This window comes from Providencia sp. Me31A (assembly GCF_050487165.1).
Taxonomy (GTDB): Bacteria; Pseudomonadota; Gammaproteobacteria; order Enterobacterales; family Enterobacteriaceae; genus Providencia.
Genome location: NZ_JBKQGZ010000004.1, coordinates 115,343 through 173,013, shown reverse-complemented (window position 1 = coordinate 173,013; position 57,671 = coordinate 115,343). Strand labels below are relative to the sequence as shown.

The following is a 57,671-nucleotide window of genomic DNA, read 5'->3' as shown; positions in this document are numbered from 1 at the left end:
CTTGGGTGCGTAGGGTGCTTTGGATCATGCGTAAAGTGGAATCGCCAATCAGTGGACCATTGGTCTTATCGGGCGCAGTCCCTTTTTCCGTTGGCGTGTATTTGGTGAGTTCTTTTGCTAAAGTTTGGAATTCGTTATAAGCATCCACCCACGCTTTAATCTTGTCTTTGGCGGGTTCGATATCTTCAGAAACAATCAGATGGTCGTGTTTCCCGTTTTCGCTTTCTTTTTTCAGCGTTAAGGTTAATCCGGGAAATAAGTCCTTGGCCTCATTGGTTTGTGATTCTAATTTGAAACCATCAATTTCCAATAAGGCGGTTTGTGGGGCCACTTTTTGCACCATACCACTGGTTTCAGCATTTTTTAAGGTAACAACTCCTTTGTCATCTATCACCGACTCAACATTCAAGATGTCAGCCAGTTTGTCATCGCCTTCCACATTGATACTAATACGGTTTTCACTACCTTCTTTTTTAGAGGTGATGACCAGGTGGTAAATATTGTCTTTGTCTTTAATGACCGATGCTGAAACCCCTTTATCGGTTTTATTAATGGCATCCGCAATTTCAATCAGTGAGGTGTGCTCGTTATCCAGTTTGATAACGATTTTATCTTTATCTTCTTTTTGTGACGGTTGAGTGATGGTAATCGTTCGCTCAGGTGCGCCGTTGCCCAGTAATGTTTTGTTGCTATTGTTTGGTGTTCCTTTAGTAGCGATAGTTTGCGCTTTTGCCAACTGGGTGACTAATACATCATGTACACCCGCTACGGCTTTACCATCGGTTTTCACATCAAAGGCTTTGTATTCGCCGTTCACTTTGGTTGTGCTGATATCGCTGAATTTCTTTAAGTCTTCAGCCGCTTTTTTTAGTTTTTCTAATGATGATTGCATTTTGCCAAAAGCGCTAATTTGTGCGTCATAACTGGCTTTTTGGGTGGTCAGTGGCTCTAAGCGACGGCGTTCCATCGCTTCTAGTTGATCCATTTGTACGTTTAAATCTAAGTTTGACCCGATACCGAGTGTAGATATACCTGCCATGTTTTCTCCTACGCTATGTCCGTGACATAAACCCTAAAATAAATCTATTTATACCCGTAATCCTGCAAGTTGCAGTGGTGTTGACTACGCTCAGCTAGCCGAGTCACATAGCTTATCTATGCTCCCCGTCTAACTTCACTTGTCGCCTACCTGCAACTTGAATTAGTTGGGGTATAGGGTTTTATCGGCAAAACGGAGCAAAATTTTAGACTATTCTGAAAAAGAGTAATGGCAAGAACTGATGAGTTAAAAGCAGTTAATTATCATTATTGGAATTCAATAATAAGAAAACTAATAAAAATAAATGAGAGTGTTAAGAATGAGAGCATTAAAAAAGAATGGCGTTAAAAACCGACTGTAGAGCCATTTTCTGCCTTGTGAAGAAAAATTTTCATTAAAAAGCCTAAAGGGGACTTTTTTGTAGCCGATAACCTAATTGCTGACGAAATTCATCAAGTTAAGCATTTCGGCTTAACGCATTAATTTGAATAATAAGGATCACATTATGGCACAAGTTATCAATACGAACATTTTGTCTCTGACTACTCAGAACAACTTAAACCGTTCACAAAGCGTATTAGGTTCTGCAATTGAGCGTTTATCTTCCGGTTCACGTATCAATAGCGCAAAAGACGATGCAGCAGGTCAAGCGATTGCTAACCGTTTCACTGCAAACGTGAAAGGTTTAACTCAAGCATCACGTAATGCTAACGACGGTATCTCTATTGCGCAAACTGCGGAAGGTGCAGTTAACGAAATTAACGATAACATTCAGCGTATTCGTGAATTGACAGTTCAAGCTAAAAATGGAACTAACTCAGATAGCGATATCGGTTCTATTCAAGAAGAAGTTAATGAGCGTTTAAATGAAATTCAACGTATTTCAGAGCAAACTCAATTTAATGGTATCAATGTACTGGAAGGTTCAAAAATGAGCTTCCAAGTTGGCGCTAATGATGGTGAAACCATTGAATTAGATATGCAAAAAATTGATCTGAAAGCATTAAAATTAGATAACTTTGAATTAACAAAATTTGTTACTGTAAAAGATACCGCATTAGATGCAGATGGGATGTTTGCTGCATTTAAAGGTGATGCTGCTAAGGACGATACTACTTTTGCATTCAAAGATGCAGAAGGTGCAACGGTTACTGGGGCAACAATCTTTAAAGATGCAAAATCAGATACTTATTATGCTAAATCAGGTGATAAGTTCTATAATATCTCTACTGATAAAGCTGAAATTCCAGCAGATGGTAGTAATCCAAAGAAAACAGACGTTACTTTTACATTAGGTAAGGAAATTAGCGCGAAAACAGAAACTGAAGCTAAAGATATTAATGAGGCAACTACGAATAGATTAGATGAAGCATTGAAAACAGTAGATACCTACCGTTCTAAACTGGGTGCGTTCCAAAACCGTATGCAGTCTACTATCAACAACCTGAATAACTCTGTTAACAACCTGAGTGCTGCTCGTAGCCGTATTCAAGATGCTGACTTCGCGACAGAAGTTTCTAACATGAGCCGTGGTCAGATTCTGCAACAAGCAGGTACTGCTGTGTTAGCACAAGCTAACCAAGTTCCACAAGGTGTTCTGAGCCTGTTACGTTAATTCGTAATTGGTTGATGATACGGAAGGCCAGCATTGCTGGCCTTTTCTTTATCGAACGGTCGTCATACTTCAAGTTGTAGATGCGTTGGCTTCACAAGGTCACCCGAATCACATACATTAGTATGCTCATCGGGATAACCTTGGTCATAAAAACACCAGTTCTTTGCATTAGGTGATCCATAATTTTATAATTGTTATTTAATGAAAGAATATAAGCATAATTGTAGGCTGTAAGGTTATCGCCTGAAATTTCCCAAGCAAGGCGAGCATGTTTTTCAGCTGAAATATAATCCTGGGATGATAAAAATGCTATACTCATATGATAGTGGCTATCGCTATGCATTGGGCTAACAGATAAGGCTTTTTTGATACTATTTATATAGCCTGCTATATCCCCTTTATCATAAAAACACATTGCTAGTTCAAGATGATATTCAGGAAAAGTATAATCAATTTCAAGTAGTTGATTAAAATATATTATTGCATCATTATGTTTACCTAATTATTTATAGCAGAGACCTATATTATAAATAATTACAGAACGATGCATATAGTGCATGCTATGTTTATTTGATAACTGTTGAAGCCCCCAATTAAGAAGTTTTATAGCTTCATGTGAGTTTCCTTCCCTAAAAAGAATAAGTCCATATCCATTTTTGTTAAATACAGTGAAGAAATTCTTTTTATCTTGCTCTAAATAATCCAATTGACCTGATTGAATAATATTATAAGCTTCCTGTAAAAACTGACGTCCTTTTTGAATGTCGCGTTTATTAGATTTATGATGTCGAAGATATAGCATTGAGAGTGTATAATTTTCTTTAACAATGCTTAAAGGGGCTTCTGACTCCTTGCTTTTAGCATAGTAATATTCTGCCTCAATAGGTTTATTGATACAGTTTTTAATGGTACCAATCATAAGTGCTTGTGATTTTTCGTAATCATCAATGTACTCTAGGCAGTGTTCTATTAGATGGTTGGCACTGTACATATCTCCAGAGTTTATAATCATCTGGATATAGGGTTGAATAATATTAATATCGCCAAGTTTTTCTTTGATTAGTTCATTAACTAATTTAATTTCAGTTTTTATTTTAAATAAGTAACACACTGACTTGATGTTGTTATTAATATAAAATTAATTCAATAATTATATTCTTTATATAATATAGTGGCTGGATTATTTCATTGCTATTATTATCGATACCCAATACTTAGGGCTAAGTGTACTTGTTGTATACCAATAGCTTCATTTATTTTAAGGGAGGGAGAGGGAAGTCTGCAATCAATAGCAAAGTCTAATGTCAAAACCGGCTATTTAATGAAAAAAGCACCTTTCAACAAAACCACCACGCCCACCTACATTACTCGTAAAATCTCCTGAAGTTGGTTAAAACAACCAATAACATCGTAATTATTCAAAGGTGAACTATTTAGGATAAGGCAAATAAGACCACATTTATCGCTTTACTCTGCGGATTGAAATCAAAACCAACACAGATAATGAATGTCTTTTATAAAGCTTGAAGGGTGATTCAGGTTGTGAGTGATTTATATACTGCCGAAGGTGTGATTAATAAAAATAGCCTATGGGAGCGTTATTACCCTCTAATACGCCATGAAGCCCTGAAACTGCAAGTCAGACTTCCCGCCAGTGTTGATATTGATGATTTAATTCAAGCGGGGGGCATCGGTTTACTGCATGCATTGGAACGTTTCGATGTTACTCAAGGTGCATCGTTTGCCACCTATGCGGTGCAGCGAATTCGTGGGGCGATGTTAGATGAATTGCGTAGCCGCGATTGGGTGCCGCGTAGCGTACGCCGTCAAGCACGTGAAATGACAAAAGCCATTGGTGTGTTGGAGCAATCGCTGGGGCGTAGTGCGACTGAGCCGGAAATTGCTAAAGCATTGGATATCGATCTTGCGGAGTATCGTCAAGCGCTACTAGACACTAATAATAGCCAGCTGTTTTCTTATGATGAGTGGCATGAGGTTCACGGGGAAAGTTGTGAGCCCAAAATGGATGAGCAAGATGGTGGTAACCCGTTGAGTTTACTGCTAGATTCCAGTTTGCGCGATCAAATTGCAGCAGCGATTGAACAATTGCCTGAACGCGAGAAGATGGTGCTGACGTTGTATTATCAAGAAGAACTAAATTTGAAAGAAATTGGCGCAGTGTTGGATGTGGGGGAATCGCGAGTGAGTCAACTTCACAGTCAGGCGATTAAACGTCTTCGAGGGCGCCTTAAGTGATGTTCGTCATGCTTCGCATTGTGGGGGGACTGTGCTCGGCTACTCGGGTCACATACTTGTGTATGCTCCCGAGATATCCTTTCAGGTCTCCTACCCACAATACAAATTAATTAGCGTATTAACACAAAAGATATTTGCAAAAAGCAAACTCCATCTATTCTCTACAATATTTGTGACTTGCTGCATATCTTCTGTGTTATCCAGTCACTAAATGCGAATGATGCCACTTTCTTTTTTGATATATTCGATACATACCTTTAGAAGCGATTCGCAATAAAAAACTATAAAGTTCAGCTCTTCATCTAACCATTGGCCTAGCTGTGCTTCGCTGACGGTATAAAGGTCATTGTTGTAAATCGGAGGTTGTGTATCTTCCTCATCAAAATAACAACCTATTTTCTCATCATATAATATGGTTCCTGCTAATGCATAATACGTTTCAATGGCATTATCGAGGGTATTGATGGCATCAATTTTTGCATTTGTCATTACAGAAGCATTAAGTAGGTAATCCCAAATATTTTTGGGGCAATGTGCTCGTGTATGAGTCAAATAAAAATGTTCTAAGCTGCTTTCTTCAATTGGCTCGGGGTAAGGGATAATAAAAGAAGAATAGGTGAACGTGAATTTTTTAGTCAGCAGACCTTCAAGATTTGTGATCATATTTTCTTCATGTTCATAATCGGAATATAAAGCATGGGATAAAATACGCAGGTCAAAATAACACTTCATTTTGTCCATCATTGTATGGGCATTCGATACGGCATAAACAGTCTGTTTTACTGTTTTTTCATAATCATCAATACCTTCGTATTCCTTAAAGGTATCAAAAGGGATAATTCGGCGTCTATTTGCTACCTTAACGGCGCGTACTCTTAAAAGGATAATAATAAAAATAAGAAATAAGACAGCTAAAAAAAACGACATATTGCATCCTAACTAAATGTTTTATGCGCTATTCCAAGATAACTATGTCACTATAGATGGTGAAATAATACAAGCTAAAAATAATACGCTATTTCCTGATTAAGAGACAAAAGAAAGGTAACGTCAATAATCTATTTATCATTCCTCGCTTGTTAATTTAGCTAAAAAGGTCTGCACCGTGGTGTGCCAAGCTCTAGGCGATTGAATGAACCCCAATCTTAGGTACTCGGTTAGGTTGCTGTCGGTGGAGAAAAATAAAATTTGGCAGTCGGCAGGGAGTTCTTCAGCAGCAAGACGCATCAAATGGCGGTCGATACCGTGTTTTTGATAATTGGTATCTATGGCTAGTTCACATATATAGCAGCAAGAACTAAAATCGGTGACCATTCGCACAAAACCTACCACCTGTTCCTCATCCCACACACTAATCAACAAATCCGCATTATTCAGCATTGCATCCAATCTATTTAGGTCATCGATAGGGACGATTTCTTTAAACGGTGACTGGCGCACTAAGCGAATAAAATCTTCAATGGATATGACATAATTTATTTTATAGGTCAGGCGGTTGGCGATGGCATCCATAAATTTTCCCTAGCAAAATGTGGACTCTCTTATAGGTTTAGCGCTAAAAAACAAAAATTTCCTGTTTTTGTGGCATTTTATTTATTAGCATCGTCATTATTCACCAATATATTTAATATTTATCATTGTTCTACTATTCCAATTACTATGTAAATGTCTTAACTTAAATTCAAGGTAAGTCGTTATGTTTAGCCCATGCGAACAGTAAGGCTAAATACCATATGAACTCTATTCAACAGACAAGTGAACGAGATATGACTATGGAATTAAAGGATTATTACAGCATCATGGGTGTAAAGCGCACCGATGATTTGAAAACTATTAAGACCGCGTATCGCCGTTTAGCGCGAAAATACCACCCTGATGTCAGCAAAGAACCCGATGCAGAAGCCCATTTTAAAGAAATTGCAGAGGCGTGGGCGGTGTTAAGCGATAAAGAAAAACGCGCAGAATATGATGAAATGTGGGAACACAGAAATGACCCTTATTTTAACCAATCTAACCAAGGTCATGGTTATTCCCAACAAGGCCAAGGCTTTGGTCAGCAAGGGTTTGATGCGGGTGGGTTTGATGATATTTTCTCATCGATGTTTTCTCAACGTGCACGCGGTGGTAGTACAAGACAGGCTCGCAGCCGACGTGGTCATGATCTAGAAGTTGAATTGGCTGTTTTCCTTGAAGAAAGTCAAGAGTCACATAAGCGTACCATCAGTTATAACTTACCAGTCTATAACGCTTTTGGCTTTATCGAAAACGAAGTTCCTAAAACACTCAATGTAACCATTCCTGCTGGGGTAATTGATGGGCAGCGCATTCGTTTAAAGGGGCAAGGTACTGTCGGGGAGAACGGCGGTGAAAATGGCGACTTATGGATAACCATCCGTATTGCACCGCATCCATTGTTCGATATTAAAGGCCATGATTTAGAAGTGGTTGTCCCATTAGCTCCTTGGGAGGCTGCACTTGGGACTAAAGTCACCATACCTACCTTAAAAGACCCGATTGTGATTACGGTTCCCGCCAATAGCCAAGCGGGGCAAAAATTGCGCCTCAAAGGTAAAGGACTGATGCATAAAGGCCATACAGGTGATTTGTACGCCATCATAAAAATTGTGATGCCTGATAGCAATAATGCGGAATCTAACGCACTGTGGCAGAAATTGGCGGAGGCTCAACAGAGTTTTGACCCACGTAAAAATTGGGGAGGCAAATAATGGAACAGTTAACATCATTAACCGTTATTGATTTCTGTATTCACACGGGGATTGCGGAAGAGGAATTACAAGAAATTGTTGGGCTTGGGATAATTCAACCCATTGAAACCGCTAATGAATGGTTATTTGACGACCATGCTGTGATCATCGTGAGAAGGGCGGTGCGCCTTTATCATGAATTAGAAATTGACTGGCCAGGTATCGCTATGGCCATGAGCCTGATGGATCAAAACGAGCAGCTACGGCGTGAAAATGAGATGCTGCGTTTGCAGTTAAAACGTTTTATTGGCTAGTGTTATCCATAGGCGATATATCGCTTAGCAAAATGCCCTTGCCACGAGTAAGGGCATCATCACTACAAGCCGACTTTAGCTTAATTAAATGGTTGCGGCTTCGGCAATTAACTGACCAAGCTCTAGCCAGTTTTCATTATCAATAAGGGTATTTGACACCATCCATGAACCGCCGCATACCAATACAGACGGTAATGCGGTGTATTCTTTAATATTTTTCACACCAATACCGCCCGTAGGCATAAATTTAACGGGGTAAACGGCGCTGAGTGCTTTGAGCATTGCTACTCCGCCAGAGGCTTCGGCTGGGAAAAATTTTAAAGTGGTGAGATTAAATTCAAGAGCTTGTTCCACTAGGCTTGGGCTATTCACGCCAGGAATGATAATAACCTGTTTTTCTTGGCAATAGGCCACAATTTTCGGGTTAAAACCTGGGCTAACAATAAAGTCCACTCCCGCTTCAATGGCTTGGTCAACTTGCTCTGTGGTTAACACGGTACCTGCTGCTATTAGCAAATCAGGGTAGGCGGCACGCATATTTTTAATGGCTTGTACTGCGGCAGGGGTACGAAACGTCACTTCGGCACACGGAAGGCCATTTTCAACCAACGCTTTTGCGAGTGGTGCACCATGTTCTGCATTATTGATAGTGATCACGGGAACAACGTTGAGTTTTTTAATTCTTTCAATCAGTTGGTTCATGGTTAAGCCTCTTAACATGTTTCTAAAGCGGTGGTTGGCATGGCCTCGGATGGAATAATCGCTCCCCGGTGTTGGATGACGGTTCCAGCCAGTAAATGACCTGTTTTTGCTGCATCACATGGGCTACCACCTAGAATACGGCAGGCTAGGTAACCGGCACTGAAGGAATCCCCTGCGGCAGTGGTATCAACAACATGGCTAATTTTATTTGCAGGGACGTCAATGCGCTCGTTGTCGATAACAACAAAGCAGGCATCGGCACCGCGTTTAATGACAATTTCTTTAACGCCATATTGTTGGGTACGAACAATACAGTCGGTTTCATGAATATCACCGTAAAGCAGTTGTTCGTCATCAAAGGTCAGAAAAGCAATATCAGTTAGGCTTAAAATTTGCTGATAAGCCTGTTGTGCAGCTTGTTTCGAAGGCCAAAGTGCAGGGCGGTAGTTATTATCGAAAACAATTTTTGCGCCATGCTGTTTGGCTTGTTGCAACATGTTTAATAAAAGCAGACGTGAGTGTTCAGGTAAAATGGCTAAACTGATGCCACTTAAATAGATAAATTGTTGTGAGTTAAGTAGTTGCTGAGTGTGTGCTTTTTTATTGTCATCAAGGCAAATTGCATCAAGCCAGAATTTTGCTGCGGCGTTATCTCGCCAATAGAAAAATCGGCGTTCGCCATCAGCGGAGGTTTCAATTAAATACATACCCGGTAGATGTTTATCTGAAATAAACACCTCATCGGTATTGATCCCCTCTTGCTGCCAACTCGTTAGCATTTGTTGGCTGAATGGGTCTTTCCCTAAACCGGTGATGTAACGAGTTGTCACACCTTGGTTTTTTGTTAAGCGAGACAGGTATAACGCAGTGTTGAGCGTATCCCCACCAAAGGTTTGCTTGTACAGCTCCCCTGACTTTTGCAATTCAACCATGCATTCGCCAATGACGGCAACTTGCGGATGTGTACTCATTTTCACCACCTGCGCGATTACGGCTTAGTAAACTCTTACTAACTTGATGGAGTTATTAAAGCGCATTTTATTGTCAACTTCAACAAAAATGAAACGCTGTTTTAAAAATATTAAATCAGCGTTCTTGTTTTTGTATGAAGAGACAATTATGCTACTCAAACTCAGGTGGTATCAGTGAGTTTTGCGATAATATCGCTATCAATTTATAGGATGATGGAAAGGTAATGGATAAGACGACTCAAACGGATGCTGTTTCAGCAGTGGTTAAGGTGTTTAGCATTCTTAGCGCCCTTGGTGAGCAAAAAGAGATTGGCGTGTCCGAGCTTTCACAGCGCTTATTGATGTCAAAAGCTACCACATTTCGTTTTCTACAAACCATGAAACAGTTAGGTTATGTAGAGCAAGAAGGTGAGGCGGATAAATATTCCCTAACATTGAAATTATTCGAGTTGGGGGCAAAGTCCCTTGAATATGTTGATTTGATTGAAATCGCAGATAAAGAAATGCGCCATATTGGTCAGCTAACTCATGAAGCCGTGCATTTAGGGGCTTTAGATGAAGATGCCATTATTTATATTCATAAAATCGACTCTAGCTATAATTTACGTATGTATTCACGAGTGGGCCGCCGTAACCCATTGTATTGTACTGCGATTGGTAAGATTTTATTGGCTTGGCAAAGTGAAGAGGCTATCCGCTTTGCTCTAAAAGATGAATTATTCAGCCAGAAAACCGCGACGACGATTTTAAGCTTAGAGGATTTGCTGGTGGAATTAGCTGCGGTACGTGAGTGCCATTATGCGCAGGATAGAGAAGAACAAGAGCTAGGCTTACGTTGTATTGCGGTTCCTGTGTATGACCGACTCGGCCATGTGGTGGCAGGGTTATCCATTTCTTTCCCTACCATCCGTTTTGATGAGCAGCAAATTGATCACTATGTTGATCTGCTCAAAACCGCAGGGCGGAATATTTCTGAAAAAATGGGCTATCATCAATATCCATCAATTTGATGATATAGGGTTATTTACATGTTGAGTTTTTGGCTAAATAGCTCCGTGTATTCAAATGCATGGGTTTGTTCTGGGTTACTTGAGCTAGTTGCTTCGGGATAAGAATTATTACTTGGAAAATCGCGAGTTAAACTCCACATCGAGACTAGGTTCAAGCCTATTTTTTTGGCAAATTGGCAAAGGATATCAGCATCGTGGAAACTGAACATGGAGTGGTCATCATTTAAGCCGATCATTGGCGTAATTTGTACATAATCATACATTTCCTGATCTGCAACAGTTGGGTAGAAAGGTTTTAATTGGTTTTTGATATTGATGGCAGCTTTGATAGCGGCATCTCCGAGGTTACTGATGTTAGAATCATTATAATTCATCGCCATGCCATTAATTTTCATGACTAAGCCGGCGTCGACAGATTTTTTCACAAGTGCCAGTCCTGTACTGGTTAGCCCTGTAGGCATGGTGGGTAGGGTGAGGCTAAGAGTGATTTTCGGGTTATTAGTGATAATCACGTTTAAAGCAGAAAATGCCTTGTCAGCATCAAAAAAGCCATTTTCAAAATCTAAATCGAGGTGTGATGCGCCCAATGTGTCAATCGCTTCTTGGTAGGTTTTGATCAGCTGTTCTTGCGTTTGAACGAATGAAACATCTTGGTTAATGGCTCCTCCGAATGACACTGCAACTTTTACCCCGCCAGCGATGAGCTCATCACACAAGGGTTTTGCCCAGCTAATAGGCATCGTCGGTTGGGCCGACCAGGCGGCTTGCTTGTCTCGGGTGGCAGTTAAAAAACCAAGATAGACGATATCAACGCCATATTTGATTGCTGCTTGGCTATATTTTGCATTAGGTCGGCCATTAGGGTAATTTTGCCAATCATTCCAAATCGCATCGACACTGACATCCATATAAGGACCAAAATCAGTTTTTTTCATCGTATATCCCTTAATCTGTAGAGTTATGTAAAGTGAAATTGCAGCTCGTAGTGAATAGAGCCATTGGTCAGATAAGGTCACTTTTATAGAAAATAGACTCAGGAACAAGACTAAAAATTATTAGCACTCTAGATGAAAGTAGAAAGGTTAAAAAATGGCAGAGGCTAGATGGATTGTAACAACAGTACTGTAATGAATGACTTAATTTTGCATAAATGTGGAGCTCTCATTGATAAGCATATCAATCAATTGATTTAATAAACCATATTAATTAATGCATTGAATAATAATAAATTACTATATTTTATTTTAATTATTTCTGTACGTGATTACCTGACGTTATATAATACTGACTTACAAACACAGTAGGATTATTCATATGTTTAAAAAGGTTATTTTTGTTCTTTTTCTTTGTTTCACTTCTTACGGCTTTGCCAACGACTTTACCTTTAAAGAGAAATCACCCGCTGATCGTGAGTTTAATCAAAGTTACAAAGGGATTAAAGAGTTACAGGCACAACAAAAGTTTGTCTTTGATCCTAAAAAGAAACTTCCGCCAGAGGAACAAAGCTATCAGGCTTTGTTAGATCAGCGTAACGCCGAAGAAAACGCCTTTCCCCAACGATTTTCGCCGTGTGATATCAACCCGACGGGAGCCGGGTGTCCAAATTCAATGGCTTGGATGAATGATCGCGAACAAATGGCAAAAATGTTGGATCAAATAAGGCACTAATAATTAAGAAAGCTCATAGAGGAATAAGGGAGCAATATCTCCCTTATTCGTATTGAGTTAAATAGACTCAGGGAAGGTGAGTGTCGCACCAGGTGCTTCACGGCTTAAGTGAATGAAATTTAAATGTTTCTCATATTGGTCGAGAATATCACTGATCACCTGTTCTTTGGTGTAATCCATTAAATCATTACCTTGTGATCCCTCCCATAAGAATGTTTCTAAGCGGTAATAATGGGATTTCCCAGAGCGTGCACGGTAGGTAAAACCGGGCACAGAATAGCGTTGTGGCCATACTTGATAAATAAAGCTTTGTTCTTCACCTAAATCAACGGTTAGTTCTAAGTGGTCTAATCGTTCATCTGCAATGGGGGGTAAGGTCTTAAACTCGACTTTTGCCCCTCTCAATAAGAGCTCTTTCGCCACTTCTTGCATTGCTGGAATACACACTAAGTCAAGCATTCTTTGGGTATAAGTGGTGCCGGGGAAATTCATCACACGACCTAAACGTTGTTTCCAATTGAGTGTACCATTGCCATAAAGTGGTGCAGGAGCATTGGTATTTAATGAACTGACACGCCTGAAGTCCTCAACTTTTAAGGATTTATATAGCCCCGCCATAATGAAGAAAATCACAAAGCTAAAAGGTAACCCCATGATAACGGTAGTGTTTTGTAATGCTGCCACCCCATCAGTCATTAACATCCCTAAGGTGAGTAAGCCAATGGCAACAGACCAAAAGATACGTAACCAATTTGGGGCATCATTATTAATGTCACTTAATTTTGAGGTGAAGTTGCCGAGTACCAAAGAGCCTGAATCTGCTGAAGTGACATAAAATAAGAGCCCCGTGATAGTCGCAACGGAGGCGGTTAAACCAAAACCAGGATAGAGTTCCAATAACGAATAGAAGCCTTTTTCAGGTGCTTCAAGAACCGTTTTTGCAAGTTCACTATTGCCATGAATGATTTCATATAATGCACTGTTACCGAAAATAGACAGCCATAATAGTGTAAAAACAAATGGAATAATTAGGGTACCAATGACAAATTGTCGAATAGTCCGACCACGAGAAATACGCGCAAGGAATAATCCAACAAAGGGTGACCATGCTACCCACCAAGCCCAAAAGAATAATGTCCAGCTATTCATCCAATCTGTCGGTCGGTCAAAGGCAAAGCTATTGAGCGTCATTCCCATAAAGCGGTTAATGTAATCCCCAACATTGAGCACGAGCGCATTGAGGAGAAATTCTGTGTCACCAACAAATAAGATGAATAAGATCAAGCCTAGTGCCAGTAGCACATTGAGCTCGGATAACACGCGTATGCCTTTATTGACTCCAGATGTTGCAGAGATAACGGCCATCACTACGGATAAAAAGATCAAACCACTTTGCACGGGTAGGCCTTGGGGTAAATCGAACAGCACCTTTAGCCCGTAATTGAGTTGGACGACACCAATACCGAGGGTCGTTGCGATACCAAAAATCGTTCCTAATACTGCTGCAATATCGACAGTATGGCCAATTGGTCCGTCGATTCGCTTACCAAAAATCGGATAGAGTGCAGAGCGAATAGTTAAGGGTAAGTTATATCGATAACTAAAATACCCCAGTGCAATTCCCATTAATGCATACATAGACCAGCCCGTTAGGCCATAGTGGAATAGTGTCCACACCATCGCCTGACGAGCTGCTTCTAAGGTTTCACCTTCACCGGTTGGCGGTAACATGTATTGGGTGACAGGTTCTGCAACAGAGAAAAACATTAAATCAATACCAATACCTGCGGCAAATAGCATTGCAGACCAACTGAGAACACTAAATTCAGGTTTGGATTGCTCGGGGCCAAGCTTGATATTCCCAAAGCGCGATGTTGCGACAAAAATGACAAATACAATGTACAAGGTGGCGGCAAGTAGGTAATACCACCCAAAGGTTTTTGATACCCAACCAAGGGTAGCAACAATCCATTGATTTGCTGTTTCGGTCATCAATATTGTAAAAAGAGAAAACGCCAGAATAAGGCCGGCGGAAGTGAAAAAAACCACAGAATTCAATTTGTCTTTCTGCTGATTTTTTGAACTATTTGGAGTTGTCATCGGCAGTTCCACATTTTTATTTACTAAAACAGATTAAAAATAATTTTTCTTTTAACTATTTGATAAATTGGAAATAGTTTGTCTTTATCAATTACCCTCTCTTTGTGTTTTGTAAAATAATTGTAATAAACAATAGTTAATATTGATTGAACATTCAATTAAAAAAACGTTTAATAAAAAGGATCAATGTATTTTTTAGGTTCAAATACCATGCCGAAAATAGGAATGCAGTCGATACGCAAACAACAGTTAATTCAGGCAACTTTAGCGGTTATTAACGAGGTGGGAATGCAGGACGCGAGTTTTGTGCTTATTGCGCGCAAAGCGGGCGTTTCCACCGGAATTATTAGTCATTATTTTCGTGATAAGAATGGCTTATTGGAAGCCACAATGCGCCATATTCAGTACCAATTAGGGTTTGCTGTCGCAATGCGCTTGCGGATGTTAACAGGCGCAGAGGCCAAGTTACGTATTCAAGCGATTGTTGAGGGTAACTTTGACCCAACGCAAACCAGTGAAGCGGCGATGAAAACATGGTTGGCTTTTTGGGCCAGTAGCATGCACCAGCCAAACTTGAATCGCCTGCAGCAGGTGAATGATCGGCGACTTTACTCGAATTTGAGTTATGAGTTTGGGCGTGTATTAAGCAAACCGGAGGCGCGTATGGCGGCGAAAGGGCTAGCCGCATTAATTGATGGTCTATGGCTGCGTAGTGCGTTGAGTAATGAAGTCTTTCCTGTCGCAGATGCACTGAAAATTACTAATGAGTATATCGATATGCAACTTCAGCGCGCAGAGGTAGCAAAAAAATAATCAACCATTCAGAGGAGATAATATGCAACATACCCCAATACATAAGCTATATATTCATGGTGGTTATGTCGACAGTTCACAACCGGAATGTGGGCAGTTTCCTGCAATCAACCCTGCAAATGGTGATGTGATCGCAAATTTGCAATCAGCGAGCCTTGAGGACATCGAATGGGCGGTAGAGAGTGCAAAGCAAGGCCAAAAAGTATGGGCCGCGATGACAGCAATGGAACGTTCAAGGATCTTACGTCGTGCAGTGGATATACTACGTGAACGCAATGATGAGCTGGCCTATCTGGAAACGTTGGATACCGGTAAACCGCTGTCAGAAACGCGTTATGTTGATATTGTGACGGGCGCGGATGTTCTTGAATATTATGCAGGTTTAATTCCAATGTTGGAAGGGCAGCAGATCCCATTACGTGATAGCGCGTTTGTTTATACCCGACGTGAGCCACTTGGCGTAGTTGCAGGGATTGGTGCATGGAATTACCCGATTCAGATTGCGTTATGGAAATCTGCCCCTGCACTTGCCGCAGGTAATGCAATGGTATTCAAACCGAGTGAAGTCACCTCGTTGACCGCATTAAAACTCGCTGAAATTTATACAGAAGCAGGGCTTCCTGCGGGAGTATTTAACGTTGTTACAGGCCAAGGTGGTGAAGTGGGGCAATGGTTAACAGAGCACCCTGATATTGCCAAGGTGTCTTTTACCGGAGGGATAGCGACGGGTAAAAAGGTCATGGCAAATGCGTCAGCATCATCGCTTAAAGATGTCACGATGGAGCTTGGCGGCAAATCGCCTTTGATTATTTTCGCAGATGCTGATTTAGACAAAGCCGCGGATATAGCCATGATGGCGAATTTTTATAGCTCAGGGCAGGTCTGTACTAATGGTACGCGCGTATTTATCCCTGAGGCGCTGAAAACGCAGTTTGAAGATAAAATTATTGACCGTGTCGCACGTATCAAAATCGGTTCGCCGATTGAAGAGGATACCAATTTCGGGCCATTAGTCAGCTTTGCACACATGGAAAATGTACTGCGTTATATCGAATTAGGTCAGTCTCAAGGCGCAAAATTACTTTGTGGTGGTACACGTATCACTGATGGGGCATTTGCTCATGGGGCGTATGTTGCGCCGACGGTGTTTACCGATTGTCGTGATGACATGCAAATCACACAGGAAGAAATTTTTGGTCCGGTGATGAGCATTTTAAGTTATCAATCAGAAGACGAAGTCATTGCGCGAGCAAACCACAGCGTGTATGGACTCGCGGCAGGTATCGTTACTCAAGATCTCACGCGGGCACATCGTGTTATTCATCAATTAGAAGCAGGAATTTGCTGGATTAATACTTGGGGGGAATCTCCAGCTCAAATGCCAGTTGGGGGTTATAAGCACTCAGGTGTTGGTCGTGAAAATGGCATTATGACACTGCAAAATTACACGCAAATCAAATCTATCCAAGTCGAACTCGGGGAGTTTTCATCCGTATTTTAATCACATCATTTTAATTTGACTGAAACAGAGGAGATAACAATGGTCTATGACTATATTATTATCGGTGCTGGTTCAGCCGGTAACGTTCTTGCTACCCGCCTGACTGAAGATCCAGATGTTACTGTGCTGCTCCTTGAAGCAGGGGGACCGGATTACCGGTTCGACTTTCGCACACAAATGCCAGCGGCATTAGCCTACCCATTACAGGGGCGACGTTATAATTGGGCTTATGAAACCGATCCGGAACCACATATGAATAACCGGCGAATGGAATGTGGTCGAGGAAAGGGGCTCGGAGGCTCATCATTAATTAATGGGATGTGCTATATCCGCGGTAATGCAATGGATTTCGATGGATGGGCTCAAGCGCCAGGTTTAGAAGATTGGCGTTATCTTGATTGTTTGCCGTATTTTCGTAAAGCGGAAAGCCGAGATATTGGACCAAATGATTACCACGGCGGAGAAGGCCCCGTCAGTGTGGCGACCCCAAAAACGGGCAACAATGTCTTGTTTCATGCGATGATTGAAGCGGGAGTACAAGCCGGCTACCCACAAACAGATGATCTTAATGGTTACCAACAAGAAGGCTTCGGCCCAATGGATCGTACTGTTACGCCACAAGGACGCAGAGCAAGTACGGGGCGTGGTTATTTAGACCAAGCGAAAGGGCGCAGGAATATTACCATTGTGACGCATGCGACAACAGACGTAATTGAGTTCGAGGGTAAAACAGCAGTTGGTGTGAAATATTACCACGCTCAAAGTAAGACACCTACAGTGGTGAAAGCTCGTAAAGAAGTTTTATTGTGTGCGGGAGCAATAGCTTCACCGCAAATATTACAGCGTTCTGGGGTGGGGCCTGAAGATGTTTTAGCTGAGTTTAATATTCCGGCAGTTCATGTTTTACCCGGTGTAGGGCAAAATTTACAAGATCATCTTGAAATGTATTTGCAGTATGAATGTAAACAACCGGTTTCATTGTACCCAGCCTTAAAATGGTTTAATCAACCCATGATTGGCGCAAAGTGGTTATTTAACGGGACAGGGATCGGTGCCAGTAATCAGTTTGAGGCAGGGGGATTTATTCGAACAAGTAATAAATTTGCTTGGCCAAATATTCAGTTTCATTTTTTACCTGTTGCAATTAATTATAATGGTAGCAATGCAGTGAACCAACATGGTTTCCAAGCGCATGTAGGGTCAATGCGTTCCCCTAGCCGTGGGCGTGTTCGCTTGAAATCGCGAGACCCAAGGCAACACCCAAGTATTTTATTTAACTATATGTCATCAGAACAAGATTGGGAGGAGTTCCGCGCTGCTATCCGTATTACTCGCGAAATTATGGCCCAACCCGCGCTTGCCCCTTATCGTGGGGAAGAGATAAGCCCAGGGAAGCACATCAATACGGATGAAGAGCTGGATGCATTTGTTCGGGATAGAGCGGAAACTGCTTTTCATCCATGTGGGACATGTAAAATGGGGAATGATGACATGGCTGTGGTTGATGGCGCAGGGCGAGTACATGGAATTGAAAATCTCCGTGTGATTGATGCTTCAATTATGCCATTGATAATCACAGGTAATTTAAATGCTACCACGATTATGATGGCAGAAAAAATAGCAGATAAAATACGTAACAGACCACCATTAGCAGCAAGTCAAGCGGCCTATTATATCGCTGGAGAGACACCCGTTAGGACTAGACCCAATAGTCAGTAATATTTAAGCCTTATTCTTTTAATTACTTTAAAAGCGGTTGATATTTATACAACCGCTTTTTTTATGGCATTAGAAAAGATAAAGAGATAATAAACAATAGTGATATTAATGATAATGCAAATGATTTTCATTATAATCTTGATCATTATTATCATTGGTGTATATTTCAGGGCAGCTTATTTACTAGAGGAGAAATAGACCTTAACCCATTCAATAAATAAGGCTTTTAGTATTAGTTATCGCCATAGTATTGCACTTAAATCCAATTTTAAATTCACGAATTAAAGTATGGCAGGGATAATTTAATCTTGCTGGTACGATATTTCATCATTTCTATAAAATATTCATTAATTAATGAAGGCATTACTTAAATGATATTTCAAAATAAAAATATAATTAGCTTACTTGTTATATGTTCTTCAAGCACAGCATTAGCGGATGAAACACACACAACACCTCAGAAAGATAAGCTTCTCGTTACAGCCAGCAAAATAAAGTCAAATAGCAAGCAAATAGACACGAAAGATATTTCAACGGTCAGAGGGACAACCAACTCAGATATATTTGCCAATGAAACTTCTCTGCAAGTGAATAATGCGAGAAATGAAGCAGGGGCACTGGATATTGGTATTCGTGGTCTGCAAGGTAATGGTCGAGTACCAGTTATTATTGATGGTAGCTTGCAATCAACCAATACATGGCGTGGTTATCAAGGTAGTACAGATAGAACTTATATTGACATGGATTTAGTCGATACGATTAATATCGAAAAAGGGGCCTCGATGAGTAAGTTCTCAGGAGGGGCTATCGGTGGTACAGTAAAATTAAAAACATTATCAGCGAACAGTATTATTCCTCAAGGGGATCAATTTGGCTTCTTATTCAAGGGGAACATTTATAACAACAACCGTCGTCCTTCTATTGCTTCAGAAGAACGGGGCGAATCACAATATCGGTTATCCGATGGCGTTAAGAACTCCCATTTTAATAATGGTTCAGTAACGACTGGGGTTGCTTATCGTAATGACAAATTTGATGTGTTAATTGCACATAGTAATAGGAAGCAAGGCAACTTTTTTGCAGGTAAAAATGGCTATCATAAATATTCTAATACGGATGCGCCGATAAAACCGGGGCAAGAAGTGGTTAATACTAGCTATGAAAGCCAATCCACATTACTAAAGACGAATATTTATTTTAATCCTTATTCTAGTCTTGAATTAAATTATCGCCGACATGAGCAAAAAGCAGGGGAAGTACTAGCCGCTTATTGGTATCAATATGATGGAAAAATGCCCCAATGGACATTAGGTACGGCGAATATTGATACTGCGTCAATGAATTATTCCTATAAGCCTGATTCTTTATGGGTAGATATGAATTTAGGTCTCTGGTGGACGAAAGGGAAATTTAAACAACGTAATGGAACTACGGATGACGTCACTGCACATTATGGCGATCAGTATCAGCACCGATATACCGATGAGCGAATGGGCTTTAATTTAGAAAATACCTCTGAGTTTGCAGATTATCCAATTGATGTCACCTATGGTGTGGAATATATGCAGCAACGTTCTAAACCATTGACCAAAACATATCAACCGATATGGACCCCAGAAGGAATAATACCGGGGGATGAATTGACCCCTGTGACACGTAATGCTAAAGGGACTAATACGTCAGCCTTTACGAATATTGCATACAAAGGGGATTGGGTCAGTACTTTAGTTGGTTGGAGAATTCACTCTTTTGAAGTTAAAGACCATGTTCTTGGAGATAGCATCAGCTATGGCCCGAAAAATGACTGGTTAGGTGAGTTGCGTTTCCATGTCACCGATGAGTTAGATGTGTATACAAAATATTCAGATAGTTATAGGGAGCCAAGCCTGTTTGAAACCACGGTATCTGGACAAACGTACTCTTATACACCTGATGTTCCATTGAAACCAGAGCATGCAAAGTCATTTGAAGTGGGTGTGAATTTAGAGAAAAATAACGTTATTTTCGATGAAGATAGTACTCATTTGCGTGTGGCTTACTTTAATAATGATGTTAAAGGTTATCTTTCTCAAGGTGTGAACCCAACAGGAGTTTATTCCCCTTATGTTGTAATGAAAAACTATGATAGTTTCAAACTTTCAGGGTATGAAGTTGAGCTAAAATACGATTCAAATCACGCCTTTGGTTCTTTTGATGCCACTTTTTATAATAATTCAGAGTTATGCTCACGAGATGAAATGGAGTTAGGAAACCTGCCATCTGCATGTAACTCGGTTGGTTTTGCGTGGGGACTATCGCCATCACGTATTCCACCGAAGAAAGTGATCACAGGGATTGCTGGGGTGAAAATGTTTGATCAGAAATTACGAACAGGCTTACGTGTACGTTATAACTCAGGGAAAGATTACCCGCAAAAATGGTTGGTCGGGACGGCCGCAGCACCTGTCACAAAACTGTATTCAACGACTACATTTGATTTCTTAAGTCAGTATTCAATTCAAAAAAATATTCATGTGAATTTTAATATTGATAATTTAACTAACCGCTATGCTTTTGATCCCGGTACGGTTATCTATATGCCGATTCCTGGAAGAACATTTAGGCTTGGTTTGGAAGCCACCTTTTAATTAATCCGTCTTACATGACCTTAGGCTGTAGGGAATAGCCTAAGGTCACATGGTAGCTTAGATTATTTGCTCGAAAATTCTTTATAAGTACTGATTGTTCCTATCGTATACATGATTGAAGTGCCTTCCCTCATAAATATAGCGCCGCTAAGTACCTAAGCGAGTTCATGCTCCGTAACACTTAACTCGACCAGTGTTTTAGCATGAGAACCAATATACCCATCACAACGATTTGCTACAGCTATAGCAATTGTGATGATTTCTTTGTTTTTTATTCTAATAAATTGATTTTAAATATATTTTTTATTTAATTTTGTGGTGAGAGTGAGTAAAAGCGTGATGTTACAGGTAAAAAAAAACCTCCAAATATAAATATTAAGGAGGCAAAATAAATATAAAGCGAGCCTATCTGTATATCATTGATTTGGCCTAAACCTGACCCGACCAGTGTCATTAGCTTCTAAAAATACAAAAAATATCAAATACTATTCATAAATTCATTTGGGTGGTGATTATTTCACGGGATTTATCAATCATTATAAATAATGGTATTCAACTTGGCATGGGGGAAAGTAAAGTGGACTGAATAAATTCAGGTGTTTAATAAGAGTGGGTTATTAATGACCTTAAATAGATATAGCTAGTTCGTTTGTGTAGATTTTATCAATAGCAAAATGTTTTTATATTGAGTTATATTACCTTTTTATAGATATATTGGCCTTATTTCTGGTAACAACGATACACTAGTTACTAATTGATTAGCTAAAAATATTGTGTGATTTTAATTGCATTTTCATGGCTGTTAGTTATTTACAGTACTAAACAAGGTTATTGGTACTATCAGGATAAGTGTTATTGATAGACATTTTACTTCCTTAGCGGTCATATTTAGAGGTGAACCGTTTATGTTAGATCAAATGCACTATTGATATATGAAAACAAAGAGCGAGGTGGGTGATTATTTTACATTATTGTTACATTAATTATTAAAATTGACTCTTAATTAAGGATTAACGCTTGTTATACAGAGTATTTTAACTAAATTATATGCGCTGTACGTTTGTTTAGTGAGTGAGCAGGTCTTATTTTAACCTAAGTGGGAGTGGGCGATATATTTCTATATACTCAGATGGTGAATGGGAAATATCATTTTTATCTTGTTAATTCGATTCAGCCTGCAAAAATCGATGAACAATTATAAAAAAAATTGAATTTTTAGTATATTAAAGTGGATGGAGATAATTACATGATACGTATGAAAATCGAATCTACATAGATACAAATGATAGATATAAATGATAGTACAAATGCATGAAACCTATTTAAGGTGTAACTTGTTATTTTTTAAAAAAGAATAGATTTAACTTTCTGTGCGTAAATTAATGAATAAAGCTATCCTTTTAATTAATGATGACTTAATGTTACAAAATGATTTGATTTTTAGAATAAAATAAAGTTGATCACTGATAATGGTCAAAGTTTTTGAGTTATATATTGTTAATGTAATGATAAAAACTAGAACATATAACTGAAAATTACTCTGTATTTGTATCTTTAAACGTGTATGGATAACCTAATGAATAAACTCACACCTTTAAAACCCGTACCAACCCTTATCGCAGTTGCTATTACGCTAATAATTTGGTTCTTAATTCCTGTTCCTGAAGGTGTTAATCCAAACGCTTGGCATCTCTTAGCGTTATTTGTTGGTACCATCGCCGCCATTATTGGTAAAGCATTACCTATTGGTGGTGTTTCTATCGTTGCAATTTCACTCGTTGCTGTAACAGGGGTCACTAACCCTGAATCAACGAAAGGGGCAATAGCAGATGCGTTAAGTGGTTTTTCTAATGATTTAATTTGGTTGATTGGTATTTCAATCATGGTTTCCATGAGCCTGAATAAAACAGGTTTAGGTGCCAGAATTGGTTATTATGTTATCTCATTGTTTGGTAAAAAAACGCTAGGTATCGCTTATTCCTTAGCGATTGCAGAAACTATACTTGCACCCGTCACGCCAAGTAATACGGCACGAGGAGGGGGGATTATTCACCCCATTATGCGTTCTATTTCAGACAGTTTTGGTTCAAAAGCAGAGGATGGTACAGCAGGTAAAATAGGGCGTTATTTATCCTTAGTTAACTATAATATAAACCCGATTACCTCCGCGATGTTTATTACTGCAACAGCCCCAAACCCATTAATTGTTAGCTTGATTATTAGTGAAACAAGCCAAAGTAATGAGTTGACTTGGGGCATGTGGGCAATTGCAGCTTTTGTCCCTGCCATAGTGTCATTAATTTTAATGCCTTTGGTAATTTACTTGATGTACAAACCCGAAATCACCTCTACACCGGATGCGCCTAATTTTGCTAAGGAACGTTTACAACAATTAGGGGCAGTTTCATTACCTGAAAAAATAACTTTGGCAGTTTTTGGATTGTTATTATTAATGTGGGCAGGTGTACCCGCAATGGTATTTGGACCTGCGTACAGTGTGAATCCAACAACAGCAGCTTTTATTGGCTTAAGTGTCCTATTGGCAACAGGTGTGATTAATTGGGATGATGTCCTAAAAAATAAAGGGGCATGGGATACTGTAGTATGGTTCTCTGCCTTGGTTATGATGGCAAGTTTCTTAGGTAAATTAGGCCTCATTAAATGGATGTCACTGACCGTAGGAAGTACCATCGATAGTATGGGGATTAGTTGGGTATGGGGAATGTTAATTCTTGTATTAATTTATGTCTATTCCCATTACTTCTTTGCCAGCACAACGGCGCATATCACGGCAATGTACGCCGCATTTTTCTCCGCAGGTTTGGCTCTTGGTGCTCCACCGATGTTGTTAGCACTAACACTTGCTTTCTCATCATCATTAATGATGTCATTAACGCACTATGGGACAGGAACCGCGCCAATTATTTTTGGTTCGGGTTATGCCACTCTGGGCGAATGGTGGAAAACGGGTTTTGTTATGAGCGTCGTTAACTTAGCCGTTTGGTTCTTTATTGGTAGCGTTTGGTGGAAATTCTTAGGTTACTGGTGATACCTTGGTGAGTTAAAAACAACAATGCCGAGCTTAGCTCGGCTTTTTTATATATTTAATATTAGAAGAAACATAGAGTTATCGCACAAATTAGTACACTGCTGACAAAAGCGATGAGCATAATGCTTTCCCAGCTATATGCACGAGATGATTTTACTGCGTATTGCCATAGTATGTTTATTTCATTTGCATGAGCGTATTTGCGCGTAGCCACTGCTACTTTAATCTTGCTAATCCTATCAATATCAAAGTTATTTTGTTTTTTTATCACCATGTGCATTTTACCTTTCATTAAGGTGTTTTTATTTATCATGATTATCTCAAAGGCAAAAATAAGAAAAAATTGATAGGTTTTTATGCCAATTTCCTCATTTATACGAGTAAAGAGAGAGTAAGTAAGCAAACTCAAAACTCAGAAGTAAAATCAACTCCATTAAGAGGAAATGGCTGCTAATTAAATGTCATATTTATGTTTTTTTGGATAGATATTTTTTATTTAGGAGAGGAGAGGTAAGGACAAGAATTGTGATTGGTTTGTATGGAAAAGCCAGTATGATGTAGGTGCTTGAAGACAAATTCTTTTAGAGGAACACATGTATTCACAAAGAAAGGCGGAATTTTTCTTGGTATTGACTACGTTGATTGCAGCTTGGGGATGGGTTTTTTCTCGCGAGGCTGTACAAGGAATGCCAGTATTCGCCTTTCTTGGTAGCCGTTTTTTATTAGCCGCATTAATCCTAGCACCTTTTTGTCGTGGTAAAAAAAATAGGGTTACGATTAAACAGTTGCCTAAAATATTGATGACAGGCGGTTGGATGGCATTAAACATGGTGCTGTGGATCTATGCCGTCTCAATAACGGATTCAATTGGGGAAGGGGCCTTTATTATGAGCCTTGCAATGTTATTTGTTCCCCTAGTAGCATGGGTTATTTTAAAAAATAAACCCGCTCGCTATTTTTGGGAAGCGCTTCCCATTGCAGTGATTGGTTTGGCCTGCTTGACCTTGTTTAAGACACAACTCGAATTTAAAGCGAGTCAATTATGGTTTTTAGGCTCGGCTATCGTTCAAGCTATTTATTTTTGTTATACCAGCTTGTATACCCGAACCGTGCCTCTTTTACCCTTAACGGCAATACAACTAGCTTGTACCGGAACGGTGGCAATGGTGTTATCACTTTTTTTAGAAGAGTGGCCAACAAGTTTAACAACATCAACTATTATGTGGTTTATTGCGAGTGTTGTGATTGCAACCAGTTTACGGTTTGTGTTACAGCTTATTGGACAGAAAAATACGACAGCGGCTAATGCGGCAATTATTATGATCCTTGAGCCTGTTATGACTGTGTTTGTTGCTGCTATTTGGTATCACGAAAGAATGCCTTTTGTTCAAATTGTTGGCTGTGTGTTAATTTTATTCTCTTTATTCTATTACCGTTGGCGCAGTTCTAATTCATTATGCAAATAAGAATACATGATAAAATACGTTAGTCATTGCAGATCTTTGATGGGAAAACAGCTATGATTAATAGGGTGAATTAGCTATGGGGATATTAATCTTAATTAGACATTCTTATTTTGTGTATTAAGGTTAATAGTGTAGTAAACAGTAAAATATATATCCAAAATAGCTGAGTTCTAAGGGGGATGTTTCTTATTATTATCTTCTTGGTTCAAATAGCTAAATAGGAAAATGGGCAAAATATGAAAAAATTAGCATTAATCTTGGGTATGGCTGGTGTAATGACGATGTTAGCTGCATGCTCTGATGAAAAATCAGAAATTGCAGAGTATAAAGATAATTTTGTGAACACCTGTGTGGTTGCATCAGGCAACCCCCAAGGTGAAACTGCAAATGCGGTTAGCGCAATTTGTGGCTGTGCGTATGACAAAACCATTGAAAAGTATGGCTTAGCTGAGTTTAAGCGTATGGATGGTGAACTAGAAAAATCAGGAAAGGCAGAGCCAGAATTTCAGAAAACTATGATTGAGTTCGTACAACAGTGCTCGAAAAATACACGTTAATTGTTGTTAAACCCGCAGCTAACTAAACTGCGGGTTTCTTTTCTCTATTTAAATAAATTCTTAAATTGATGAGGGGCGCAGCGTAGGTATTGTGGTGCGACTTCGATTTGTTCATTTAGCTCACATGCAGCTCGCCATGGCCAACGTGGGTCGAATAACATTCCTCGGCCAATAGCGACAAAATCTGCTTGGTGAGTGGCAATAATAGCCTCAGCTTGCAGTGGCTCAGTAATAAGGCCAACAGCAATTACTGGCATCATACTATTTTCATGAATAGCCTGTGCCAATGGCACTTGGTAGTTAGGGCTTAATGGAATTTGTTGTTTTGATGAAAGCCCACCAGAAGAAACATGAATATAATCGCAGCCTAAATCTTCTAATAACTCAGCGAGTTCGATAGATTCTGGAATATCCCAACCGTTTTCAATCCAATCAGTTGCAGATATTCGTACACCCACTGCAATGTTTGGATCAATAGCATCTCGGATTTCATGGAATACATTGATCAACAAACGACTGCGATTCTCAAAATTACCACCGTATTCATCTTGACGTTTGTTTGAGGCGGGTGATAAGAATTCGTGCAATAAATAGCCATGTGCAGCATGAATTTCAATTACATCAAACCCTGCGTGTTCTGCGCGTTTTGCTGCGTCAACAAATTGTTGTTTTATTTCTATAATTTGCTCAACAGTGAGTTCACAGGGTATCTGGTTATCACCAAATGCCAAAGCAGAAGGTGCGACGGTTTGCCATACGTTTGTGTCTGTTGCTTTCAGACTTTTATTGCCAAGCCAAGGTAGGTCACATGAGGCTTTTCTGCCTGCATGAGCAATTTGTATCCCTAAACGCGCATCTGAGAATTGCTTAATATCGCTTACCATATGTTTCATCGCAGTCATTTGCTGGTTATTCCACAGGCCCAAATCTTTATAGGTGATACGCCCTGTGGGTGTAACCGCACTCGCTTCAACGATCACTAATGCAGCTCCCGATAAGGCAAGGTTCATATAATGGGCTGTATGCCAAGGAGTTGGCATACCATTTTCTGCTGAGTATTGGCACATAGGGGGAACAATAATCCTATTTTTTAGCGAAACTTGCCCCATTGAAGCGGAAGAAAAAAGGCGACTCATTGGAATATTCCTTATAGCAAACATTTATCGTTCTAATACTATACTGTCTTCACTCCATTTTTTTGTGAGAAGGTGTGATATCTCGACGTTAAACCCGTTTTTTTATGTTAAACCCAAACAGAAAAGCAAGTAGTTTAGTGAATATTTGAGAAATACAGCAAAAAGTATAATTTACTGATACTTTAGCTAAAAATTATAAAAAAAACAGGTAAAAATTAAAATCAAACAGTAATTATATTATTTTGATATTTATAATTCTGTAACTTATAAATTAAATAATTTATCACCAGCCTTTAATGATATTAATATTGGTAATGGTTTTAATGGCGTTAATAGATATTAACACTGTTTTTTTATCTTAAATACTGATTTTTACAAGTGTAAATGACTTGTTAACTGAGCAAAAATATAAAAACTTTCTTGCGATTACATTGAATGGTTTATATAAGCGATTAGCTGGTGTGCAATAGAGTATAAAACTCATTGCATACCATAGATAATTTCTTTTGGCATAAAATAGAGTTAAGCAAATTTATAAAAGCTTATTCACCTGAAAAATATAATTCTAAGAAGGAAGTTGATGTGTTAACTATTATTGGTATTTTAATCATTGTATCGATAGTCACATTATTAATGATGGGGAAAGTAAGCCCGATTATTGCAATGTCCTGTATTCCCTTTATAGGTGCTTTATTGGCAGGTTATTCCGTTGCTGAAATTTCTGTATTCTTCGAAAGTGGGATCAATAAAGTTTCTAAAGTCGCGGCAATGTTTTTATTTGCTATTTTATTTTTTAGTTTAATGAAAGACCTGCATATATTTGATCCATTAATTCGCTTAATGGTGAAAATGACACGTGGAAATATTATTGTTGTTTGTATTATGACTACGTTAATTGCAGGGATCGTTCATTTAGATGGCTCTGGGGCTGCCACTTTTCTGATTATTATTCCTGCATTGCTGCCGTTGTACCGACAATTAGGTATGAGCCCTTATCTGATGTTATTGCTGATGTGTGCCAGTATGGGGATCATGAATATGGTGCCGTGGGGAGGGCCACTGGGTCGTGCATCTGCGGTGACCGGTATCGATGCTTCTACACTATGGCAGCACCTTATCCCTGTTCAGTTAATAGGCATGGTAGGTGCGGTTGTATTTGCCATTATTATGGGGGTGCGTGAAAAGCGTCGTATTGCGGCTGCTCAATTAAAGGGGACTACACCCTATGAAATGGACTCATTATTACCTGTCAGTGATGAAACGGCTGATATCAATGATACAGTCCATAAACCGAAAAAGCTGTTAATTAACGGTGGGTTAATTATTGCTTCAGTGGTGTGCTTAGCCTTTGGATTATTATCTGCCCCTTATGTTTTCATGATTGCCCTATCAATAGCTCTGATGGTGAACTATCCAAACCCGAAAGAACAAATGAAAGTGCTTTCTTTGCACGCACCACAAGCTTTGGGGATGGTTGCAATTATTTTAGCGGCGGGCGCATTTCTTGGCATTTTGTCTGAAGGTGGAATGTTGAAATCAATCGCAACAGATTTAACTGCGATTTTGCCCACAGAGTGGGTGTCTAAGGTACATATTTTTGTTGGTATTTTAGGTGTCCCTATGGATATTTTCACAAGTACGGATGCCTATTACTTTGCACTTTTACCGATTATCCAACAAATTGCAGGAACAGTGGGGGTTGATCCATCAGCCGTGGTTTATTCAATGGCAATTGGTAATAACGCAGGGACCTTTGTGAGCCCATTTTCACCTGCGGCGTGGTTAGCAATGGGACTTGCGGGTATTGATATGGGGCGTCATCTTCGCTACTCATTTGGTTGGATTTGGTTATTTAGCTTCTTTTTATTAGCAGTTGGCGCAATGATTGGCCTTTATTAATTATTTATTCCCTTTTAAGGGATTATTTTAAACATAACCCCTAGGCATTTATTGCTAGGGGGATGTTATGAACGTGGTTTAGCTATCATGAGTTAGCTGTCACTTGTGGATTATCAGACTGTTACTATGTCGAAAAGCGAAAGCCTATGACATGATTTATTGGTTAATAATATCAATAAGGTTATGTCATGCGTCGGCCGCTTTCTTCTTACCACCCTATTCTCTATTGGCTACGTGTCACACAAAAACGATTGGCTAGAAGGTTACATTGGGCGTTTTCTGCCAAATATTATGCGAGGGAGAAATCCAAAGAGCGCCTTGAATATCGTTACAATAAGCACACATCCAAGTTGATCCGCAAATTAGGTGAATCAGACTTGCGTTTACAATACAACAAAGTCACGAATCTGCGTATTGCATCAGAAGCAATGAATGGCATTACCATATACCCCGGCGAATATTTTTCTTTTTGTCGATTAGTGGGAAAACCGACAGCGCGTAGAGGTTTTCTCGAAGGAATGGAATTATCATTTGGAGAAGCTCGCTCAGGTATTGGTGGGGGAATTTGCCAACTGAGTAACTTAATTCACTGGATGATCTTGCATTCTCCTTTGGAGGTCATTGAAAGGGCGAATCATAGTTTTGACCCTTTTCCTGATGAAGGGCGCGTATTACCTTTTGGTTCTGGCGCGGCAATTTTTTATAACTATATTGATTTGGTATTTTATAACCCGACATCAAGTGCTTTCCAACTGGTGTTTAATATTGCAGAGCATCAGTTAGAAGGGGAGCTGTTATGTAGCTCTCCACGGGAAGTAAAATATCATATTTATGAGAAAAACCATAAATTTACCCGCGAAAAAAATGTCATTTATCGTCACAATGAAATTTGGCAAAAGGTGACAAGCAAAGGGCAAGAGCCTACTATTTTGCAAGATAAGTGTTTGTATCGTAATAAAGTGATCGTTAAATACCCCCTTGATGAAAGCAAAATAGCCATTGAATGATAATGTTATTAATGAGTTTAGGAATAAATTGATAGCCTTTCACTTGACAGTTGGACTAGAATCCTCCTGAATTTAACTCAATCTAGCTATGAAAAACCATAAATAGCATCAATATGAGGCCGTTGCTCGGAATAGATATGTAATACCAACGCTTGATTTCTCAACAATTAAAGAAACAAATCTGGCAAAAGATTTGTTGTTATTTCTATTTCTTTAGAGAAAGCATGATGAATATGCAATCAAGAAAGTATGGTAGAACGTATCATTACCCGTTCTCACCCGGTACGACTAGTGACGATCGTATAAATAACGATTGGTGGTCACACATTCAAAATATTGAACAACTGGTTCATACGGAAAAACTTGATGGTGAAAACAATTGTTTGAACCGTCATGGCGTATTTGCCCGTTCTCACGGGGCGCCAACCCAATCGGCATGGAGCCAGCAAATTCGCCAACGTTGGCAGTTAATTAAAGACGACTTAGGGGACATCGAGCTATTTGGTGAAAACCTATATGCAATACATTCCATTGAATATCAGCATATTGAAGACTATTTTTATGTGTTTGCTGTTAGGCAAGGGGACTATTGGTTGAGCTGGGAAGAAGTGCAGTTTTATGCCGCATTATTTGACTTCCCAACGGTTCCTCAGTTGAACTTGTCAATCAATAAGCAAATGAGTGAACATGAATATTCACGTTCCTTGATTGCTGCGGCAGCGTTAGATAGCCAATTTATTGCTCGTGATACACATACAGGCCAAGCTTGCAGTATGGAAGGTATTGTAAGCCGCGATAGCCAGGGTTTTCATGTCGATGATTTTATGGCGCATGTATTTAAATATGTGCGTAGAAACCACGTTAAAACAGATATTCACTGGAAACGCCACTGGCAAAGAGCCAAGCTCGCCTTTGAAGTGCAAGGAGGGCAGTCATGAAATGGCAATTAACTCAACATCGTGATTGGGTGCAGCTCGAAACGCAATTTGATTTTGTTCACGACATGCAGTTTGTACCGCAAGACCGTTGGCATCATGCAGAAGGTAATGTGGCTATTCATACCCAAATGGTGTTAGCTGCGCTAGAAAGTTTACCTGAATATCAGCAACTTTCGCCACTTAAGCAGCAGGTGGTTTGGACTGCGGCATTATTGCATGATGTCGAAAAGCGCAGTACCACGCGTAAAGACGAAGAGGGGCGAGTTCATTCACCGGGGCATGCCAAAAAAGGTGAATTATCTGTGCGAAATATATTATTTCGCCAAATAGAAACGCCTTTTGTTATTCGTGAACATATAGCTGCATTAGTCCGTTTTCATGGTTTACCGTTATGGGTCATGGAAAAACCCGATCCAAAACGGGCACTTTTTGCCGCATCATTACGTGTTGAAATGCCGTTACTGTGTATGTTGGCAAAAGCCGATGCCATTGGCCGGGCGTGTGAAGATAAAGGGGATTTACTGGCAAGAATTGAACTGTTTGAATTATTTTGCCGCGAACAAGGATGTTGGTATGAAGCGAAATCATTTGCTTCATTGGCTGGACGTTTCCATTATTTTCATCATCAAAAAGGGACGACGGACTACCAACCGTTTGAGGAAGCGGGGAGTGAGGTCATCATGTTGTGTGGCTTGCCGGGAATGGGGAAAGACCACTTTATCAAGCAATTTTACCCGAAAACGGCAGTAGTTTGCCTTGATGATATTCGTCGAGAACATAAAATCAACCCAGCAGATAAAAATGCACAAGGGTGGGTAGCTCAGCAAGCCAAAGAGCAGGCTAAGGTTTATTTACGGACCAAAACGGATTTTATTTGGAACGCAACCTCATTAAGTACTTCGCTACGCGCCAGTATGATCAGTTTATTTGAGCGCTATCAAGCAAAAGTGCATTTAGTGTATTTGGAAGTGCCATTCAAACAATGGCGTCAGCAAAACCAACAACGTAAGTATGCTGTTCCTGAATCGGTAATGGAACGTATGGCGGGAAAATTAGAATTACCCACCCCTGATGAAGCTCATCAAGTTTCTTATTACATTAATGGGGAATTTGTTGATTTACTTGAGCTGCAATAATTGAAAGAAGCCATCTGATCTTGATGAGTCAGGTGGCTTCTTGACACTTAAGGTATATAAACATCACCTTCAAATAGTTTTCTAGCGGTACGGATAATTGATGCCTGTATACCGTCAGGTGCATCTCCCTTCTGGTTCAAAGATACTTCGAACTTTCCACTTAAATGTTCAATTGCAATGTTTTTCATATCAACCGAATGAATATATTGTTTCACAATGCTGTTAGGCAAAATTGTACTTGTGGCGATAGCGATAGCACCGGTTACGGCAAGGGCGCCATGACACTTATGTGGCATAAAATAACGTACATTGATGGTGCCACCGTGGATAGCAGGGGAGACTAAAATAGGTTTTGGGATCACTTTTTTGCTGACGTCACCTAATCCCATTGCGACACCTGCTTTAATACGAATAGCTTCAAGTTTTTGCATAAACTCTGAGTCTGTTTCAAGTTGCTCGGCAGTCTCGTAGCCTGTTTTGTTAAGTTGAGGGGCATCAATTAACACGACGGGCATCGCCATATCAATGCAACTGACATCAACCCCTTCAATTGTATCGATAAAATGGCCTGTTGGTAGCAATTTCCCTGTTTTAGAACCACATGCATTTAAAAAGGTCAGAGCTACAGGGGCGGCGTGTCCAGGGACACTGGCGATAGTGGTATCGCCATCATATTCGACGTGTCCATTAGGTGTTTGCACCGTTGAATTAACGAATGTATTGGTATTGATATTACGAATTCTTACCGTTGTTGTTTTGCCAGCTATAGGGACTAATCCTTTTTCGATGGCAAATGAGCCGACAGCACAAAGGATATTGCCGCAATTTGGTGCAGTATCGACAATCCGTTCTATAACAGAAACTTGAGCAAATAAATAGTCGATGTCCGCATCAGGGTGGGTTGATGGACTGATAATGGCGACTTTACTGGTTTGTGGGCTACCACCACCAATCCCATCAATTTGCAGTGCATGACCAGAACCCATAATAGCGAGGATTAATTCATCGCGTTGTTTGATGTCTTTAGGAAGAGAGTCTGCGAGTAGGAATACACCTTTTGATGTGCCTCCGCGCATTAATGTGCAAGGGATTTTTTTCATCTGTTTACCCGTCATATTTCCCGCTGTGGCGGTGTTGGCTTCTTTCAGTCCCCCAAGTCACATACTTGTGTATGCTCCTTGGGATGCCTTCATTTGCCGCCTAGCCACAACGAGAACTATTTAGGGTAAACCCGTTTTGTTTCGCGCTGTGGCGGTGTTGGCTTCTTTTAGTCCCCGAAGTCACATACTTGTGTGTGTGGCTTGGGGGGATTCGCAATTTCCTCTCAATAAAAATAATTTTGAAATAAGGTTGCAAATAGACAGAGAGACTGAAAAATTAATGAAGACATAAATAAAGAGGGCGCAATAAAAATTGCACCCTCGCTGGTACTTAAATTAATCCAGTACTGATTAAAATTTCCCACCAGCCTAAACCGATAGTCATGTGTACGAATAAGCTAATGAAGGCCACTAACCCACCAATAATCCACCAAGAGCGAATATCGTTATAGCCTGCACCGAATATGATAGGTGCCGCAGCGCCGCCATAGTGAGTTACACTTCCACCGTATGCGTTGGAGAACAGTAAGCCTAAAGCCAGTAACATTGGAGGTGCGCCTGCTACCATACCAACGGTGGCAAAGACGGGTACCATTGCTGCGACGTAGGCCCCGCCTGATGCGAATAGGTAACGTATGGCAACGCTGATGAACATGATGACAAAGAACGCCAACATTGCTTGGTCACCGAAAGAAAGGTATTGGCTCATCGTGTCGGCTAACCATTTGAAGAAACCGGCTTTAGTTAGCACGCCAGACATACTGATGATACCACCGTACCAAATCAGGGTGTTCCAACCGCCTTTGTTCTTCAAGACGTCATCCCAAGTGACAACGCCGAGGATCAGGGTTAATGCCATCACTGCGATAGCTACACTCGATGCGCTCACGCCAATGAAATCAGAGAAAATCCAGCCACATAGCGCGATGATAAAGATAATACCAAGTAATTTTTCACGTATGGTCATTGGGCCTAAATCTTCAAGGCCTTTTGCCGCGATCTCTTTGTTATTGACCTTTTTCAGCTCAGGTGGGTACAGTTTGTAGATCATTAATGGCGTTAAAATCAGCATAATTAAGCCAGGAACTGATGCAGCAAGCGCCCATCCCCCCCAACTTAAATGTATGCCCATAATGTCACTCATCATGGCAAGTGCTAATGCATTCGGTGCCATCGCGGTTAAGAACATATAGCTGGTGGTTTTGGTCACCATGTATACGTTGATCAGCAAGTAGTGACCCGCTTTACGTGGGCTTTTTTCGGGATCAGACCCTAAAGCTACCGCTACACTATTGATGATAGGGAACACAATCCCTCCCGCACGCGCGGTATTGGACGGTGTCGCGGGTGCGATGATTAAATCAAGGATCGCAGTGACATAGCCAAGCCCAAGTGTCGTGCCACCTAACTTACCAATTAAGATATAGGAAAGGCGTTTACCAAGGCCGGTGATGACAAATGCGGCACTTAGTGTAAATGCCGCAAATACCAGCCATGTGGTGCCTGATGCATATCCGCTAAGAACTTCGCTGGCTTTAACATCTTTGGTTCCGGTTACACCAATAATGACGGCACTTGCCGCAATAGTGGCTAACAAGATGACAGGTTCAGAATAGGGTTTTAATACCAGTCCAACGATAGCAGCAAGGTAAAGACCGAATAATAACCAAGCAATATGAGGTAACCCTGTCGGGGTAGGTATTAAAGCAATAATAATTGGAATGGCTATTAAAACTAATAGCTTCCATATTTTTTCTTTTTGCATAAGCCAATTTCCTTGATTAAATCAATATTAAATTTATTTAATATTAAATTGAATGAACTTTAATATTAGGAATTTGTTAAACTATCAATTTTTAATATGGCTGCATCTTGAATGAATATAATGAATTGATATTGTTCATTGAAATTTCACTCTAAAGCGTATTTTTTGTTTTAAATTAATAAATAATTAATTGGTTTTTATTTTCTTAATTAATTTTGTTTTTTAATCGCTTCCTGTATTAATAATGATGAGATTTTTATTTAAATTTTGATTTGCTATTCGAGCAAAAAACCATGTTAGGATGAGTAAATCTGCACTTCCACCGGGGCTGATATTTTGCACAATACATTCATGATCAAATTGCTTAATCTGAGCTAAATCATCATGAGTATTAATCCCTGCATTTAATAATTGAGTCGCTCGTTGTTTTATCCATGTTAAGGCGGCTATCCCACCACGATTAACAATATTGGTATCATTGTTCAGGCTCATTAATAAAATTAAGGTATCGAGTAGAGCAATATCGTTAGTCTTGCCTTTTACAAGTTGTTGTAAATAATAAGGAAGGGAATGCTCTATCACTAACTGATAGCCTCCTTCAGCTTCACCCCTCGCCCCTGTTAAGCCGTATTGTTCATATAAGCGGCGACCAGCTGTTGGTTGGAGTGTGGGTTGTTTTAATTCGTTGGTAATTCCTGCACACATTCCTGCGACTAATTGACTAATTGCTTGAGGAAAAATAGCTTGCTGTAGTGCAATTAAACGGCCGATGGCGGTTAATACTAAACCTAAGGAAAAAATACTGCCTTTATGCGTGTTGACCCCTTGGGTTGCTTGGTACATGGCAGTTTCACAATCCAAGCCAATAGGGCGGATTTCCATTAATACGCATTCTAAGGAAAGGTCTTTATATTGAGCTCCTGCATGTAAAAAACGAGGAAAGTGTTTTGCAATCGCATTGGCACTCAAATAAAAATCAGTGAGCGCCATATCTTTATGTGCACCCGTATTGTGTTTATCGACAAGTCCCGGTTTAGGAGTTAAATTCACTTCTGCAAGCATGGCTTGCCAAGCTAGCTGGCTATAATAATCAGCTAGTTTTTCATTAATGACATTATATTGTTTAACAAGTTGCATTAGCCAACTCCTTAATTCTATTTAGAATTTCATTAATTGAGTGCGTCCGCTGGCGGGCACAAACTTTGGCTTCATTTTCACAAATTAAACAACGTCTTGGTGGCAGATTTAATTGACTACGTGAATATTGCTGCCCCTTGGCATCAAATACATCAAAGTCCCATAATCGCCCAATGGGGGATGAGCCTTCTAGTTGAATCAACGCTTTTTTGACTTCAATGGCATCGGCATCAACAGCAACCAAACATTCCGGTCCAGTGTTTAATGCCCATGATTGCTGCGATAAAAGTACCCACTGCCCGCATAAAGCAATTTGCTTAAGCGCATTTAGACCCTGATTAAAAACATGCCTAACGAGGGAATTGTCTTTGACGGCTCCCGGAAAAACGACAGTAAATGAAATCAAGGTTACCTGATGGAGACCAATCCACTGTAACTGGCGAGCTTGACGGGCATCACGGCTCGCTAGTAGTTCAGGTAAGGAAGTTTCAAATTGCTCTTGAGTATCAGGCAGTGGGCAAAACATAGTTTACTCCTTCACTTGATGAACAACATCAATGACTGAGCCATCACGGTAACGCACTACTGCAACCACTTTGTCTGTAAACTCAATGGGGTTAGGCGTTCCTGTGAGTAATTGTGCGCGCTCTCTTAGCCAGCTCATTGAAACGGTTTTAATGCCTTGGCTTTCAAGTTGCTGTTTTAATTCAGGGCGAGCTGGGTTAACGGTGATGCCGTGGTCAGTGACTAAAATATCTACGCTTGAACCCGGCGTTACGCAAGTGAGTACCTCATCCACTAATGTTGGTATACGTCCACGTACCAGAGGGGCAACAATAATAGACAGTTTAGCGGCAACAGCAGTATCGCTATGGCCACCGGAAGCACCACGAATAACACCATCAGAACCCGTTAATACGTTAACATTAAAGCGAGTATCGATTTCTAATGCACTCAGTACAACCACATCGAGCATATCAACAGACGCCCCTTTTGAATCAAAACAGGCATATTGATTGGCACTGATTTCAATGTGGTTTGGGTTACGGGCGAGTGACTCAGCCGCGGCTTTATCGAAGCTTTGAACGTCTAATAATTTGCGAATTAAGCCTTTTTCATGTAAGTCGACAATGGTCGAGGTGATGCCACCTAAAGCAAATCCAGCAGTAATATTATGGCGTTTCATTTTATCTTCAAGGAAACGAGTTACCGCGAGGGATGCCCCACCAGTCCCCGTTTGTAGAGAAAAACCATCTTTAAAGAAGCCCGATTTTTCAATGACATCAGCTGCGGTTCGAGCAATTAAAAGTTCACGAGGATTAGATGTCATGCGAGTGGCGTCAGCCCCAATTTTATCAGCATCTCCGACTCGTTTGACCTTAACAATATAGTCCACTTCATCTTGCTTGATACTGGAAGGATTATGAGGGTAATCCAAGAGTTCTTCTGTCAGCATCACCACTTTTTTAGCGGTTTCGGCATCAATTTTGGCATAGCCTAAAGAGCCACAGCAGGCTGTTCCGGTATATCCATTGGCATTACCATATTCATCACACGAAGGTACACCAATAAAGGCCACATCAATGGCAAGTTCACCGCTATGAACTAAGTTGGCTCGCCCTCCATGAGAGTGAATTTGTACGGGCTCTGCTAGCTCACCGCGTGAAATCGCTTCCGCTAATGGGCCACGAATACCTGATGTATAAATTTTGCGAATAACACCGTGGCGGATATGCTCAACTAAAGGGGAATGGCAAGCGCTCAGTGAACTTGAGGCCAGAGTTAAGTTTCGAAATCCCATCTCAGCAATGACTTGCATGACCATATTGACGGTTAAGTCACCACCGCGAAACGCATGGTGGAACGAAATTGTCATGCCATCTTTTAACCCAGAACGACGGATTGCGACTTGTAAATCCTCACAAAGTTTACGATTTCTCGGTTTTTGTACCTGTTGTTGCACTTTGCCAATATCTTTGAATTCACGAGGCGTTTCATTCGCATCTGATTGTAAGTAGGCTGCTACGCGAGCCTGGCGTTGAGTATTGTTTGTCATGTTCTTTGCCTCACTCTTCCCGAATTCCTGATAATGCCGCACGTGATAATACAAGGCGGGCTCTGTCAATCACTGGGCCATCAACCATTTTGCCGTTTAATGAAACAACCCCTTTCCCTTCAAGGGCGGCGGCATCAGCGGCTTCTACAACACGTTGCGCATGGTCGACTTCTTTTTGAGTTGGCGCATAAAGGTTATGAAGTAACTCAATTTGTCTTGGATTAATTAATGATTTGCCATCAAAGCCGAGTTGCTTAATGTGAGCGGCTTCTCGTAGGAAACCCTCTTCATTATTTGCATCAGAATAAACGGTATCGAAAGCTTGAATACCCGCTGAGCGAGCGGCTTGTAAAATGGCGCACCGAGCATAGAGGAGTTCAATGCCGTCGGGAGACCGCTCGGTGCGCAAATTGCGGACATAGTCCTCGGCACCTAATGCGATGCCTATAAGTCTTGGTGATGCATGGGCGATATTGACTGCTTGTGTGATCCCCATCGGAGACTCAATTGCTGCGAGCAACCCAGTACTGCCTTCTTCGCGACCACAATTTTTTTCAATACGCAAGATTTCATTCTCAATATCAATGACATCTTGTGCAGTATCTGTTTTGGGTAGGCGAACGATATTTGCTCCACCACGAACGACGGCCTCAAGATCAGCTACACCAAATGCCGAGTCTAATGCATTGACTCGAACAATGGTTTCAACATCTTGATAGAGAGGGTGTTGCAAAGCATGGTAAACCAAGCGGCGAGCCGTATCTTTTTCGCGTAATGTAACGGAGTCCTCAAGGTCAAACATCAAGGCATCAGCCTTATAAATAAATGAGTTACTTAGCATTGCTGCGTTTGAGCCTGGTACGAACAGCATGCTTCTACGTGTACGAGATTTTTGTTCTGGAGTCATTATTTATCCTCCCAAGGCAGATAGTCGATATCGCATGCACGCGCAAATAACGCTTCTAAACGCGCTTTTAGTACGCACTCTAATGCGCCTTTATCATCGACAATGATTTGTGCACCTTGAATATCATGCTGCTGTATCATTTCTTCGACGATCTGCGCAATGGCATCGCCAAATTGTTTTTCGACGCTACTGGTTATCTGCACTGAGACTTCCTGTGTATCCTCCAAGGGTTCTATACGAACCATGACATCGCTAGATTCAAGCGTGCCGGCGACTGCTGCATGTTTTATCTTCATATTTCACCTATTGCTAATTCAGAATTTTCGGTGCGACTGGTGGTCGCCGAGGCCTGATTGGCGAGCATCTCTTGTAAATATTGGTATGTTGCTTCAGGCACAATGGCTTTAATTGCCGCAAGATCTTTTTTAGCGAGCAGTCTTCTGACTTGAGAAGCAGATACTGCTGTCCCATTAATGACTGTTCGTTCTAATTCAACGAGTTCTATAGGTGGAAAATTCATAGCATCCGTTTCCAGCCAAAAGCGCATGTCTTGGTTATATTGATTAGTGACTTGGCAAAAAGGCTCTGATCCTACAAATCGGTGAGTGATCCCCAGAGCAGGGGCGATATATTGACGAAAAATCTTAATATCGATTTCGGTATAACAGTTATTTGCAACCGTTTTGTCTTTAATAAAGTAGCAAGGGAAGGTTGCACGAGAAATAATATACTCGGAGCCTTTGTGGATCGTCAGGTTTTCAATCCCTTTTGTTCCCGCCTCAATCAAATTGAGTCTTACTTTATAAGGAAAGCGTGATGTATCTTCTTTGACTACAAATAAATGTAGCCAATCACAGGCTTTAGCGGCTTGCTCTATCAAATAACGATGACCAAGGGTGAAAGGGTTGGCGTTCATGACTATCGCACCAATTTTTTTCCCTTCTTTACGTTGCGCTTTCAAACTTTCAATATAGCGCTTTAAATAACAGCAACTATTTTCCATCAATACCATGACATCAGGAACGGTTGCGATGGTATGAAAGCCACATTGTTGGAATAAACTTTCATTTTGAAACTTTGTATAAATAAACAAATGAGTGGTATTATTTTCATAGGCGAGATTAACAAGTTCAGTTGCTAACTTTAAGGCAAGGCCTTCACCTCGAACATCATCGCTAATAGCAACGCATTTAATAACGTTTTTAGCTAACCCTCCACATGCAATTAATTTTTCATTGCGAGTTATCGTAATAAAAACGTCGATGCTTGCATCAAGTTCTAAATCGTTTTCCTTTAAAAACTGAGTTATTTCAGCAAGTTTCCTGTTCTCATGACGTTTTACCTGGTTAAACGTTATGTTTTCGAACATAATAGTATCCTGCATCTCTTTTAGAGATGTTTTTAAAATGTTGCTAATGTTAAAGTTAATTAAATAAATATTTTTCTAATTTTGTTTTTGGTTTTAATATAAATTTTTATTTAATTATCCTTTTCGATAATAATATTAAAGATACTAGATTTAATATATTTGACCTATTTCATGTTTCTTAAATGAGATTGTATTTGTTTAATGGTTTTAAAGTTTTTAATTGTGGGATATGTGTTTTATTGCTTGGTTTTAATGTGTTTAATTATTAATATGTGTATTATACCTTTGGCTCTATGCCAGTTTATCCGTTATATTGCCATTCTATAAATTAACAAATTTTTTACTTTTCAGTTAGTAACGAGATCGCAAATGAAAAAAGAATACTCATTCACTTCATTAAAGAAAGCAAACTCCATCTCGTTTTCTGTACGTGTGTTCTTTCTTTTATTGCTGGTCTCTGTTGTTTTGACCTTTGGGCTTGGTAAGTATTTTACAGATACCGCAGAAAAACGGTTGATTGCGAATATTCGTTCACTGGCAATGAGCCAAGCTAAATTGATAGCGTCTATAGATGGTGTTGTACAGTCAGTTAAAAATAAAGACATCGAGAAATTAAAGGTGATTGCGGATAAGCTCAATCAGGACTCTAATTATGATTACGTGGTGATTGGCGACGAAAACTCAATCCGTTTATATCATCCGAATAGCCAAAAAATTGGCTTCCAAATGCAGTGGAATAAGCCGGGAGCTTTAGAGCGCGGCGAAAGCTATTTTATTGGAGGGGAAGGTTCTATTGGTAACGCGATGCGAGCGAAAACGCCAATATTTGATGAAAAAGGCCAAGTTATCGGTGTTGTTTCTATTGGCTATCTCACGAATAAAATAGACACTTCCCGTAGTGAGCTGTTTGTACAAACTGGAGCGACTTTTCTTGGTGTGCTGGTTATTTTATTATTTCTCTCTTGGGCTTTTACGCGTTTAATACAACGACAAATGTTAGGCATGGAACCAGAGGAAATCACCCAATTAGTCTTAGTGCAAAAAGGAATATTTGATGCCGTATTTGAAGGAGTTATTGCGGTGAATATACAGGGGCAGATAATTAATATTAACTCGAATGCGAGGAAAATGCTGTCACTCAGTGGGCCTCTAAGTCAATTTACCGGGACTTTAGTTTCTGAGCATATTTCGCCAGCAGATTTTTTTATTACCGATATTTCAACGACAAAACATGATGTCATTTGCGAGTTTAATGGTTTAAATGTGATTGCGAACCGAGTTGCTATTCGCGATGGGGAGCATCTCATTGGTGCGGTAATTAGTTTTCGCAGCCAAAACGACATTGAGTCATTAAATTCTCAGTTGACACAAGTGCGCCAATATATTGAAAATTTGCGCGCTTTACGCCACGAACATCTTAATTGGATGTCAACTTTAAGTGGCTTATTGCAAATGAAAGAATACGACCAAGCATTGGCTTTAATTAAAGGAGAATCGGAATCTCAGCAACAATTAATTGATGCACTGAAGGAGCAGTTTTCTGATAAACAAGTGGCTGGCCTATTATTTGGTAAGTATCATCGTGCAAAAGAGTTGGGCCTACAGCTAAAATTTACACCGGGTAGTCAATTACATCATTTACCTGATTCGCTAAGTGGTACTGAGTTTTGTGCAATATTAGGCAATTTGCTGGACAATGCATTTGAAGCGAGCCTGAAAAATGGTCAGGGTAATCAACAAGTCGAGTTGTATCTTTCTGATGAAGGAAAAGATATTGTTATTGAAGTGGTAGATCAAGGTTGTGGATTTCCTATTGAAATCCAAGACAAATGGTTTGAGCGCGGAGTGACAACAAAAACAGAAACATCAGATGACCACGGTATTGGGCTTTACTTGGTAGCATCCTATATTAAACGCTGTAATGGTGCGGTGATTATTGAAGAAAATCAACCGTATGGTACAGTATTCTCAATTTTTATTCCGAAAGTGTTGAATAGGCGTTCTTAGCATATCAGAGTATATCAATTCACAATCTAACTCATTGATAATAATTAATAATGTAATTCACGGGCAATCAGAAGTAGTCACGTAATAGCCGTTTTTGCTTGTACCTGAGCTTGTACCTAAAAACGACCAAAAAACATACAGCGTTTTAAGTTGTAGAAATTAATAGCTTTTTGTAAAAGTTATCGATTGATTGGAAATTGCACAAAATGCCAAACTTAAACGATAGACAAATTAAGGCTTGGATAAATTCAAATGAACGATTCGAGGGTAAAGCTGACGGAAATGGGCTCTATCTTAGATATTCAAAGAATGACAAAAACCCAAGCTGGAGATTTAGATATAGCTTCAATAAAAAAGCCCGAATAGTTTCTATCGGGACATACCCCAATATTACCCTAATGAAAGCGCGTGAAATTGCTAGAGAGTTATCGGCAAAGGTTATTTTAGGCGTTGATGTTGCTGGAGATATAAAGCGACAAAAAGCCGAGGCGTTAGAGAGAATACAGCGCGAAGATAAAGCGGTTAAAGTGTTTGGGCTGATTGATGAATTTTACGAGCGACAAATAAAGCCAAAAAGAAAAAAACATGAGGAATCTAAAAAGCTGATAGATAAAAATATCGCGGCTGTTATTGGTTCAATGAAAATTGAGGATGTGAAGCCAAAAGATGTTGATCTATTAATAAAGTCCATCGTGGATAGAGGCTCACCATTTACCGCTGATGAATCGCTACGTTGGTTAAAGCGTATTTTTGATTATGCAGTTCGTAGACAGATGATAGATAGCAATCCAGCCTCAGCCTTTGGTATTTCTGATGCTGGCGGAATGGAAAGTAAACGCGAACGGTGGTTAACCCGTGATGAGCTGACATTATTCCTTTCAACGCTGAATAGTTCGACATTGCCAGAATCTAACAAAATAGCATTTAAAATAATTCTAGCTGTTGGCTTGCGTAAGATGGAATTATGCGAGGCTAAATGGTGCGAGATTGATTTAGATAATGCGGTATGGCATTTCCCATCAGAGAGAAGCAAAACTGGTGACGCTATAGATATCCCTTTGAGTAAGCCTGTTATAGAGTGGTTTAATCAATTAAAGGTAATGGCTTGTGGTAGTGAATATGTATTACCTGCCAGAAGAACAGGCACAGGTAAAAATAAAACGATAAATAAGACAACGTTAAATAAGAACCTTGAAAGCATTCTTTCATCATTGCCTGAGTCGTTTATTCAGTTCAGTATCCATGACCTACGAAGGACAATGCGAACTCACCTATCAGCATTAGGTATTGAGCCACAGATAGCAGAGAGGTGTTTAAATCACAGGGTAAAAGGTATTGAGGGAGTGTATAACCGCCATGATTACTTTGATGAACGAAAAGAAGCATTATCACAATGGGCTGATTTGCTTACAGCATTAGAGAGTGGATCAGACTATAATGTTGTACCAATGAGTAAGAAAGCATAACAAGTTTAAACCGTATCTAGCTCGACGGGGCGAAAAGTGGGAAACCTTACCTATCTGATACGGTATTCTTTAAGGCGCGTTAAAGGTGACGTGATGGAGAAGCAAATCCTTTTTAGGTATTGCAAGTTAAGTCGAGCGGCAGAGTTATTGTCATTGCAGGTTAGTGATTTAATTAACTTAGCTGTAATGAAAGACATTAATTGCCTAATCAAATTAAATTCTGTAATAGCAAAGTATTACTTGTGGCATGAGAGCGAGGAGTTAGTTAATGCCATGGGGAGTGTATATTATTGGGGAGGAAACACCGATGATATTTTTCCAAAGCTTAAAATATGCTCGTTATCCAGATTCGGATTTGTTAAGGATGTATGCACCCCTCTAAATAGCAAGCAATATCCTTTTTATTGGTTATGTGAAGAAGATGATTCAGAAAAATACGGACTAGGTCTGGACATTACAGCCAGCGGTTTATGGGTTTTGCCATCTTATACAGTTGATGAAATTGAAAGCAACGCAGAGTCATTATTGCCAACAAGGCTTTTTTTGCATAATGATTTTTTCAGTCCAGAACAATCATTTATTGAGCCATGGTTGCCTGTGGAAATGAAGGTTTCAGCTAGTGATTTATACATTACATGTGAAGATGTAATAAGGATTATGAATGGAGAGTTTAATAAATCAATGACTGAAAGCGGTCATATATCTCAATCCGAATACTTAGAAGCGACTGAGTTTATACAGAAAAACTCTGAGCACTTATCAAAAGAACTAGAAATACATCAATCAAAAAAGAAAGCAATCAAAAATAGAGCTCAAATTAAAAAAGCAATCGATAAGCTGCTTGTATTGTACCCATCAAACAATGATTCAGATGATGATAGATATAGAAATAAAAATAACATAATAATAAAAGGTAGAGTTGCGAAATTAATTATAAACCACGAGGCTATTTTATTTGATGAGGGAGCATCGCCAATAAAGGATGATAAGCTATTGAGAAGTATTGTAAGTGATTGCCTTGATGAGATGGGATGGAAGCGTAGGTAAATTACCCTATGGTTTTACTTTCTACCCTATTTTAAAAACGATCACCTATTTTTGTTTATTTAATTAATATTCAATGTGTCTACACCAACTCTCAAAAGGTTAGACACATGAAGAAGCAATCATCGAAGCGCAAACCTCGCGCTAAAATCAGTACACCTTACCCTATGGACGGTTACGCCCGTCTACGTCATACAGCCGACTTTCTAGGCATTTCTGATGCTACTCGTTATCGCTGGGAGCGTGACGGCAAATTACCTAAGTCATTTGAGATTGAGAAAGGCTTTTTTGTCTATGATGCGAAAGAGATTCGCGCATGGGCTGAAGCTAAGAAATCACAAAGCGGGGTAGCATAATGGAAAAGAAAAACCGCCCTTGCGGAGGCGGCTTTGATATCAGTAATGATATTGGAAATTGCCCCGCCATTATAACCAAACGCACACCAAAAAAACAGCGTGGATTTATTTATATTGTTGGTTCTGGTGCAAATGGAATTACAGAAAATGACGGCCTGAAATATTGTCGCTTATCTTCTTTCCGTAATTACTGCTCAGAACTGGAACGCAAATTAAATATTAATTTAGAGCGCATCGATGAGCCGAACCCAGACGGCATTGGATCACATTACCGTTATCGCATTCGCAGCCAGAAAGACGCGCAGAAGGTAATTAACCTCATCAACCAACGCGCCAATGCTGGCGGATATGAAGGTATTTCGAAATCACAATCTGAATTAATTTTGTCGCAGTACCCTACCGAATAATAAGGAAATAACAATATGAAAAATAAAATGACCGTAATGGGTCAGGGATTCGCTCACCCTGAAATCAAGTTAAACGATATTAACGAAACAACTTTCGCCGATATGTTGCCTATTATTAATCATGAATTGAATGGGGAAATAATTAATTGTGTCAGTGCCAACTCATTACATGAAGCTCTAGGGATAGACACTCGACTAACCGATTGGATCAAGCGTCGCATTAATGAATATGGATTTATCCAAGGGATAGATTATTTAGTTGTGGAAACTTTGAGCAACTCAAATTTGAGTAGCGCAAAATCTAGACAGCAAATCAAACACGAGTACCTAGTCACTTTCAATATGGCCAAAGAACTTGGCATGGTTGAGCGTACCGAACAAGGCCGCTTAATCCGTCAATACTTTATCAAGTGCGAGGAAGCGCTTCACAAAGTCGCACCAACTATCACCAAGCAATTACGCCATCAACTTAAATCACGCCTCAAAGTGGCTAGTTACTTTAAGCCGATGTGTTCAGCGTTAGAGCTGGCACGCATGGAGCAAGGTAAAAACACACTACCACACCATTACACGACTGAGTCAAACATGCTGAACCGTATTGTATTAGGTGGGCTTACAGCTAAGGCATGGGCGAAGCAGAACGGCATTATTGGCAATCCTCGTGATGCCATGAGCGAAACACAATTAGAGCATCTTTCATACCTTGAGCAGACGAATACAACGTTAATTGAGCTAGGCATGGACTATCACGCACGCAAGGACAAATTAATCGGCTTGTCTCAGAAGTGGTTAGCGCAACGTGTAGAGGTGGCGCAATGATTACCCTATGTTCAATAAAGGGTATTGCCTACCAAGTGAATGATTCCCTACTGGCAGGTGGGGAGTCGGTTAAAGTGGACGCCCTTTTATCCATCTTGAACCTAACTTCAAGTTATAGTCAATCAGACAAAATTTCGTCTGGTTACTCGGTCAATATTTTGGCTCAGCACTCGGCAAAATTATTTGCTCAGCAATCAGCTAAAACTTTAGCCGATGTATTAGCGAAAATTTACGCCAATCAATCACCCAAATTTACGGGAAATCAATCAGGGGAATATTTCTCAGGTTGTAATTCTGGCGAACATTTGAGCACCCCAAAACGGGGGAGCGCAAAAGGTGGAGAATTTACACCATTTGCTAAAGGTGATTTTTCTCACCTTTCTAACGTCGGGAAATCCCGCTATTTGAATTCGTTCATCTCAAAAAATGGGAAAATTGAGTTTTGCGAGTCCATAAAAGGCAAAGTAATTGAGTTTTTGGAGTCCATAAAAAAGGGAAAAGTTGAGTTATTAGACACCATAAAAAAGGAACGAATTGAGTTTTGTCAGTCCATAAAAAAGGGCAGCCAATCGGCTACCCTTGGAAACGTCGATATTGAATATCGAGCAAGTGAGAATATTAATATTAGCTTACTTCTCTGGTATGGCAAATATCAGTTTTTAGGCTTAACACCTAATCTTTCCAGCTCGTTACGACAGGCTGTCTTAACCCATGCGCTAAATGGCTCATCGCCAATAACTGAGTTTATTTGTTCGAGTAAGTCATCTTCAAAGCGAATCATTTTCATGGTGCTTCGAGATCTATTAAATGCTTTCTTTTCTTTTTTATCTTGCACTGGTAAATACCACTATGATAGCCTATTATTAATTGGTAAATACCATAACACAGGTTATCCCAATAAAAAAGCAATGCCCTGTAGTGCGTCAACACTAACAGGGCATCTAATCACCAACGATAATCACACTATCGAGGTAACTATGAGTAAGTTTAACACACCCGTCACAGGGCGGACTAGTCTCACCCCTAACCAATCGTACAGATGGTTATTCCTCGCGTTAAACCGTAGCGATTACACCGCTAAACCTTGCCGTATTGCTGTTACAGCACCGAACGAACACGATGCAAGACTCATGTTTGTACGTGATTACATTCTGTCATTCGCTGGTCGCTTACCTGCTCAGGAGGTGGCTCATGCGTAACCCTCAACCTAATGATTTCTACACTCACAAAAATAATGGTGAAACCGTCAAAGTTTTATCGGTTCAATTCAACCGTGTGACCTTTCAGAGAGACGGCTTTGATAGTCCTGTCATTGTCTCATTAAGCCAGTTCAGCAACGAATACACCTATGCAGGGAGGGCTTAATCATGGCAGATATCAATATTCATCAAGCCGCTGAAAAGGCGCATCAGATTGAGTTAATTAACCTGCTCATTGAATCACACCCGCACCAGTTACAAGACAGTGAAATATCCACTTTGGCTTCTCTTATGGCGAAGTTATCAGGTGATGTTTGTGTATTTCTTCAAGAGGAAATTGTGGCACAGGAGGTGAAAGCATGAGTATTTCACGCCTATCTGACGCATTGAACAAAATCCAACGCCTAGCAGAAGCCGCTTTGTCTTTATCGAACCAACGTGATGAAGCAGAACTCAAAATTCAGCTAATTGAAATTATCAGCAAGACAGCAGAAGAAGCCGTATCTGAGGGGGAAGCATGAGCAAGCCTATTCCATTAGACAGAGCCGCATACAAAGCGCAGCAAAATAATTCATTGCTTGCCGTTATCTTGGAGCAAGTGAGTAGCGATTGTTCGCGTGAGTTAATCGACCTCGTTTCTATTGCGTATGACTTCAACGCAGAAATATGCGAATCCCTCGAGGAGGCGACCAAATGAAAACAGTTAAATTAAAAGTTGGTCACTTATCTACCTTAGAAGAAGTCGAACATATTAACGAAGAACTCCAAGCGTTACTAATCCCACTGTTAACCGCTGTAGAGAATGAAGCTGATACCGATACGCATTTTCTTCTGAGAGCAGTTAACCGCCTTGTGTGTGCTCAGCAGAAAGAAATCACTAGGTTAGCGGAGGTGATGAAATGAGACAGGTCACTATCAATGCCACCAGCTTAAGCCCATTTATGTATCAAGGTAAGCGAGTTGTGACCTTTGCCATGATTGACGAGGTACACCAACGCCCGAAAGGTACAGCAAAGCGCACATTTAACACGCATAAAAAACACTTCATTGATGGGGTAGATTACTTTTTGCTCACTAAGTACGTAATACGTACCGAGTTGCCCGAACTAGAAATAGGCGGAAAAGCAAAAGAGCTAATGCTTATCACTGAATCAGGTTATTTGATGGTTGCCAAGCCATTTACTGATGATTTGTCGTGGCAGGTCCAACGCTCAATGGTTAACAGCTACTTTCGTTTGTCTGAGTTTCCCGAAATTAAACACATTCAAATACCCACGCTGGCGGAACTTGAAGCCATGCCAATTGGTGAGGCTCAGAACTTGATTAGCCGCTTAGAGGCTGACTCTTATCAAGGTCACGGTAGGCGCGGAAGTTATGCCATGAACCTACGTCGCAAGGAGAAGAAAGCACTTAAACCAATGGTAATGGCCATTGAACAAGCCTCACAGCTACACATTCAGGATATGGGGGATTATCGCTCATGAGAACGTTTCAAATCGCAGGATATGGCACAACACCAAAAGGCTTAACGCTAGGTATTAGCAAACGTGTGATATCAGCCACCCAGAAAGACGCTCAATCGCAAGTGATGCGAGAAGCGCAACGAGACGGTTTAACCAGTATTCGAATTAACTATGTGCGTGAGGTGAAGTAATGAATCAGGAACAGAAACGCGAAGTGGAAATGTTACTAGAGCCGCACAAAGCAAAAGTATTAATGCTAATTACTTTACTTTCTACGTGGCTGGAAGCTGAAGAGTGTGGCGAAACCAGAAACATGATCTGGGCAGTGTTGATTGTTGTTTATTCGATTAGGGATGAAATGAACGAAGCGGCAGGGAGCAAATAATGAGCTTATTTATCAAACGTAACGTTGCCAGTTTTGGCTATGGTGCCACAGGTGTATTGGTCGTTTATCGTGAGAATGATCAGCTTAACGAGGTGATTAGTTACGACGATGCGCTTAAATCCCTTGATGCTGGTGATTTTGACACGGATTTGCTCATGGGGTTTGAGCTTGTATTGGCAATCTCAAAAGGTGAACGAGAACGCTTGTTTAACCCAACATTAGAGCAAACGTTGATTTTATGCCGTTGGGTAGTGGCTGCGTCATTTGTTCAAGAGTTAAGAGATCAACATGGCGTTATTGAACTCGACAATGAGCGAGGCGGCAAAGATATTGCCACGCTGTATTACAGCGATAACGGTTCGGGGATATCGGTTTATCCATCGGGCGAACGTGCGTTGTTAACTACGCATATGGAGGACTTTGTTTGTGAGCAATACGGGCAGGAAATGGGGCGGCAGTTAGTTATCAGGGCTTACATGGACTTTATCAATATGCAGCCAGAAGTGGGAAATCGCCTCTCTGAAAAAGGGCGAAAGGGGCTAACTATCTTGCATGATGGCCTTATGAAAATCGCTCGTTCTAGTGAAGTTGGCACTATGCCAGTGTTTCACTGATAGGGGGGATCATGATTAATAATTTAACCCATTTACTGGCGAACAAAGGAGCATTTCAATGAGTAACATTATCCCATTTAAAACCAAAGCGAACTCGCTTGATGATGCGCTGAAAGCCTTTGCCTTTGCTGTATTTAAAAGCCGCCCGAATGACTTTGAGGAATGTTACACCTACACGGAAACATGCCAAGGCCGTACTAACAAACAACAAATTTCACCGATTGAGTACCTTTGTTTCTTAACTGAGGTTTGCTTTATTGAGCCGCTAATAGACCAGTTTGAGGAATACGAAACGGCCGCATTAGAAGCATTAACTAAAGCGGTAGATTGTGGGCGTCTTACTCTGGAAGGCGAGGCGTTATATCAATCTGTTTTAAGTGTGTCTCATGAAATGGCTGAACCAGCTGGAGGCGCAGAGAATGAAGCCGATTGATGTTATCCGTGATGTAAAGCTGAAAGCTAACGGCCAATGGCAAAACATATTATCTAACCTCGGGGCAGAAGTGCCCCTAAACACGCACACGGCTTGCCCTCACTGTGGCGGTAAAGACCGTTTTAGATTTGACGACAAAGACGGCAACGGCACATTTATTTGTAGTCAGTGCGGCTCGGGTGATGGGTTGGACTTAGTTCAGCGTGTTCTGGGTAGTAGCGTGACAGAAGCCGCGTATGAAGTGGCTGGCATGATTGGAATTGATACCCGTTCAGATAATCCACCAGCCTACCGTAGCCATGAGGTAAAAGCGCAACAGGACGCATTGAAAGCGCAGCAAGCCCAGAGCCAAGCTAACGAGCAGATAGAGAAGCATAAACGTTTTACAGCGCGATACAACCGCACTATTGCCAAAGCTAAACAGGGCGAGTCTGAGTATCTCAAGGCGAAAGGGTTTGATAGTACCACCGTGACTCTATTGTCTGATGGTTCGCTAATTATTCCATTGATAGACACTGACGGCACAATTACAGCCGCACAGACCATTAAACCCAATGGCGATAAACGGCTATTACTCGATAGTACGAAGAATGGCAGCTATTACCCTATCAATGAGCCTGTAAATGTTTCTACGGTGATTATCGCTGAAGGATTGGCAACCGCCATGACGTGCCAGTTAATTCAACCAGAAGCGCACACAGTAGCGGCAATTGATGCGGGTAACTTAATTCATGTGGCTAAGGTGATGCGGGCGAAGTACCCAGAGAGCAAGATTATCATTGCAGGTGACAACGATATTAAGCCAGACCAAGACAATACAGGGAAATTGGCTGCAGAAAGGGCAGCTAAGGCAGTCAATGGCATTACGGTTTTACCGCCTACCGATGATAAAGCCGATTGGGATGATTATCGCTTATCACACGGTATTGAGGCAGCAAGACAGGCATTTAATGCTCAAGTGGGTCAGCAGGAAGGTGAGGAAGTGAAAGAGGATAACGTGATCCAAATTGACGCGAAAAAGAAAGTTAGAACACACGATGATTTAGCCCCATTTTTTGATAAGCGTCACGGTGGTTTGTATTACATCGAACGCAAACAAAACAACACGACGGGCGAAATTGACGAAAAAGAAACATGGTTTTCGGATGAAATGGCAACGGTAGGCATTGGCTCTGATGGCAAAGACAGTTATTTAGTTATCCAAATGAAGCAAGAGGGCAGCAACCGCATAATTTATGAAGCCATTCCGAGGCGTGAATTAGGCTCACCTCAAGGATGGGGAAGATTGCGCTCCCGTGGCGTAAATATCACAACTAAGCGCGGTCAATTGGATTTACTGGCTAACTATCTTCAGCGAAAAGGAACGCGCGACGAATGGACGATCACACATACCGCTGGTTGGCATGATGGGGCATACGTGATGCCTGATGGTCATATTATTGGCACACCTAGCCGCCCTGTTGCTTTTTGTGGCGGAACGTCTGCCGTTGCGGGTTATATCGTCAGGGGAACCGCGGAAAGCTGGCGGAAGAATGTCGGTAATTTAATGAAAGGCAACCAATCCATGATTTTAGGTGGTTTAGTCGCGTTAGCTGCCCCTCTGAACTCATTATCGGGCGGTAGCTCGTTTGGCATTCACTTATTTGCTCAATCCTCAGCAGGGAAAACCACCACTGTAGAAGCTGCCTCAAGTATCTACGGTGTACCCGATGAACTGAAATTAACATGGGATGCGACGAAGTACGGGCTAACGATTGAAGCCGCTTCACGAAATGATGGGTTTATGCCGATTGATGAAATTGGACAGGGTAACGATGTGCGGCATGTCGCAGGAAGTGCCTACAGCCTATTCAATGGTACGGGGCGCATACAAGGCAATAAAGACGGTGGAAACAAAGCCGTTTTACGTTGGGCGATTGTGGCGTTATCAACGGGTGAGGAAGATTTTGAAACTTACCTCATTCGTAATGGCGTTACCCCCAAAGCAGGGCAATTAGTGCGGTTGGTTAGCGTGCCATTTACCGATACTGTTGAGTTTCACAGCCTTGATGATGGTGATTTGCATTCACGAGCAATAAAACGCGCATCAACGCAGCATTGCGGGGCAGTCGGTAGGGCATGGATTGAATATTTAGCCAACAATCAGGACATGGCCAACCAGAAAGTAACCTTCAAAGAAAACGAATGGTTATCGAGTTTACCCGAAGAAGCATCACCGCAGGTTAAACGAGTCGCTACCCGTTTTGCCATGTTGGACGCTACCGCAGAGCTAGCAACATCAATAACGGGTTGGGATATTGCCGAATGTAGCCGTTTTATTCGTAATAGCTTCAATGAGTGGCTGGAGAACTACGGCACAGGGAACCGCGAAAAATACCAAGTTGTTAAACGGGCAAGGGATTTCATTCAACGCTATGGATTGAATCGCTTTCAGCCATACACCTATGGCAAGCGTAACGGAGACCTAGACCGAACTTACGCAGGCAGGATAACAAACCTTGCGGGCTATTTGGTTTCTGGGCGCAGAGAGGACGGCAAGGACGAATATCACATTATCCCGTCAGTGTTCGAAGATGAAATACTCTCAGGCATCCAAAAGAAACTAGGGGCTGAAGCACTCGACGAGGCAGGTGTTTTAGTCAGACCAGAATCAGGGCGCGTAGACGGTAAAACTATCAGCATCAACGGTAGCCAGCAGCGATTTGTTGTCTTAATTGATAGTGAGGAAGAATAGCCAGCCAGAACAGAATCCTTGTGATGAATCAAAAACGCTGGGATAAGTGGGATAACGGGATAAGAACTAAAAAAGATAACAGTATTATTAAGTTAGGTTACTTCTATTTATCCCATGTTATCCCAAGCTATCCCAAAGGTAATGATAATAAATTGTTATAAATGTTAATTAAAAACCAAAGTTATCCCAAAAATAAAAAGTCTGGGATAAGAAAATAGGGTGTTTGGGATAAGTTAACCTGATGATATTAAATGTAAATAATCAACTTATCCCGTTATCCCAAAGAAAAATCGATTTTCGCCTATAGAGAGATATTTAAATGAGCACTCAAACACTGACACTAAAACGGAAAAATCCACCAGCGACGAACGCCCAAAAAAGCATACAGGCTAAAACGCCACAGGAAGCCCCACAGCAACCGAAGAAGAAAAACAAGGCAGATGTTCACGCGAAGAAGAAACAACACCGTATCGACCGTATAGCGAAGCACTGGACGCTATTCAGTGAGCCAGAAGCCAAGCCGCTAATGATTGGCATTAAGGAAGCTATGATTGCCGAGGTTAAAGATAAAGAGCTGGATATCCCCGAGAGCCACATTAAACAGGGATTACGCTCATACATCAGCCGCAAGGCTTATTTGAAAGCTCTTACTCTGGGCGGCAATCGGTTTGATATGTTCGGGCAACCTAATGGAGAAATTACACCAGAACAGCAAGCCATAGCAGAGAAAAAGCTGGCGGAATGGGCTAAAAAATAGCAAGGTAACAACCGCCAAAGCATAAGCCGAGGCGGTTATGTATAATTGGCCTTATCAACTAAAGGGATCACCAAATGAAAAAAATCATGATAACGGCTCTATTGGCTTTGTTTCTATCGGGATGTGATAACAGTCCGCCAGCACCCTACGGCTTTAAGTGGGGGCAGTCGGTGGAGGATATCCAAAAGTTAAACTTAGATGGTGAAGGATGTAAGTTCCCTGTGTGTGAGGTAACCAATACTCCAAGCGGAGTTACAGGATCAACGGTTTTAATATTTAATAAAAAACTAGGGTTGGTTCAAGTATTACGCTCAGAGGCATTGGGTGAAACAAGCCAACAAGAAGTAATGAAGAAATTTAACAATGCGGTTGATGAGGTGAATGTAGCGTATGGTGATCCAACAAATAAAATAATTAAAATTGAGGATGAATCAAACTTTATTGCTTGCCTAAATAAAATAGGGTGTAGCAAGATAAAGGCTGAATACGACAAAGAAGGGTACAAAGTGTTAGTTTCAGTTGGTATTAGAGATAAAGATGGTAAATTAGCCATTCTAACCAACTATGCAAAACCTCTAAACTAGAACCCACCTAAAAAACAAAAGCCGACCTTGAGTCGGTTTTTTTGTTGTCTTAATACCATCAAAGCCAAGATAGGTAGAAAATATTTCTATACTTTCGATTATTTATAGCAATATATTGTTGTTTATTTTTTACTCTGGATTATAATTGTAGTGTATATAACTACAGGGTGGGTAAATAATCATGGATAAGCAAAAAAGAACCTTCAAGGCAGTGTCAATTGAAAGCGACATAGTAGATCGTGTTAAAAAATTTAAAGAAAAACAGGGTGAAAAAGATGTTTTCATTCAACGAGCGCCTATTGGTCAATTAATTCAAGGTCTATTAAGTGATGCCTTACAGCGAGAGGGGTTCTAATGGAAAAGTTACAACAGTTAGCAAGCACTATAGCTCAGATTTATGTTGATGGGCTAAAAGCGGAAACGGGAACAACATTAGTGACTTATAACGGCATTACAGGCGAAGTGATCCCTGAGTTGCTGGCGGCAGGGTTATTTGATAATGCGGTATCGATTGTTAAGTCTCGTGGTGAGTCGTTCGATGTTGAGAGTAAAGCATGTGATTTATTGCTTCCTTACCTAAACGTATTTACCAAGCCTTATTCCATCACAGATCAGTGTATTTATGTGATTGGCGAAATGACTCGTTTTGCATTACGTGACGGTAATGTCAGTGGCTTATCAGCCGTGCATTAATTAGAGGGAACAATCATGACGTATCACGGTGAAGGTTATACAATAGAAATACATGGTGAGACTGAGAGCTTGCTTGAAGCGAATAAAGCGATTAGAGAAACAAAGCGCAAAATGGCTGAAATGGGTAAACAGGCTGATGATACGTCGAAAGCCTTTTACCGTTTTGATAAAACAGCAATGGCCGTTTCCAGTGCGTTAAAAATGCCTGAAATTAACCGCTTATCACGTCAAATGAGTGAGTTAACAGGGCAAATTGGCGCAGCATCAGCCGCTACAGACAGAGCGACTAGCGCGAATGCGCGTTTTACAGGGGTAATTAGTAATGTCTCTGGGTTATTAGGTGCGGGGTATATTTCTAATATTGGCAGTGCCACCTCCTCACTCTTACAACATACTCAAGGGGCGATTAACGCTACACAAGCCGAGGTTTCACATACTCGCGCTATTCAAATGAAAGCACAGGCATTACAAGCCGCAGCCTCCCAAGAAGTCATTAACGCTAGAAATCTGACCGTATCAGCACAAGCCGAGTTAAAAGCGGCTCAGGCAGCGTTAGAGCACGTTTATTCACTAGAAGCGGCTAATGATGCCAAGCAACGTGATTTAGAGTCACTGAGAGCACGACAGGCGGTACAGCTCAAGGATGCCGAAATAACCTATCAAATGGCAGCGAGTGAGGAAAATCTACAACGCGTCACCAAAGCCAGCAACGCTCTACACGCCACAGAAACCAAAATCAAAACGCATTTAGCCACAACAGGGAAAGAAATTGCGCGTGTTGAGGCTCAAGTCGCTAAAGCGAAAGAAGTTGAAGCCAACGCAACCCATAAATTAAATGCGGCATTAGCATTAGAGCAAAAAGCGAAAGCCACACTAGCGACCACAACGGACGCAGTGACCGCAGCGAATAACCGCGCAGCACAAGCCGCTAAAACTCAATCTATCGCTATGCAAGGGTTACGGGGCACAGTGGGATTATTAGGTGGTCCTACTGGCGTATTCTTTTTAGCTGCCGCAGGTGTTTACGCATTATATAACGCCATGAACGATGATACCGCAACTAAAGAGTTTAACGACAGGGTAGATCAGTGGATTGATAAAATCGACGAACTGTCAGCAAAACAGGCGCGTGTTGTGGCTAATCGTTTAGGCGAGAAGATAGCGGAAACAACCACAGAGCTAGATGGACAGAAAAAAAGCCTTGAAGCTGTAAATGTGGATCTCAGAGCCCATAGAGAAGAACTTGGCAGAATTGAAAAGGCAGTTAATAAACTTAAAGAACAAGATGGAGAAATAGGCTCTACTTATGCGCTAGACAGCTATGTTGACGCAATCAAGGAGCTGACTAAAAAACAGCAACAATATGAGCTACTTATTTCTGAAGGTGAGCAAAATATTCGACGCTGGACGGTATCGCAAGGAAAAGCCGCTGATATTGCTAAGGTTAGAGCGCAACAAACAGACGAACTGACCAGAGCCGATTTAATTTACCAACGCCAAGCTAAAGGCATGATTGATGCTAACCAACAAGTAGCCCGATCACTGGAATTAGGCAGCGAGGCAGCAGTTAAGAAAGAACAGGCTATCAAAGAGCTAGAAAAGGCGTTGATTGCTGACGGCTTTGTTAAAGACTCTGAAATATTTAAACAGAAAATCAAAGAGTTAACGGATGAATTTGATAAAACGGTCAGCTTGAACCTTGCTAACTCGCTTACTGAGATTGAGCAGCGCACCCAAGCCCTCACAATTGGCATGAAAGACGGTAAGCCGGCACTGGATGAATACAACGCCTCATTACTCCTTATGCAAATGGGATTAAAACAAGGTTCAGCCGCCTACAATACCGAACTCCCGAAAGCCATTGAAGCCATACGCAAGTTACGTGAAGCCCAAGAAGCCGCGCTAAGCAGTAAATCAAAAGGTAACAAATCAGCTAAAGCCGCCAACCAAGCGAATGAAGCGATAAAACGTCAGAGTGAGCAGTTGGCCACACTGAAAAAACGCTATGGATTACTGGAAAGTGGCGCAGCCGATGTTAACCGCCAAATGGCAATCTATGAAGCCGTTCAGCGACTCGGAGCGCAGGCAACAGAGAAACAAAAAGCGGCTATCTCAAAAGAGGCTGCGGAACTGTTTGACCTCAATCAG

60 protein-coding genes (2 of these 60 running past the window's edge) are annotated in these 57,671 nt (G+C 40.7%); 41 read left to right on the top strand and 19 right to left on the bottom strand.

The window, feature by feature from the left end; translation table 11 throughout:
* Positions 1-1,039: the 5' portion of a flagellar filament capping protein FliD gene (fliD, locus tag ACLPIE_RS04790; protein ID WP_430260137.1), read on the bottom strand. It extends 404 nt beyond the left edge of the window; 1,039 of the gene's 1,443 nt are visible here — the first part of the coding sequence; it begins with the start codon at positions 1,037-1,039; its stop codon lies beyond the left edge, outside the window.
* Positions 1,040-1,544: 505 nt separating this feature from the next.
* On the opposite strand from fliD, the gene ACLPIE_RS04785 reads away from it, so the two are divergent.
* The gene (locus ACLPIE_RS04785; RefSeq protein ID WP_430260135.1) at positions 1,545-2,654 is read left to right on the top strand and encodes a FliC/FljB family flagellin; all 1,110 of its coding nucleotides are present in this window, start codon (positions 1,545-1,547) and stop codon (positions 2,652-2,654) included.
* Positions 2,655-2,745: 91 nt separating this feature from the next.
* Here ACLPIE_RS04785 and ACLPIE_RS04780 read toward each other — a convergent pair whose 3' ends face one another.
* Positions 2,746-3,069 (bottom strand): tetratricopeptide repeat protein, encoded by a 324-nt coding sequence (locus ACLPIE_RS04780; RefSeq protein ID WP_430260133.1) that lies wholly within the window; start codon positions 3,067-3,069, stop codon positions 2,746-2,748.
* A gap of 87 nt (positions 3,070-3,156) precedes the next feature.
* Positions 3,157-3,765 (bottom strand): hypothetical protein, encoded by a 609-nt coding sequence (locus ACLPIE_RS04775; protein WP_430260131.1) that lies wholly within the window; start codon positions 3,763-3,765, stop codon positions 3,157-3,159.
* 431 nt (positions 3,766-4,196) lie between these two features.
* On the opposite strand from ACLPIE_RS04775, the gene ACLPIE_RS04770 reads away from it, so the two are divergent.
* Positions 4,197-4,910 (top strand): RNA polymerase sigma factor FliA, encoded by a 714-nt coding sequence (locus ACLPIE_RS04770; protein WP_430260129.1) that lies wholly within the window; start codon positions 4,197-4,199, stop codon positions 4,908-4,910.
* 207 nt (positions 4,911-5,117) lie between these two features.
* Here the strand turns inward: ACLPIE_RS04770 and ACLPIE_RS04765 are convergent, their stop codons facing one another.
* Together ACLPIE_RS04765 and ACLPIE_RS04760 are read right to left on the bottom strand one after the other, a co-directional pair.
* A complete protein-coding gene (locus ACLPIE_RS04765) occupies positions 5,118-5,837 on the bottom strand; it encodes a DNA-binding protein (protein WP_430260127.1) in 720 nt (239 codons plus the stop codon).
* A gap of 138 nt (positions 5,838-5,975) precedes the next feature.
* Positions 5,976-6,422 (bottom strand): GNAT family N-acetyltransferase, encoded by a 447-nt coding sequence (locus ACLPIE_RS04760; RefSeq protein WP_430260125.1) that lies wholly within the window; start codon positions 6,420-6,422, stop codon positions 5,976-5,978.
* A gap of 260 nt (positions 6,423-6,682) precedes the next feature.
* On the opposite strand from ACLPIE_RS04760, the gene cbpA reads away from it, so the two are divergent.
* Positions 6,683-7,636 (top strand): curved DNA-binding protein, encoded by a 954-nt coding sequence (cbpA, locus tag ACLPIE_RS04755; protein WP_430260260.1) that lies wholly within the window; start codon positions 6,683-6,685, stop codon positions 7,634-7,636.
* Complete coding sequence (locus ACLPIE_RS04750) at positions 7,636-7,929, top strand: chaperone modulator CbpM (RefSeq protein ID WP_430260123.1); 294 nt, start codon at positions 7,636-7,638, stop codon at positions 7,927-7,929. The genes cbpA and ACLPIE_RS04750 overlap by 1 nt, the downstream gene beginning before the upstream one ends.
* Before the next feature lie 84 nt (positions 7,930-8,013).
* Here ACLPIE_RS04750 and ACLPIE_RS04745 read toward each other — a convergent pair whose 3' ends face one another.
* Together ACLPIE_RS04745 and kdgK are read right to left on the bottom strand one after the other, a co-directional pair.
* Positions 8,014-8,631, bottom strand: coding sequence for a bifunctional 4-hydroxy-2-oxoglutarate aldolase/2-dehydro-3-deoxy-phosphogluconate aldolase (locus ACLPIE_RS04745; RefSeq protein WP_430260121.1), 618 nt, complete (start codon positions 8,629-8,631; stop codon positions 8,014-8,016).
* An 11-nt stretch (positions 8,632-8,642) separates the two neighbouring features.
* Entirely contained in the window at positions 8,643-9,602 is a 960-nt protein-coding gene (kdgK, locus tag ACLPIE_RS04740; protein ID WP_430260119.1) for a 2-dehydro-3-deoxygluconokinase, read from the bottom strand.
* Positions 9,603-9,826: 224 nt separating this feature from the next.
* Between kdgK and kdgR the strand changes: the two genes are divergently transcribed.
* Positions 9,827-10,612: a DNA-binding transcriptional regulator KdgR gene (gene kdgR / locus ACLPIE_RS04735; protein ID WP_430260117.1), complete on the top strand. Its 786-nt coding sequence runs from the start codon at positions 9,827-9,829 to the stop codon at positions 10,610-10,612.
* Positions 10,613-10,626: 14 nt separating this feature from the next.
* Here kdgR and ACLPIE_RS04730 read toward each other — a convergent pair whose 3' ends face one another.
* A complete protein-coding gene (locus tag ACLPIE_RS04730) occupies positions 10,627-11,547 on the bottom strand; it encodes a glycoside hydrolase family 18 protein (protein WP_430260115.1) in 921 nt (306 codons plus the stop codon).
* A 379-nt stretch (positions 11,548-11,926) separates the two neighbouring features.
* On the opposite strand from ACLPIE_RS04730, the gene ACLPIE_RS04725 reads away from it, so the two are divergent.
* On the top strand, positions 11,927-12,280 hold the full coding sequence (locus tag ACLPIE_RS04725) for a hypothetical protein (protein ID WP_430260113.1): 354 nt from the start codon (positions 11,927-11,929) through the stop codon (positions 12,278-12,280).
* A 57-nt stretch (positions 12,281-12,337) separates the two neighbouring features.
* Here the strand turns inward: ACLPIE_RS04725 and ACLPIE_RS04720 are convergent, their stop codons facing one another.
* Positions 12,338-14,380 carry a choline transporter gene (locus ACLPIE_RS04720; RefSeq protein ID WP_430260111.1) on the bottom strand — a complete coding sequence of 681 codons (2,043 nt, stop codon included), beginning with the start codon at positions 14,378-14,380 and terminating at the stop codon, positions 12,338-12,340.
* A gap of 210 nt (positions 14,381-14,590) precedes the next feature.
* Here ACLPIE_RS04720 and betI point away from each other — a divergent pair, with 210 nt between their 5' ends.
* From betI to ACLPIE_RS04700, 4 genes are all read left to right on the top strand, one after another.
* Positions 14,591-15,193 carry a transcriptional regulator BetI gene (gene betI / locus ACLPIE_RS04715; protein WP_430260109.1) on the top strand — a complete coding sequence of 201 codons (603 nt, stop codon included), beginning with the start codon at positions 14,591-14,593 and terminating at the stop codon, positions 15,191-15,193.
* 22 nt (positions 15,194-15,215) lie between these two features.
* Positions 15,216-16,694: a betaine-aldehyde dehydrogenase gene (gene betB / locus ACLPIE_RS04710; protein WP_430260107.1), complete on the top strand. Its 1,479-nt coding sequence runs from the start codon at positions 15,216-15,218 to the stop codon at positions 16,692-16,694.
* Between the two features lie 39 nt (positions 16,695-16,733).
* Entirely contained in the window at positions 16,734-18,413 is a 1,680-nt protein-coding gene (betA, locus tag ACLPIE_RS04705; protein WP_430260105.1) for a choline dehydrogenase, read from the top strand.
* A 371-nt stretch (positions 18,414-18,784) separates the two neighbouring features.
* Positions 18,785-21,040: a TonB-dependent receptor domain-containing protein gene (locus ACLPIE_RS04700; RefSeq protein ID WP_430260103.1), complete on the top strand. Its 2,256-nt coding sequence runs from the start codon at positions 18,785-18,787 to the stop codon at positions 21,038-21,040.
* 155 nt (positions 21,041-21,195) lie between these two features.
* On the opposite strand, the gene ACLPIE_RS04695 is transcribed toward ACLPIE_RS04700, so the two are convergent.
* Complete coding sequence (locus tag ACLPIE_RS04695) at positions 21,196-21,300, bottom strand: carboxymuconolactone decarboxylase family protein (protein ID WP_430260258.1); 105 nt, start codon at positions 21,298-21,300, stop codon at positions 21,196-21,198.
* Between the two features lie 1,316 nt (positions 21,301-22,616).
* On the opposite strand from ACLPIE_RS04695, the gene ACLPIE_RS04690 reads away from it, so the two are divergent.
* The 3 genes from ACLPIE_RS04690 (at position 22,617) to ACLPIE_RS04680 (ending at position 26,112) form a co-directional block, all read left to right on the top strand.
* Positions 22,617-24,089, top strand: a complete 1,473-nt coding sequence (locus tag ACLPIE_RS04690; protein ID WP_430260101.1) for an anion permease — start codon at positions 22,617-22,619, stop codon at positions 24,087-24,089.
* A 593-nt stretch (positions 24,090-24,682) separates the two neighbouring features.
* Positions 24,683-25,555 (top strand): DMT family transporter, encoded by an 873-nt coding sequence (locus ACLPIE_RS04685; RefSeq protein ID WP_430260099.1) that lies wholly within the window; start codon positions 24,683-24,685, stop codon positions 25,553-25,555.
* Positions 25,556-25,791: 236 nt separating this feature from the next.
* A complete protein-coding gene (locus ACLPIE_RS04680) occupies positions 25,792-26,112 on the top strand; it encodes a hypothetical protein (RefSeq protein WP_430260097.1) in 321 nt (106 codons plus the stop codon).
* Positions 26,113-26,156: 44 nt separating this feature from the next.
* Here ACLPIE_RS04680 and ACLPIE_RS04675 read toward each other — a convergent pair whose 3' ends face one another.
* Positions 26,157-27,248 carry an NADH:flavin oxidoreductase/NADH oxidase gene (locus ACLPIE_RS04675; RefSeq protein ID WP_430260095.1) on the bottom strand — a complete coding sequence of 364 codons (1,092 nt, stop codon included), beginning with the start codon at positions 27,246-27,248 and terminating at the stop codon, positions 26,157-26,159.
* Positions 27,249-27,830: 582 nt separating this feature from the next.
* Here ACLPIE_RS04675 and ACLPIE_RS04670 point away from each other — a divergent pair.
* The 4 genes from ACLPIE_RS04670 to ACLPIE_RS04655 all read left to right on the top strand — a co-directional run bounded on the left by ACLPIE_RS04670 (position 27,831) and on the right by ACLPIE_RS04655 (position 32,228).
* Entirely contained in the window at positions 27,831-29,147 is a 1,317-nt protein-coding gene (locus ACLPIE_RS04670) for a CitMHS family transporter (RefSeq protein ID WP_430260093.1), read from the top strand.
* 188 nt (positions 29,148-29,335) lie between these two features.
* Positions 29,336-30,154 carry a VanW family protein gene (locus ACLPIE_RS04665; protein ID WP_430260091.1) on the top strand — a complete coding sequence of 273 codons (819 nt, stop codon included), beginning with the start codon at positions 29,336-29,338 and terminating at the stop codon, positions 30,152-30,154.
* Between the two features lie 227 nt (positions 30,155-30,381).
* The gene (locus tag ACLPIE_RS04660; protein WP_430260256.1) at positions 30,382-31,092 is read left to right on the top strand and encodes an RNA ligase family protein; all 711 of its coding nucleotides are present in this window, start codon (positions 30,382-30,384) and stop codon (positions 31,090-31,092) included.
* The gene (locus ACLPIE_RS04655; protein ID WP_430260089.1) at positions 31,089-32,228 is read left to right on the top strand and encodes an AAA family ATPase; all 1,140 of its coding nucleotides are present in this window, start codon (positions 31,089-31,091) and stop codon (positions 32,226-32,228) included. The genes ACLPIE_RS04660 and ACLPIE_RS04655 overlap by 4 nt, the downstream gene beginning before the upstream one ends.
* A 47-nt stretch (positions 32,229-32,275) precedes the next feature.
* On the opposite strand, the gene ACLPIE_RS04650 is transcribed toward ACLPIE_RS04655, so the two are convergent.
* The 8 genes from ACLPIE_RS04650 to citC all read right to left on the bottom strand — a co-directional run bounded on the left by ACLPIE_RS04650 (position 32,276) and on the right by citC (position 40,562).
* A complete protein-coding gene (locus tag ACLPIE_RS04650) occupies positions 32,276-33,328 on the bottom strand; it encodes a 4-oxalomesaconate tautomerase (protein WP_430260087.1) in 1,053 nt (350 codons plus the stop codon).
* 331 nt (positions 33,329-33,659) lie between these two features.
* Positions 33,660-35,093: an anion permease gene (locus tag ACLPIE_RS04645; RefSeq protein ID WP_430260085.1), complete on the bottom strand. Its 1,434-nt coding sequence runs from the start codon at positions 35,091-35,093 to the stop codon at positions 33,660-33,662.
* Between the two features lie 222 nt (positions 35,094-35,315).
* Positions 35,316-36,230, bottom strand: coding sequence for a triphosphoribosyl-dephospho-CoA synthase CitG (gene citG, locus ACLPIE_RS04640; RefSeq protein WP_430260083.1), 915 nt, complete (start codon positions 36,228-36,230; stop codon positions 35,316-35,318).
* Complete coding sequence (gene citX, locus ACLPIE_RS04635; RefSeq protein WP_430260081.1) at positions 36,217-36,756, bottom strand: citrate lyase holo-[acyl-carrier protein] synthase; 540 nt, start codon at positions 36,754-36,756, stop codon at positions 36,217-36,219. Before citX ends, citG begins: the two co-directional genes overlap by 14 nt.
* Before the next feature lie 3 nt (positions 36,757-36,759).
* Entirely contained in the window at positions 36,760-38,286 is a 1,527-nt protein-coding gene (citF, locus tag ACLPIE_RS04630) for a citrate lyase subunit alpha (RefSeq protein WP_430260079.1), read from the bottom strand.
* Between the two features lie 10 nt (positions 38,287-38,296).
* A complete protein-coding gene (citE, locus tag ACLPIE_RS04625; protein WP_430260077.1) occupies positions 38,297-39,193 on the bottom strand; it encodes a citrate (pro-3S)-lyase subunit beta in 897 nt (298 codons plus the stop codon).
* Positions 39,193-39,489, bottom strand: a complete 297-nt coding sequence (citD, locus tag ACLPIE_RS04620) for a citrate lyase acyl carrier protein (RefSeq protein WP_430260075.1) — start codon at positions 39,487-39,489, stop codon at positions 39,193-39,195. The genes citE and citD overlap by 1 nt, the downstream gene beginning before the upstream one ends.
* Complete coding sequence (gene citC, locus ACLPIE_RS04615; RefSeq protein WP_430260073.1) at positions 39,486-40,562, bottom strand: [citrate (pro-3S)-lyase] ligase; 1,077 nt, start codon at positions 40,560-40,562, stop codon at positions 39,486-39,488. The genes citD and citC overlap by 4 nt, the downstream gene beginning before the upstream one ends.
* Positions 40,563-40,931: 369 nt before the next feature.
* On the opposite strand from citC, the gene dpiB reads away from it, so the two are divergent.
* From dpiB to ACLPIE_RS04495, 24 genes are all read left to right on the top strand, one after another.
* Positions 40,932-42,569 carry a sensor histidine kinase DpiB gene (gene dpiB / locus ACLPIE_RS04610; RefSeq protein ID WP_430260071.1) on the top strand — a complete coding sequence of 546 codons (1,638 nt, stop codon included), beginning with the start codon at positions 40,932-40,934 and terminating at the stop codon, positions 42,567-42,569.
* A 206-nt stretch (positions 42,570-42,775) separates the two neighbouring features.
* On the top strand, positions 42,776-44,035 hold the full coding sequence (locus ACLPIE_RS04605; RefSeq protein WP_430260069.1) for a tyrosine-type recombinase/integrase: 1,260 nt from the start codon (positions 42,776-42,778) through the stop codon (positions 44,033-44,035).
* A 93-nt stretch (positions 44,036-44,128) separates the two neighbouring features.
* Complete coding sequence (locus ACLPIE_RS04600) at positions 44,129-45,082, top strand: hypothetical protein (protein WP_430260067.1); 954 nt, start codon at positions 44,129-44,131, stop codon at positions 45,080-45,082.
* A gap of 107 nt (positions 45,083-45,189) precedes the next feature.
* Positions 45,190-45,435 carry a helix-turn-helix transcriptional regulator gene (locus ACLPIE_RS04595; RefSeq protein ID WP_430260065.1) on the top strand — a complete coding sequence of 82 codons (246 nt, stop codon included), beginning with the start codon at positions 45,190-45,192 and terminating at the stop codon, positions 45,433-45,435.
* Positions 45,435-45,842, top strand: coding sequence for a hypothetical protein (locus ACLPIE_RS04590; RefSeq protein ID WP_004265094.1), 408 nt, complete (start codon positions 45,435-45,437; stop codon positions 45,840-45,842). The genes ACLPIE_RS04595 and ACLPIE_RS04590 overlap by 1 nt, the downstream gene beginning before the upstream one ends.
* Positions 45,843-45,857: 15 nt before the next feature.
* Entirely contained in the window at positions 45,858-46,661 is an 804-nt protein-coding gene (locus ACLPIE_RS04585; RefSeq protein WP_430260062.1) for an antA/AntB antirepressor family protein, read from the top strand.
* On the top strand, positions 46,658-47,860 hold the full coding sequence (locus ACLPIE_RS04580) for a host cell division inhibitor Icd-like protein (RefSeq protein ID WP_430260060.1): 1,203 nt from the start codon (positions 46,658-46,660) through the stop codon (positions 47,858-47,860). Before ACLPIE_RS04585 ends, ACLPIE_RS04580 begins: the two co-directional genes overlap by 4 nt.
* Positions 47,853-48,026 (top strand): DUF4222 domain-containing protein, encoded by a 174-nt coding sequence (locus ACLPIE_RS04575; protein ID WP_210783525.1) that lies wholly within the window; start codon positions 47,853-47,855, stop codon positions 48,024-48,026. Before ACLPIE_RS04580 ends, ACLPIE_RS04575 begins: the two co-directional genes overlap by 8 nt.
* A 2-nt stretch (positions 48,027-48,028) precedes the next feature.
* Positions 48,029-48,223 carry a hypothetical protein gene (locus ACLPIE_RS04570; protein ID WP_165119740.1) on the top strand — a complete coding sequence of 65 codons (195 nt, stop codon included), beginning with the start codon at positions 48,029-48,031 and terminating at the stop codon, positions 48,221-48,223.
* Positions 48,220-48,381, top strand: coding sequence for a hypothetical protein (locus ACLPIE_RS04565; protein ID WP_004255433.1), 162 nt, complete (start codon positions 48,220-48,222; stop codon positions 48,379-48,381). The genes ACLPIE_RS04570 and ACLPIE_RS04565 overlap by 4 nt, the downstream gene beginning before the upstream one ends.
* Positions 48,378-48,557 (top strand): hypothetical protein, encoded by a 180-nt coding sequence (locus ACLPIE_RS04560; protein ID WP_004255431.1) that lies wholly within the window; start codon positions 48,378-48,380, stop codon positions 48,555-48,557. The genes ACLPIE_RS04565 and ACLPIE_RS04560 overlap by 4 nt, the downstream gene beginning before the upstream one ends.
* Positions 48,554-48,763, top strand: coding sequence for a hypothetical protein (locus ACLPIE_RS04555; protein WP_105880952.1), 210 nt, complete (start codon positions 48,554-48,556; stop codon positions 48,761-48,763). The genes ACLPIE_RS04560 and ACLPIE_RS04555 overlap by 4 nt, the downstream gene beginning before the upstream one ends.
* Positions 48,760-49,344: an ORF6N domain-containing protein gene (locus ACLPIE_RS04550; protein WP_181488334.1), complete on the top strand. Its 585-nt coding sequence runs from the start codon at positions 48,760-48,762 to the stop codon at positions 49,342-49,344. Before ACLPIE_RS04555 ends, ACLPIE_RS04550 begins: the two co-directional genes overlap by 4 nt.
* Positions 49,341-49,514, top strand: a complete 174-nt coding sequence (locus ACLPIE_RS04545; RefSeq protein WP_165880165.1) for a hypothetical protein — start codon at positions 49,341-49,343, stop codon at positions 49,512-49,514. Before ACLPIE_RS04550 ends, ACLPIE_RS04545 begins: the two co-directional genes overlap by 4 nt.
* Complete coding sequence (locus ACLPIE_RS04540) at positions 49,514-49,708, top strand: hypothetical protein (RefSeq protein WP_181488332.1); 195 nt, start codon at positions 49,514-49,516, stop codon at positions 49,706-49,708. Before ACLPIE_RS04545 ends, ACLPIE_RS04540 begins: the two co-directional genes overlap by 1 nt.
* A complete protein-coding gene (locus tag ACLPIE_RS04535) occupies positions 49,708-50,322 on the top strand; it encodes a hypothetical protein (RefSeq protein ID WP_181488330.1) in 615 nt (204 codons plus the stop codon). The genes ACLPIE_RS04540 and ACLPIE_RS04535 overlap by 1 nt, the downstream gene beginning before the upstream one ends.
* Before the next feature lie 58 nt (positions 50,323-50,380).
* On the top strand, positions 50,381-50,755 hold the full coding sequence (locus ACLPIE_RS04530) for a hypothetical protein (RefSeq protein WP_004265397.1): 375 nt from the start codon (positions 50,381-50,383) through the stop codon (positions 50,753-50,755).
* A complete protein-coding gene (locus tag ACLPIE_RS04525; protein WP_209122266.1) occupies positions 50,742-53,489 on the top strand; it encodes a DUF927 domain-containing protein in 2,748 nt (915 codons plus the stop codon). Before ACLPIE_RS04530 ends, ACLPIE_RS04525 begins: the two co-directional genes overlap by 14 nt.
* Positions 53,490-53,512: 23 nt before the next feature.
* Positions 53,513-53,650 carry a hypothetical protein gene (locus ACLPIE_RS04520; RefSeq protein WP_165119736.1) on the top strand — a complete coding sequence of 46 codons (138 nt, stop codon included), beginning with the start codon at positions 53,513-53,515 and terminating at the stop codon, positions 53,648-53,650.
* Between the two features lie 158 nt (positions 53,651-53,808).
* On the top strand, positions 53,809-54,246 hold the full coding sequence (locus ACLPIE_RS04515) for a ProQ/FINO family protein (RefSeq protein ID WP_181488326.1): 438 nt from the start codon (positions 53,809-53,811) through the stop codon (positions 54,244-54,246).
* Positions 54,247-54,320: 74 nt separating this feature from the next.
* Positions 54,321-54,830, top strand: coding sequence for a putative periplasmic lipoprotein (locus tag ACLPIE_RS04510; protein ID WP_004906510.1), 510 nt, complete (start codon positions 54,321-54,323; stop codon positions 54,828-54,830).
* A gap of 181 nt (positions 54,831-55,011) precedes the next feature.
* Positions 55,012-55,185, top strand: coding sequence for a 3-hydroxybutyryl-CoA dehydrogenase (locus tag ACLPIE_RS04505; protein WP_080641485.1), 174 nt, complete (start codon positions 55,012-55,014; stop codon positions 55,183-55,185).
* Entirely contained in the window at positions 55,185-55,523 is a 339-nt protein-coding gene (locus ACLPIE_RS04500) for a hypothetical protein (protein ID WP_004906508.1), read from the top strand. Before ACLPIE_RS04505 ends, ACLPIE_RS04500 begins: the two co-directional genes overlap by 1 nt.
* Before the next feature lie 15 nt (positions 55,524-55,538).
* A protein-coding gene (locus tag ACLPIE_RS04495) for a coiled-coil domain-containing protein (RefSeq protein ID WP_181488324.1) crosses the window boundary here: on the top strand, positions 55,539-57,671 show its 5' portion. It continues 1,203 nt past the right edge of the window; the window shows 2,133 of its 3,336 coding nt (coding positions 1-2,133); it begins with the start codon at positions 55,539-55,541; the stop codon falls past the right edge of the window.

Excerpts from the sequence above, each read along its gene's own strand:
- ACLPIE_RS04565 (WP_004255433.1), top strand. The coding sequence starts at position 48,220 with ATGAGTATTTCACGCCTATCTGACGCATTGAACAAAATCCAACGCCTA.
- ACLPIE_RS04665 (WP_430260091.1), top strand. The coding sequence starts at position 29,336 with ATGCGTCGGCCGCTTTCTTCTTACCACCCTATTCTCTATTGGCTACGT.
- betA (WP_430260105.1), top strand. The coding sequence starts at position 16,734 with ATGGTCTATGACTATATTATTATCGGTGCTGGTTCAGCCGGTAACGTT.
- ACLPIE_RS04535 (WP_181488330.1), top strand. The coding sequence starts at position 49,708 with ATGAGCTTATTTATCAAACGTAACGTTGCCAGTTTTGGCTATGGTGCC.
- ACLPIE_RS04500 (WP_004906508.1), top strand. The coding sequence starts at position 55,185 with ATGGAAAAGTTACAACAGTTAGCAAGCACTATAGCTCAGATTTATGTT.
- ACLPIE_RS04600 (WP_430260067.1), top strand. The coding sequence starts at position 44,129 with ATGGAGAAGCAAATCCTTTTTAGGTATTGCAAGTTAAGTCGAGCGGCA.
- ACLPIE_RS04605 (WP_430260069.1), top strand. The coding sequence starts at position 42,776 with ATGCCAAACTTAAACGATAGACAAATTAAGGCTTGGATAAATTCAAAT.
- cbpA (WP_430260260.1), top strand. The coding sequence starts at position 6,683 with ATGGAATTAAAGGATTATTACAGCATCATGGGTGTAAAGCGCACCGAT.
- betB (WP_430260107.1), top strand. The coding sequence starts at position 15,216 with ATGCAACATACCCCAATACATAAGCTATATATTCATGGTGGTTATGTC.
- ACLPIE_RS04725 (WP_430260113.1), top strand. The coding sequence starts at position 11,927 with ATGTTTAAAAAGGTTATTTTTGTTCTTTTTCTTTGTTTCACTTCTTAC.
- ACLPIE_RS04745 (WP_430260121.1), bottom strand. The coding sequence starts at position 8,631 with ATGAACCAACTGATTGAAAGAATTAAAAAACTCAACGTTGTTCCCGTG.
- ACLPIE_RS04645 (WP_430260085.1), bottom strand. The coding sequence starts at position 35,093 with ATGCAAAAAGAAAAAATATGGAAGCTATTAGTTTTAATAGCCATTCCA.
- ACLPIE_RS04650 (WP_430260087.1), bottom strand. The coding sequence starts at position 33,328 with ATGAAAAAAATCCCTTGCACATTAATGCGCGGAGGCACATCAAAAGGT.
- ACLPIE_RS04545 (WP_165880165.1), top strand. The coding sequence starts at position 49,341 with ATGAGAACGTTTCAAATCGCAGGATATGGCACAACACCAAAAGGCTTA.
- ACLPIE_RS04550 (WP_181488334.1), top strand. The coding sequence starts at position 48,760 with ATGAGACAGGTCACTATCAATGCCACCAGCTTAAGCCCATTTATGTAT.
- ACLPIE_RS04720 (WP_430260111.1), bottom strand. The coding sequence starts at position 14,380 with ATGACAACTCCAAATAGTTCAAAAAATCAGCAGAAAGACAAATTGAAT.
- ACLPIE_RS04700 (WP_430260103.1), top strand. The coding sequence starts at position 18,785 with ATGATATTTCAAAATAAAAATATAATTAGCTTACTTGTTATATGTTCT.
- ACLPIE_RS04530 (WP_004265397.1), top strand. The coding sequence starts at position 50,381 with ATGAGTAACATTATCCCATTTAAAACCAAAGCGAACTCGCTTGATGAT.
- ACLPIE_RS04570 (WP_165119740.1), top strand. The coding sequence starts at position 48,029 with ATGGCAGATATCAATATTCATCAAGCCGCTGAAAAGGCGCATCAGATT.
- ACLPIE_RS04655 (WP_430260089.1), top strand. The coding sequence starts at position 31,089 with ATGAAATGGCAATTAACTCAACATCGTGATTGGGTGCAGCTCGAAACG.
- ACLPIE_RS04675 (WP_430260095.1), bottom strand. The coding sequence starts at position 27,248 with ATGAGTCGCCTTTTTTCTTCCGCTTCAATGGGGCAAGTTTCGCTAAAA.
- ACLPIE_RS04585 (WP_430260062.1), top strand. The coding sequence starts at position 45,858 with ATGAAAAATAAAATGACCGTAATGGGTCAGGGATTCGCTCACCCTGAA.
- ACLPIE_RS04780 (WP_430260133.1), bottom strand. The coding sequence starts at position 3,069 with ATGTGTTTTTATGATAAAGGGGATATAGCAGGCTATATAAATAGTATC.
- ACLPIE_RS04690 (WP_430260101.1), top strand. The coding sequence starts at position 22,617 with ATGAATAAACTCACACCTTTAAAACCCGTACCAACCCTTATCGCAGTT.
- ACLPIE_RS04520 (WP_165119736.1), top strand. The coding sequence starts at position 53,513 with ATGAATCAAAAACGCTGGGATAAGTGGGATAACGGGATAAGAACTAAA.
- kdgR (WP_430260117.1), top strand. The coding sequence starts at position 9,827 with ATGGATAAGACGACTCAAACGGATGCTGTTTCAGCAGTGGTTAAGGTG.
- ACLPIE_RS04660 (WP_430260256.1), top strand. The coding sequence starts at position 30,382 with ATGAATATGCAATCAAGAAAGTATGGTAGAACGTATCATTACCCGTTC.
- ACLPIE_RS04750 (WP_430260123.1), top strand. The coding sequence starts at position 7,636 with ATGGAACAGTTAACATCATTAACCGTTATTGATTTCTGTATTCACACG.
- betI (WP_430260109.1), top strand. The coding sequence starts at position 14,591 with ATGCCGAAAATAGGAATGCAGTCGATACGCAAACAACAGTTAATTCAG.
- ACLPIE_RS04580 (WP_430260060.1), top strand. The coding sequence starts at position 46,658 with ATGATTACCCTATGTTCAATAAAGGGTATTGCCTACCAAGTGAATGAT.
- ACLPIE_RS04680 (WP_430260097.1), top strand. The coding sequence starts at position 25,792 with ATGAAAAAATTAGCATTAATCTTGGGTATGGCTGGTGTAATGACGATG.
- kdgK (WP_430260119.1), bottom strand. The coding sequence starts at position 9,602 with ATGAGTACACATCCGCAAGTTGCCGTCATTGGCGAATGCATGGTTGAA.
- ACLPIE_RS04525 (WP_209122266.1), top strand. The coding sequence starts at position 50,742 with ATGAAGCCGATTGATGTTATCCGTGATGTAAAGCTGAAAGCTAACGGC.
- ACLPIE_RS04785 (WP_430260135.1), top strand. The coding sequence starts at position 1,545 with ATGGCACAAGTTATCAATACGAACATTTTGTCTCTGACTACTCAGAAC.
- ACLPIE_RS04595 (WP_430260065.1), top strand. The coding sequence starts at position 45,190 with ATGAAGAAGCAATCATCGAAGCGCAAACCTCGCGCTAAAATCAGTACA.
- ACLPIE_RS04590 (WP_004265094.1), top strand. The coding sequence starts at position 45,435 with ATGGAAAAGAAAAACCGCCCTTGCGGAGGCGGCTTTGATATCAGTAAT.
- ACLPIE_RS04515 (WP_181488326.1), top strand. The coding sequence starts at position 53,809 with ATGAGCACTCAAACACTGACACTAAAACGGAAAAATCCACCAGCGACG.
- ACLPIE_RS04510 (WP_004906510.1), top strand. The coding sequence starts at position 54,321 with ATGAAAAAAATCATGATAACGGCTCTATTGGCTTTGTTTCTATCGGGA.
- ACLPIE_RS04555 (WP_105880952.1), top strand. The coding sequence starts at position 48,554 with ATGAAAACAGTTAAATTAAAAGTTGGTCACTTATCTACCTTAGAAGAA.
- citX (WP_430260081.1), bottom strand. The coding sequence starts at position 36,756 with ATGTTTTGCCCACTGCCTGATACTCAAGAGCAATTTGAAACTTCCTTA.
- dpiB (WP_430260071.1), top strand. The coding sequence starts at position 40,932 with ATGAAAAAAGAATACTCATTCACTTCATTAAAGAAAGCAAACTCCATC.
- citF (WP_430260079.1), bottom strand. The coding sequence starts at position 38,286 with ATGACAAACAATACTCAACGCCAGGCTCGCGTAGCAGCCTACTTACAA.
- ACLPIE_RS04760 (WP_430260125.1), bottom strand. The coding sequence starts at position 6,422 with ATGGATGCCATCGCCAACCGCCTGACCTATAAAATAAATTATGTCATA.
- ACLPIE_RS04505 (WP_080641485.1), top strand. The coding sequence starts at position 55,012 with ATGGATAAGCAAAAAAGAACCTTCAAGGCAGTGTCAATTGAAAGCGAC.
- ACLPIE_RS04685 (WP_430260099.1), top strand. The coding sequence starts at position 24,683 with ATGTATTCACAAAGAAAGGCGGAATTTTTCTTGGTATTGACTACGTTG.
- citE (WP_430260077.1), bottom strand. The coding sequence starts at position 39,193 with ATGACTCCAGAACAAAAATCTCGTACACGTAGAAGCATGCTGTTCGTA.
- ACLPIE_RS04730 (WP_430260115.1), bottom strand. The coding sequence starts at position 11,547 with ATGAAAAAAACTGATTTTGGTCCTTATATGGATGTCAGTGTCGATGCG.
- ACLPIE_RS04765 (WP_430260127.1), bottom strand. The coding sequence starts at position 5,837 with ATGTCGTTTTTTTTAGCTGTCTTATTTCTTATTTTTATTATTATCCTT.
- citC (WP_430260073.1), bottom strand. The coding sequence starts at position 40,562 with ATGTTCGAAAACATAACGTTTAACCAGGTAAAACGTCATGAGAACAGG.
- ACLPIE_RS04540 (WP_181488332.1), top strand. The coding sequence starts at position 49,514 with ATGAATCAGGAACAGAAACGCGAAGTGGAAATGTTACTAGAGCCGCAC.
- ACLPIE_RS04560 (WP_004255431.1), top strand. The coding sequence starts at position 48,378 with ATGAGCAAGCCTATTCCATTAGACAGAGCCGCATACAAAGCGCAGCAA.
- citD (WP_430260075.1), bottom strand. The coding sequence starts at position 39,489 with ATGAAGATAAAACATGCAGCAGTCGCCGGCACGCTTGAATCTAGCGAT.
- ACLPIE_RS04575 (WP_210783525.1), top strand. The coding sequence starts at position 47,853 with ATGCGTAACCCTCAACCTAATGATTTCTACACTCACAAAAATAATGGT.
- citG (WP_430260083.1), bottom strand. The coding sequence starts at position 36,230 with ATGCAACTTGTTAAACAATATAATGTCATTAATGAAAAACTAGCTGAT.